Here is a 57671-nt window from a genome sequence, read left to right on the forward strand (position 1 = left end):
TCCGAGACGTAGACAAAACCATAGAAAGTTCGGAGGCTATGCTACGAATTGGCTTTATTTCAATCCTGCTCAATAGGCTGGCCAAATAATAGTCCCAAACATACTCTTATTGCTGTAAACGATGAAGCCGGATATACGTCCGGTTTTGTCGTTTACAAGGGTCACTTTGATGCAGCCACATCTACAAAGCTCGTAGAGGGTATGGACCAAAGGCGTCTGTTAACAATCATTTAATAGACCAAAGACTGTTATACTTAGTCTATTGATTGCACCTATATCTTACAGACTTTACCTTCGGGCAACCCAAAATCCCCTATGCATCGTTTTCCTCGTACGTTTCTTCTTTCATGCCTGCTCCTGGCAACGGTGGGTCTGGTCCGGGTGTATGGCTGGAACAAAGCTACCCACATGGTTACGGGTGCCATTGCCTACCGCGACCTGCAGGCTTCTTCCCCTCAAACGCTGAGCCGGATCGTGGCCATTCTAAAAAAGCATCCCGACTATCAGCAACGCTGGTCGGCCAAACTAGCCGACCCTACCTTATCGGAGGATGAGAAGAACCAGTATCTGTTCATGCTGGCCGCCCGCTGGCCGGACGATATACGCGGGCAGGCCCAATACGATCACCAGAGCTGGCATTATATCAACTACGTCTACGCCCCTGAACAGAACATAGCCCGCACCGACACAACCCTGGCCACGGGTGAGACTATCCTGCAGGCCTTTGGCATGAATCAGCAGATTTTGCGCAGCAATGCCCCCGACAGCGCCAAGGCAATTGCCGTCTGCTGGCTCTTTCACCTGACGGGCGACGTTCATATGCCCCTGCACACGACCGCACTTATCGACCAGCAGTTTCCACAAGGAGACAGGGGCGGAAACCTGTTCAAGATCAAGGTTATGATGAGCAATCAAACGATAAACCTGCATTCATTCTGGGATGGTATGCTGTTGGGAGCCGATGATTTTCGCTCTGTCAGCAACCTCGCGGTTCAGTTACGACAGGTAATCAGCCGCATGCAGCTTGTTCAGCTGGGCAGGGCCGATATCAATACCTGGTCAAAAGAAAGTTTTCAGCTGGCACAGGACAATGCTTACCGCAGCAATACCCTACCCGCCGGGACCGATCAGGACGGTGCCATTTTACCGGCCGATTATGTGGATACGGTAAAACCGATTGCACAACGACAGGTTGCCCTGGCTGGTTACCGGCTGGCCGATGAGCTGAAGGCCGACCTGTCGGACTGAATGTTGTATTAACCTGACAGGCAATCTCATGACGGAAAAAGCCAGTTAGTAAAGCACCCTATCCAGGCATTCTGGTATCGCTTTCCTCACAACAATGACCGGACTTATCGGTTAATAGTAGACACATTTAGTAACCATTTTCTTAGATGTAGCATGAATTCTGACCTTAACGAAGAACTGGCAGCAAAGCAATTAGCCGAAGAATACAATAACGCGCTTAACCAGAAAATAGAGGAACGCTTTCGGGCAGCCTTATTCCTGGTCGACCCTTCCCTCGACATGGATACTGTAACCGTCGTTAGCAATGTAGGCAGTGACGACGATCAACTAACTGTCGACGGGGTCGATGACGAAACGATCGACAAGGCAATGGCTATATTCGAGCAGGACAATCAGGAGGATAGCTGATTCTACCGGTAAAAATTATCACTATGTGAAGAACTAATTGGTAATTTTAACTGGTAGCAGGTAAGAACTGGCACAGTTATAGAGGGCCATTTTCAGCCTGCATTATTGCTAATTAGTAGCAAAACGCGCCGATCTATCACGAATAGATCGGCGCGTTTTTATTGAACGTTACCCCTGAAACAGCGAGTAGCCCTATAGATGGCTGTCGTTTCGTATTAAAATACTTAATCTATCTACATAATTAAATTTATAGGCAAGGTTTTTGCTTAATATTTAAAAAAAACTTACACTATGGACCAACACTACTTATTGTGGAAATTTTATCAGTCAGCTTACCCGTTCATTGCCTGTTCGATATATGGCCGGGGTAACTACCAGAAACACGCCTTCATGTGTCTGAATTAACCCCTTACTACTTCCTCCACGCTAAGCCGTTGTAAGCTATAACCTGAACAGGTGCTTGTCTTACAAGTAACAAAAAAGCCTAGACACATAGCGTCCAGGCTTTCCACTTCTATCCACACCATTGCGGATTAGCTCCGCATTGATACTCAAAATTACACACTAATATGCATTGACCGGGCAATTTCCTCTCGTTCGGCCCAAAAACTTAGTTTAGCCACTGGTCAACGTTGCTTTTTTGTATACTTAAAGACACCTAAAGGCGGCTAACTGTATTGATTTTCAAGCAAAATGGACTGCCTTTCTGGTAATTATTACTCTTTTTCTAAATATTATAAAGTACAATACACGATCCTACATATCAACATATAGCACTAGTGAATTTACTGTTTATTAAATTTTGAATAAAATAACATAAAGCACTAGCTTTCAGCTACTCAAAGAATATATTTGCGCTGGTACTTCCTCAAAATAATATAAAAAAATGAAATGGTTACTTTTTGCCAGTGCACTCGCATTTGGCTCCTCGCTCTTTGTATTATTGTATTACCGGCTCAGCTTTCGTGATCGGTGCCCGGTTTGTAAACAAAGGGACTCGTTCGAGCGTGTACCAAGGCCTACAGCCGTACGGGCCGTACTCTTCTACCTGCCCATTCAGTACTACGTGTGTTACTCCTGCATTAGTCATTTCATACGCATCAAATCATAAATCATCCGATTGATGGCAAAAAAGGATAGTGCTTACTTTCCCGGACTGATATATACTCGCTAGAAAGCGTCTTCAAGATAAGCCGGGTTACATGGGACGATAGCGTAAACAGGCCTCTAATTCGGCTTGTTGACGCTCCCAAATCAATTCGCGTCGTACTCGGTACTTATTCAGCACGGTATGTACTTGTTGATCCTTGCTGAACAGTAACGCTGACTTCTTCATGGACCAAACCCGGTCCAGTTGAACCAGCAGGTTTTGATGGTCAACTTCCAGTTCTTCTACCGCCTGCTTTTCCAGACCATAGTGAGTTTTCCATTCCTGAACGTGGCTCTGTAAAAGTTGGAGCCTTTTCGATTCTGGGTCGGTTTCCTGTGTGCTGACTGCCACATCAACGGTCTCAATACGCTTCATTTACACTACTATGGGTTGTTAGTCGGCTGTGGTTGTCCAGCAACCACATGGACCGGAAAGGTCATTAAGACCCAACTGGATAACTCTTCAGACGCACATACTGGGTCAGGTCACAAAGGAGTAGCCCGGCCGAAGGTTCATCTTTCCGTCGTAAAGGGCCTACAGATGGGCGGGGGTTTGTCACCAGGCCACAATTTTTGATAAGATAGTTACCCTAAAAAACCACCAGATAGGAATATTGCCTACTAACCTTTACACCAGTGTTACTACTTATCTGTTAGTCCTGGCGTACCACAAACAGTAGTCCTTATTATATTTATGATCATTACATATACCTCGTTCCAGTTTATTCTGCTGGCCATGATCACCCAGTTATTTATGACCATTGTGTTCGCCAGAGAAGCCTTGACCACAGCCTTAGGCACCTACTGCCGGGTCAAGTGTGGAGTAGCAGGCCTGGTATATTTTATTTTTGCCTTTATACTGACCTGGATTCTGTTTAACTCATCGATAGACCGTGACCCGGCATGAACACAAAATGCGCCGTCTGGTCAGACGGCGCATCACTCGTTCAGTACAGGAATAGACAGTATAAGGCAGGCCCGGGGCCATATATGCTTAAACTATCATTACTCTTGAATGTTCGCGGGCTCCGGTCGGCGTCGTACGCTTTGCCGATCCGTTCGCTACCACAAAAGCCGTATTTCAACCGGTAATTTATTGATAACACAGTAACTATCAACGGCCAGTCAACACCAGCGCAAGGCCGTTGTTGTGCGTCGAAAATCGGTTTTCACATCGGCAGATATACGCTGAAAGTTGACCCCTCCCCTGGCTGACTGGTAGCGGTAATGGCGCCACCATGATTGGTAGTCACTTTCTCACAAATAGCCAGCCCTATACCTGTTCCGGCAAACTCACTCTTGCCGTGCAGCCGTTGAAACACCTGGAAAATGCGATCCAGGTATTTCTCGTCGAACCCAACTCCGTCGTCGGCTACGTCGATTCGATGATACCAATCGGCCGACCGGGAAGGTTTTACCGAAGAAGGCAGCTCGCGCTCCAGCACAGACTGCGCGCTGATTTTGACGTGGGCGGCAACCGGTACGCCCTCCGCATCGGTCCGGCGAAACTTCAGGGCATTGCTTAGCATATTTGTGAAAAGCTGACTCAACTGAGCCGGATTACCTACCACTGTTGGTAAATCACCCACGGTCACCGATGCGCCTGTTTCAGCAATGATGAGGTCCAGATCTGAAAGGACCTGTTGAACCACCTGAGCCAATGATACCAACTCGCGGGTTTCCTGCCCGGTGGCAATGCGCGAGAAAGTAAGTAAGTCTTTGATCAGGGTAGACATACGCCCTGCCGATGCCTGCATGCGTGTCAGATAGTCTACTCCCTCTCCCAACTGATCGGCATAACCACTTCGGAGCAGGTCACCGAACGACTGTATTTTGCGGAGCGGTTCCTGCAAGTCATGCGAGGCTATATAAGCGAATCGCTGGAGGTTTTCGTTAGACCGGATCAACTGATTGGTCGACTCGGTCAGTTCTTCGTTGATCGACATATACTCTTCATTGATCGACGCATATTCCTCATTACTACTCGCCAGTTCTTCGTTGGTAGCCGCCAGTTCTTCGTTGACCGCAGCTAGCTCTTCGGTGCGCTCCATCACCTGCTGTTCCAGGGTTAGCTGAAGCCGCCGTTGTTGGGTAACATCCTGCGCCACTCCACTCAACAGCACCGGTTCGCCCGTTGTAGAGTCGTAGGATACCTGGGCCTGCACATGAATAATTCGTTGCTGGCCCGTGAGCTGGTTGATTATGGGATGCTCGTTCGTGTACAGCCCCGGTGAGCCAGGCTGGATTACGGCGGCTATCGCATCAGCAACGGATGAGCGGTATTCTTCAGGCAGCAGAGTGTATACATTCCCCAACTTTTTTGTGGGTTGGGACAACCCCAGCCAGTGCATGAGCCGCTCGGAATACGTTAAGCTACTGGTTCGGATATCCAGGCTCCAGGTAGCCAGCTGAGCCAGTTCAACGGCCGTCCGCAGCGACACTTCCGCTTCGGCCTGTTTTTGTCGGGCTACCACTAGATCCGTCACTTCGGCTCCCGTGTTTGTGACGCCGTAAATTTGGCCGTCATTATCGTAAAGGGGCGTAAAGCTGTATTTGAAATAAAAGGATTGCAACCTTCCATCCACAACAATGTCCACCCGCTGATTCTGGGCATGGAAAGCAATCCCGGTCGTATAGACACCATTCAACTGCTCGTAAATACCCTGGGTAGCCAATTCGGGTAGCACCGCAGCATAGGGCTTACCAATAACGTTTTTGTCCCTACCCCACGCATCCAGAATGGATTGATTGGCAAACTGTATCCGCATCTGAGGACCTGTATAAACGGCAATTGGATACGGAGCACTCTCTATCACACTCCGTAGTTTGCTTTCGCTGGCTATGATCTGCTGCTGCGCCAGCATTTGCTCCGTTACATCCTGGCAGATCACCATCACGCCGGAAATAGTCCCGTCCAGTTCGCGGTAGGGCTGGTAAACCAGATTGAGAAAGCCCTCTTTCCGCTCCCCCCCATCATGAACAAAATACGGTTGATTGTAAAGCGAACGCGGGTTGCCCGTTACCCTGACTTCATCGATTATTGGACGAAAGACCGACTCTGTTTCCGGTATAATACTAAACAGGGGTTTATTCAGCAACGCTTCCCGGCTTCGATTGATCAATTGGGCATAGGCCTGGTTGACTATATGCACCCGCATGTCTTCTCCGCCCAAGACAATAATGCCAACCGATATGTCCCGTATCAGGTTCTGAAAGCGTTGTTTGGAATGACGCAATTGCTGATTACGGGTTACCTGACCGCGGCTCTCAGCACCGGTAACGAATACCCCGACTGGCTGCCCCAATTCATCGATGACCGAGTTATAGGTGTAGGTACGGCAGGCCATATCCGGTTGACCATTTCCATGGCTGGGACTTAGCTGATCGTCGCTCCAGGAGGTCTCCTCCCCGGCCAGCGCCTGATCAATCAGCGGTTCGATAGTCGGCCATATCGCGGGCCACACCTCTGCCCCAGGCCTGCCCAGGGCCATAAGCGGCTCACCTTCCCGTTCCAGAATGGGGCGGTAAGCATCATTATAAAAGCATAGATGTTCCGGTCCCCAAAACAGAAACATGGGAAATCTGGCTTTCAGGATGATGGGTAAGGTTGTGCGCAAACTCAGGGGCCATTGATCAGGCACCCCCAACGACGTTTTAGACCAGTCGTAGCTACGGGTACGTCCTCCCATTTCGCCACCACCCTGTAAAAAAGGGTATTTCTTTTCCGTTGAGTATGTAGTCAAGGCAATCCATATTGGCCTGCGATCTGGCCAAAAACCAGCTCTGAACAGGAATTGAGCATCCAATAACGGGCAAAAAAATCAATTCTTCAATTAGAACTAGCCTATGAAACAGCCAGGAACCTACAAATACGTATGCAGCTGATCCTGTTGGCAACAACCACCCTTCAGCGACGGGGCCAATGTGCGTAACGATAGTCGGGAAGAGCAGCGTGAAGCGCCAGCTATAGACGAGGGCCTGCCCGATACGACTGCCCTTTCTCATTCGGTATGTTTTCGGGCAAAAGAAGTAAAGAGAGAAATAAGGGCGGCAGAAAACTGGGTTTCGGAGGACCGTTAGTTACTCATTCCGGACAACATGCGGAATCAATTTTTCTTTGATCGTTTCAATCCGGCGACGCGGAATCGAAAAGGCACGTCCATCATCCAGAATCACCTGCGCATTTTTGAATGTCTGCTGCTCAAAGCGAGCAACGTAGGATTGATTGACAAGCGCCCCCCGATGTACCCGAATAAATGAGCTCAGTTGATCTTCGAAGCCTTTCAGTGTCACACTGGCCAGGTACATGTCGCCACTGGTAAAATGCACTTTAGAATAGTTACCAACGCCTTCTATCCACAGGATAGACTTAAGCGGCACTGTCTTCTTAAGGCCGGGTACTTTGAGCTTGATCATACAATCGTCTACCCCGTTGAGTAGCAGGGTCATAATGAATTGGAACAGGCAACTAAATGGCTACAGCACCAAACGAGTTGAAGATAATAACTACGCTTTTAACCTGTTATTTACTTAATAGACCAAACATAAAACTAAAAAAGCAGAGAAATGTTACTTATCTTTAAATCCAAGCGAATGGATGGGGCGTATATTGATAAGCAAACGGACATAATTCTAATTAATATTTTTTAGGTACAATTTAATTGAATTTGCCGAAGACAACGTGTTTTCAGACTGCTTCATTCAACGGCGACATAATTACGAATCGTTTTTCAGAGGTTAACATATTAAAAGGTTAGTTCAAGAGGAAGGGTAGACAGCATGGTGCAGCTAGCGCCATGCTGTTTTGTTAGTCATCTTTTCGATCAGGAAATGAATCTGCAAACAGCAGGGTAATCTATGGTTCATTAAGTTCGTCAGGCAGCGTACCTAATAATGTATCAGCTACGGGTCGAAGTCTTGTAGAACAGGCGAGCTACCAGCCAACAATCAACTTTTAATTACGTTAAACTAATTTAATAAAACTAAAATGTTATTTTAATTAAATTATTTAAATATAAGGTAACATAATTATCCATTATTATCTTTGCTAATGCCAGTTAAGGCTGATTGATTAAAGGTAGTACGCAAAAGGCTCTTGGTATCTAAGAGCCTTTTTTGCGTGGATAGCTGGTCTGGTTCTGCACGGATGCAGCCCCACGCAGTAGTGGCTCATGAGAAAGCCAGAGATATACCTGATCTGGTATTGAACACATCAACCCTGGCTGCCCGGCAATAGTCACCCTAGGCCTGGCGAGGTGAGAAGCATTTTTATCTGCTATAAGAGAGGCAAGTAACAGGCCCTTCTATGCCTACACAAACGAATTAGCATAAATACATTACCCGGTAGATGTCTGTTGCCATAGCAGTTCCAGGTCAACTCTCAATCCCTGCCGGGTGGCTGGTGGTTGTGTTTGTAAACGGGTAAGGATAAAACAAAAAAAGCACTCACCCTTCCAGGTAAGTGCTTTATAATCAATGTGACCCCGAAGCGATTCGAACGCTTGACCGTCTGCTTAGAAGGCAGATGCTCTATCCAACTGAGCTACGGGACCAGAAAAGTAGCAGCGTAAATGGGCGTAAGCGCTTTGTAGAACTCGATACCCGCAACCCTTGCTACAGCAAACAGTAAGTATCAGGAGAAGACAGGCTTTCCCGACCCTTTACAGGGTACAAAGGTACAATGATGGTAACGATTATACAAAGCACAAACCTGAACTGTGAGACTCGTGAACGAACGTCGTTCAGTGTGATAAGTAACAGGACCAACGGCTGGTGATCGAACAATCGATGGGTAGCGGCTGTTCTCTATCCACTTGATAAACATACCAACGTTATGAGCAAAGGAGCCACCCAACCCACCGTTCGCGAAACCGCCGACGACACCAAAGGATACGAACTAGATAATAACCTGCCCGACGAAGCCCAGGGTAAGACCTCCCGCGGCAAACACAAGACCAAGCAGAGCACCGAAGACAAACACGATGCGACGGGTTCTGTGGAGGACAGTAACAAAGGAGGTCACGGCCATTCGGGCCATAGCAAAAGCGAGAACGGCAGCGAATCGAACGCCGAGCAGTAGACAGACTACTGTACAATAGCGTCTAGCTATCTACCTACTGAATGACCCGGTTGCATTACGACGAAAAGTCGGCGGCAACCGGGTTACTTTTTTGTAGCTGCGAGTGAACAGACTATGGTCAGTTTAATAAAATTAGCGTGGTCGTAAACTGAAAAATGATCGCTACCAAATTGGTGTTGCGAAAGTTCAGCTCCCATTTGCGAATAAGTACAAGTAGCTAGAGGGTAAAACACCTCTCGGAGCGTAGGACGATTTTGAGGGGTGATTTGTAGCTTTAATTACGCAAAGCAAGCGCCCATAATAGTGTTGAACTAATCCAAAGTTCTTTACAGGCGCAGCAAAAAAGGGGCATAAAAAAACCGTCCAGCTCTTTCGAACCAGACGGTTGTTAGTGTCGGGGTGGCAGGATTCGAACCTACGACCTCCTGCTCCCAAAGCAGGCGCGATACCGGGCTACGCTACACCCCGAACTCTGTTAAGCTTTATTGCTCGACGGGTGCAAAGATACGAAAAAAACGATTGCAACCACATTTATGCAAAAATAATTAAGCTTAACGCTGCGGAGAGAGAGGGATTCGAACCCTCGGTACCGTTACCAGTACGACAGTTTAGCAAACTGTTCCTTTCGGCCACTCAGGCATCTCTCCGTAGTCTAATTAGTCGCTCAGCGATTAATCAGGGCACAAAGATAGCGGGATTCGCCGTTTTCGACAAGAGATGTCCTGTAAAATCTTTTCTTAATCATTAATTTCGCCTTTTGGGGTGCCTGCCCACCTACTTCAGTGGGTTCATTACCAGCCCAATTGCTCCTTATTATGAACTGGCTCTATTCGTTTTCTACCACCGAATTTATTTTTATTGGCCTGTTCATCCTGTTCTATGCTCTCTATATCCTGCGCACCTTTCGGCTGGCACGACAACTCAATACCGCTGCCTGGGGCGTAATCCCGAAGTTTTTCCTGCGCGGCACCTACCTTACCCTCCTGATCATCGCGATACTCGGTCCATCATTCGGCGAAGCCGACAGCCAGGTCTCGACCGCCGGACGCGACGTGTTTTTTCTGATCGATGTATCCCGGTCTATGGACGCCGGAGATGTGGTACCAACCCGGCTCGAACGCGTCAAGTATAATGTGCAGCAACTTTGCGATACGCTGCCTACCGATCGTTTCGGGTTGATTCTGACATCGTCGGAGTCGTTTGTACTCGCACCCCTCACCGCCGACCACGACGCACTGAAGCAATTTACCCGCGATATCCGCACGAGTTCCGGCTCGTCCAGCGGTACCGATCTGTGCAGCGCAATTGAACTGGCCCGCCAGAAACTGCTCACCGACCCCTCCACCCGGCAGCACGTGAAAGCCATTGTCCTTTTCAGTGATGGTGAGAACTTCGGGCCCTGTGATCAGGCGGGCCTGCTCAGGCTGCGCACCTTTGGCGTTCCCCTCATTACGGTGGGCGTCGGTACCGAAGCCGGAGCCTCTATCCGGTCAGGACGTGATTTCATCCGCGACAACGACCGTCAGATTGTCCGAAGCCGGTTGAACCGAAGCTTTTTGCAGAGTCTGGCCCGCGATAGCCGGGGACAATACATTGAAGCTGATGTTAGCGGCCGATACATCAACGAGCTGGCCAGCCTTATCCAGTCCGTACAGGGCCGGGTTGTCGATCAGCAACGGATAGCCGTCTCAACCAATAAATATTATTATTTCGTGCTGGTAGCGCTGGTACTGATGGCACTGGACCTGATTGTGACCGTTCGAACCTTCCGGTTGTAAGATTGTCTGACCGTTTCCGCTTAATTTTGGCCGATCGTTTCGCCGATTCGTATGATATATGTGTTCCTTGTGGCATGGCTGTGGTGGACCGATCCACTCACCAATCCGATTTCGTACAACAACCGGGCGCGTCAGGAAGCTGAGCTAGCCTATCAGGCGGGCCAGTACGACCGGGCGCTGTCGCTGTATGCCTACCTGAGCAAGACAACGACTACGGTTGACCCGGCGGTACGGCTCAATCTGGGCCACACGTATTTTCAACTGCGCCAGTATGCCAAAGCGAAACCACTGTACGAATCGCTGCTCCGGTCTGACCGGGCCGATCTGCGAACCGTAGCAGCTACCCAGTTAGGCGTTATGGCCTGCTTCGACCGTGACAGTGCCAACGCCTTGACCCTGTTCAGGCAGGCGCTCCTAGAAAATGCCAATAATGAACCGGCACGGTACAATTTTGAGTTAATAAAGAAGCGATATTCCGGTAAGGCGCTCCCGCTTCAGAGCCAGAGAAAGCAGCGGGCCAACCAACCGCAACAGGTCAATAAACCGACCCCATCCGGCGGACAGGTGGAGCGATCCTCGCGGCAGGATGAACTGCTGCGCCGGTTCAGGCAGCTAAACCTGAGCGAGGAACAGGCGCTTCAGTTGCTCAACGCCATGCAACAGGACGATCTGCCTTATGCGCTGACCCGCTCGGCTCGCCAGGCAGGTACGAAGTCGGCCGCCAACGGCAATCGCTGGTAAACATTGAATCAACAGCTGCTATGAACGAAGTCGTTATCATTGCCGCCGTCCGGACGCCTATTGGCTCATTCGGGGGCGTTTTATCCACCCTCTCCGCTACCGATCTGGGAGCAGCCGCCATCCAGGGTGCTTTAAGCCGCGCCGGGGTCAGTCCCGATCAGGTACAGGAAGTCTACATGGGCAACGTAGTATCAGCCAATGTAGGGCAGGCTCCCGCTAAACAGGCCGCGCTCAAAGCGGGTCTACCGGCTACGATCCCCTGCACCACCATCAATAAAGTATGTGCGTCGGGGACTAAAGCCATCATGCTGGCGGCCCAGGCTATTCAGCTGGGCCAGGCCGATGTCATCATAGCAGGCGGCATGGAAAGTATGTCGAATGTGCCCTACTACGTACCTAAAGCACGTTTCGGGTACAAGTATGGCAATGCCGAACTGGTCGACGGCCTGGCCCGTGATGGCCTGGTAGACGTTTACGATCAATGCTCGATGGGCGTTTTCGCCGATCGGACCGCCGAGAAGTACGCCATCAGCCGCGAGGCACAGGATGCCTACTCGGTACAATCGTATAAACGGGCCGAAGAAAGCACACAGAGCGGCCGGTTCAGCGCCGAGATCATACCCGTTGAGGTGGCGGGCCGCAAAGGAAGCGTGACCGTGACCGAAGATGAGGAATATAAAAACGTCATCTATGATAAAATTCCAACCCTGAAACCCGCTTTCGGTACGGGCGGTACAGTTACTGCGGCCAGTTCGTCGCCCATCAGCGATGGGGCGTCGGCCCTGGTGGTAATGAGTCGCCGGAAAGCCGATGAGCTTGGGCTGAAGCCGCTGGCCCGGATTGTGGCCTACGCCGATGCTGAGCAAGAGCCACAGTGGTTTACGACAGCCCCGACAAAGGCCGTACCACTGGCCCTAGAACGCGCCGGACTCACTACCGACGATATCGATTTTTTCGAGATCAACGAAGCCTTCGCCGTGGTGCCGCTGGCCTTCAGCGAAGTGCTGAACGTACCCCAGGAAAAACTCAACGTGTTTGGCGGGGCCGTATCCATTGGTCATCCGTTGGGCGCATCCGGGGCCCGGATCGTCACAACGCTGACTAACGTACTCCAGCAAAAAGGTGGCCGCTACGGTGCCGTAGGCATTTGTAACGGCGGTGGTGGTGCTTCGGCCCTGGTGCTGGAACGATTATAGACGCATTTTTAGACAATCAACTTACCAATCAACCTATTACGCACCTGTTACAACAAGCGCAAAGTCCGGTTCAGCCGGGTTCGTCAGGTGTTACATTCCCAAAAACCTTTATAAATGAACGCAATTCAGGAAACCAATTTCCAGTTCCCCGGTCAAACAGCCTTCTATCGCGGTAAAGTCCGGGATGTGTACTCGTTCCCGGACAAACTCCTCATGATTGCCTCGGACCGGATTTCGGCCTTCGATGTCGTGCTGCCCCGGCCCATCCCCTTGAAAGGACAGGTGCTGAACCAGACGGCAGCGTATTTCCTGAAAGCCACTGCCGACATCGTGCCCAACTGGCTGCTCGATGTCCCCGACCCGAACGTGAGCATCGGCCTGAAGTGTGAACCCTACGCCGTTGAAATGGTCGTTCGGGGTTATCTGGCGGGCCACGCCTGGCGTGAGTACCGCGATGGGCACCGGGTACTCTGCGGGGTGGCGCTGCCCGACGGCCTGCGGGAGAACGACCGACTGCCCGAACCCATTATCACGCCAAGTACGAAAGCCCATGAAGGGCACGATGAAGACATCAGCCGCGAAGAGATTTTACGGCAGAACATCGTTGGCGAATCCGACTATGTTCAGTTAGAACGTTATGCCCTGGCCCTCTTTAACCGGGGTACGGAAATGGCCGCTGAACGCGGACTGATTCTGGTTGACACAAAGTATGAATTTGGTAACCTGAACGGGACGGTTTACCTGATCGATGAGGTACATACGCCGGATTCGTCGCGGTATTTTTACGCCGACGTCTACGAGGGCAACCAGCAAACGGGCCAGCCGCAGAAACAATTGTCGAAAGAATTCGTTAGAGAATGGCTTATTACAAACGGATTTCAGGGTAAAACGGGACAGAGCGTACCCACCATGTCCGACGAGTGGGTCAATCAAATTTCGAAGCGGTATATTGAACTCTTCGAGACAGTTACGGGTCAGTCGTTTCAACCTGCCGACGATACCGATCCGCTCCGTCGCCTAGAAGCTGCCATTTTACACGCCCTGAATAACTAACGTAAACCGATTGAAGACCAGAATTTGTTGGTTGGACGATGTGACTAACCTTAGCGTTCAACAGCCATGGTCCGACCAACTTCAGCTTGATTAACTATGACGTATACCATTGAAAAAAACGAGCAATACGCGCTTATCCGTTTAGCCGAAAGCGCTATCGAGGGAGAAGTCCCTCAGGATTTTGAAGCGCTGAGCCGGGTTCTTTTTCGGGAAGGATATAGCAACATTATTGTCGACATGGAACCGGTTCTGTCGGTCGACCCGGCGGGCGTAAGTACCATCCGAAAAATAAACCGCCAGTGTACAAATGAAGTTGGGTTGTTGGTGCTGGTTACCCAGAACGACGACCTGATCGAGTTTTTGGACACGGCCCACATCAGCGATCTAACCATTCTGCCAACGGTAGAAGAGGCCATAGACGCGGTGTTCATGAATGAACTGGAAAACGATTTTCGAAGCGAGAGCGATGACGAATACGACGCAGGAGGCAGCATCGGCCGCGACGAAGCCTGACAACACGATTTACCCGAATACGGAACACCACCGGTCGGCATCACAGCCATTTGCCATTACGATTCTGGGGGCTGGCTCGGCTACGCCCTCCCTTCAGATGCACCCCACGGCGCAGCTGCTTACGGTAGGTAGTGATTACATGCTGATCGACTGTGGCGAAGGCACGCAGCTCCGGCTGATCGAGCAGAAGATCCGGCCGGGCCGGTTGCGGTATATATTTATCAGTCATCTGCACGGCGATCATTATTTTGGGCTGGCTCCGCTCCTGTCGACACTCAACCTGTCGGGGCGGACCGAGGACCTGTACCTGTTCGGCCCCCGTGGCCTGGACGAAGTGCTGACCACCATCTTCCGCGTGTCTGATTCGAGGCTGGGATACAGGCTGCATTTCCAGGCCGTTGATCCGGCCATGTCCAGTGTGTTGCTCGACCATCCACAGATAACCGTCGAGTCGATTCCGCTTCAGCACCGGATCGACTGTTCGGGGTATCTGTTTCGGGAGAAAACGCACAAACCACACCTGTTGCGCGAGAAACTACCGGCCGACGTGCCGGTGCAGTACCTGAAACAGCTGAAAGACGGGCAGGATATTCCGGATGAGACCGGTGGTGTTTTGTATGCCGCAGCCGACTATACGGTGCCTGGGCCTCCTCCCCGCTCCTACGCCTTCTGCTCCGACACGCGCTACGTGACGGAACTGGTCCCCCAACTTCAGGGCGTAGACCTTTTGTACCATGAAGCCACGTTTCTGGAAGACAATGCCGAACGGGCCGCTGAGGTATACCACTCAACCGCTCAGCAAGCTGCGGCAATTGCCGCCGATGCGGGTGTAGGTCGGCTATTGATCGGTCATTTTTCATCCCGCTATAAACAGTACGATTTATTTCTGGACGAAGCCCGTAAAGTATTTCCTGAAACCTATCTTGCTGAAGAAGGCGAAACCTTCGTTATTTAACAGACCAACGACAAGACGCGCCCTGTAACTGCGTTGTCTAAGTCGGTGGTCTGTTTTATTTCTATCCCTGTTCCTTTCCTGTATGCTGGTTTTTCGCTTGGGTTTTTTAGATGTCGGCTGGCTCGATCTGCTCGACATTCTGCTTGTTACGGTTCTTATCTACCAGATTTATAACCTCGTTCGGGGTAGCGTAGCCAGTCGGGTATTTATTGGGTACCTGCTGGTTTACCTCGCCTATCTGGTAGTCAAAGCACTGGGACTGAACCTGATGACGACGATCCTGGAATATTTTATCAGCGTAGGTGCGCTGGCGTTGATCATTATCTTCCAGCAGGAAATCCGACGCTTTCTGTTGCTCATCGGCAAATCGACCAATGTAGCCAATAGCCGCTGGATACGGCGGTGGCTCATGCGTCAGCCAAACGACGGTGAGTCGCAAACGCAGTTGAAGCCAATTATCGATGCCTGTAAAACCCTGGGCAGCGAATTTTCGGGGGGCCTGATCGTTGTGCAGAAGAATGACGACCTGGAAAAGTTTGCCCTGTCGGGAGAAATCATAAATGCCGATCTGTCGAAACCGCTTTTACTGGCTATCTTCAGCCAGTATAGCCCCCTTCATGATGGCGCGGTATTGATCAGTAACGGCCGCATCCGGGCAGCCCGCTGCATTCTGCCGGTTTCTGATGACGACGAGTTACCACCAGCGCTGGGCTTTCGGCACCGGGCCGCCCTGGGTATGAGCGAGGCAACAGACGCAGCCGTGATTGCCGTCTCGGAAGAAAGTGGGCGTATGTCGCTGGCCCTCAACGGTGAGTTGTATACCAACCTTGTCTTATCTGAACTGGAGACGAGGCTGGAGTCCTACCTGCGCGAACCCAAGCTGCTAAACCATTTGCAGTAAGTGTCGTTCGTTTGAAAACAAACGAACGATTCATGATTTCCTTTCTCCGTAGGGCCAGCGCTATTTTTACCCTGCTGGTCGTGTTTACCGCATCGAGCCAGGCCCAATTTCGTCTCGACCTTGAGTCAGGCGTGGTAGTGGGCACTACTTATAACGAAGTTCGGATTCCAAACACGGGCGGCACCCGCTTCGACCTTTCTGATGAGTTAACGGCTAAACCAACGGTTTTTTACCGGGTTCGGGCGGGTTATACGTTCGGCAACCGACACACGATCTCGGCGCTGTACGCTCCGCTTACAGTCCGCTATACCGGTCAGTTCAGCCAGGATGTCAACTACAACGATGTTCGCTATCCGGCGGCTCAGCCCCTGACAGCCTTTTACCAGTTCAACTCGTACCGCTTAACGTACCGCTACGATGTCGTAGCGCGTGAACGGTGGCGCGTCGGCGTCGGACTGACGGCTAAAATTCGGGATGCCAGTATCCGTCTGCGGGGCGAATCCAACAGCCTCGACACACGGTTCGATGATCTTGGCTTTGTGCCGCTGCTGAACGTCTATGTAGCCTATCAGCCTGACGACCACTGGAGACTGCTGCTGGAAGGTGATGCGCTGGGCTCTACCTTCGGACGGGCAGAAGATATTTTTGCCGGTGCTGTCTATCAGCTAAATGACCGTCTCGGCTTCAAAGCCGGGTATCGCGTGGTGGAAGGTGGAGCCAACGTCGACACGATCTATAACTTCACCTGGATTAACTATGCATCCGCAGGCATATTGCTGACATTGTAAAGGCAGTCGATCAGTCGGTGAGTCGGTCAGTTAGACAGTACTGACTGACTCACCAACTGACCGACTCACCAACTGACCGACTGATCAACTGCCTGACTATTAATATTCCAGCATAGCAGGCAGTTTTTTTGCCTGTTCGATAAAATCATTTACCTGCTCAACCGACGGAGGCCGTTGGGTAAACTGCCGAACGCTGTTGATTTCGATTAGTTTAGCATGCAGGTTGGCCGACGAACGATGGGCCAGTTCCTTCACGGTGTCGACGCCAGCCTCTTCCATAAGGTCGCTGTACACCCGCCCAATGCCCTTGATACGGGCCAGATCGGCACGGTTGGCCAGTTCCAGAATAGCCTTAGGGTCAACGCCGGCCGCCGTTGCCAGTTCTTTTCGGTTTTGGGGTGTTCTGGTAGCTTCTAGTAGTGAGTCACTATCACTTAAGCCCTGGCCTTTCAACGCATTAAGCACTGCGTTCGTAACACCACGCAGTTCTCCTAACGTAACGCTCATAACAAAAAGAGTAAGGTTTTGGTCACAACGGACTGACCTTCAGGCCGCTTACTATATATTTACTTACTGTACAGCTAACGAATAAGGTACTTTCTCCGGATATCGTTGAGGAGAAATTTCTTTTGAACGGTAAAGCTCGCCGGGCTCATCTGATCGAATTCCCGTTTCCAGGCTGCATACTGCTCTGGCTCAAGCTGATAGAACTGACGGGCTTCTATTTTTTTCTGGGATAGGTATTCCTCGAACTCCATTTGCGCTAGCTGACTTTTTTACTGATACCGGCCATAATCTACTACTTTACTTCCATAATGCTGCTATACTAAGCAGTAAACTTAGCGCTTTCGTGACAAAATGACGGAAATCAAGCGTAAAAAATATGATAATTCTTTGTTGGAATAGATCGTGAAGAGGGTATTCTCTCACTAATAATTCAGTAGATGAAAACGGCTTTTGCTTCTCTTTCTGACGCCCCGCTACAGCCCGGACAGCCCAGCGTTCAGGATCAGTCGTTGTTGGATGCCTATTCCAGCACGGTTATCAACGTAGCCCGGAAAGTAAGTCCGGCCGTTGTACAGATTAAAGTAAGCGGGCGGGCAGCAGAAAACCCGGCTACCCCTCCAGGGCGGAGACAACCCAACGGCGAGGGTGCTGGCGGCTCTGGTTCTGGCTTTATTACCTCAACCGATGGCTACCTGGTTACCAACAACCACGTTGTTGCGGGAGCCAGCCGGATCGACGTGACCCTGCCCGAGCAGAACGACGGCGCAGTGGGTTCGCCGGAACGCATCGTTCGGCCGAGCCGCGACGTGACGGCTACCCTTATTGGCCGCGATCCCGCCACCGATATTGCCGTGCTTAAAATTGATGCCGCTGGACTCAAAGCCATTCGCTTTGCCGACTCCAGTCAGGTGCAGGTGGGCCAGATTGCCATTGCGCTCGGCAATCCGTATGGCTTCCAGTATTCATTGACAGCGGGGGTGGTAAGCGCGCTGGGGCGAACCCTCCGCTCCGAATCAGGGCGGCTCATCGACGACGTGATCCAAACCGATGCTGCGCTGAATCCCGGTAATTCGGGTGGGCCACTGGTCAACTCACAAAGTGATGTTATTGGGGTCAACACGGCCGTAATTCTACCGGCACAGGGCCTGTGTTTTGCCGTATCGTCCAATGTGGCGGCTTTGGTGGCGGGCATGCTCATTCTGGACGGACGTGTCCGGCGGGGATACCTGGGTATTGGCGGACAACTTGTTACCCTCCCGGAACCCGTCAGACAATACAACCAACTCTCGACAAAAACAGGGGTGCGGGTAACGAGCGTCGAAGCCGACGGTGTAGCGGGCAACGATGCGTTGCTACAGGGCGATATCATCGTGGGATTCAACGGACAGCCCGTTACCAGTGTTGACGACCTGCACCGGATGCTGACCAGCGAAACCATCGGTCGGCGGGTTCAGCTGACCGTCCTGCGCAACAACCGGCAAAAAGGCATTATGGTAACACCAGGTGAGATTGAATGAGGTTTCGCTGCGTAGTGCGGCAGATTTTAGTACCTTTCGCGCTTTGTGAGATCAATTTCCCGGCCCGGCCTTTCGTTGTCAACGCAACCACCGGGCGAGCCCGCCATACCCCATGAATCAACAATCTGTTATAGAGCTGATCACCCAGCTCGACAGTCCTAAAATTAAATTTGCCTTTACCGACATCGACGGTGTGCTGCGGGGCAAAACCATTAGCCGCCAGAAATTTCTGGATGGGCTGGCCGATGGTTACGGCTTCTGTGACGTAGTCTGGGGGTGGGATTCGGCCGACGTACCCTACGACAATGGGCGTACGACGGGTTGGCAATCGGGGTATCCCGACGCATCGGTACACATCGATCTGGCCACATTTCGGCAACTTCCCTGGGAAGACGGCCTGCCTTTTTTCCTGGCAGACTTCGACGCCGTTGCTGCCTGCCCGCGTTCGCTGCTCAGGCGCGTAGCCGAACAGGGCCGCGCGATGGGGTTTCATGCCGAATTTGCGCAGGAATTCGAATGGTTCAATTTCCGCGAAACACCACACAGTTTGCAGGAAAAGGGATTTCGCCAGCTAGAACCGCTTACGCCCGGCATGTTTGGCTATTCGATTCTGCGGCCCTCGCTCGAAAGCGGCTTTCATAACGATCTGTTCGATCTGCTTACCCGGTTCGACATTCCCCTCGAAGGGTTACATACCGAAACCGGGCCGGGCGTCTATGAAGCGGCCATTGCCCACGATGAGGTTGTTCGGGCCGCCGACAAAGCCGCTCTGTTCAAAACGTCGGTGAAAGAAATTGCGTACCGGCATGGCCTGGTTGCCACGTTTATGGCGAAATGGAATGCCGATTTGCCGGGATGCAGCGGTCATATTCACCAGAGCCTTTGGAACAGAGAGCAGACAAAAAACCTGTTCTTCGACGCGGAACAGCCAAACCGGATGAGCGAACTGATGCGGCACTTCATTGCCGGGCAGCTGCATTGTCTGCCGTATATCACCCCCATGTTTGCCCCCACCATCAACAGCTACAAACGGTTGGTGGAAGGGGCCTGGGCCCCCACTACACTAACCTGGTCGGTCGATAACCGGACAACGGCCCTGCGGGTCCTGAACCGGAACGAGGCTCTCACGCGCGTAGAACACCGCGTATCGGGTGCCGATACCAATCCGTATCTGGCCCTGGCAGCCGCGCTGGCATCGGGCCTGTATGGTGTCCGGCATAAGCTTACGCTCGAAACAGCCGCTTCTGTAGGTAACGGCTACGCCGACAAACAGTACGGTATACTACCGACAAACCTGGCCGAAGCCACGCGGGCAATGGCCGCTTCGCCCATTGCATCTGAACTGTTCGGTGTCGAATTCGTTGACCACTTCGTCCGCACCCGCGACTGGGAATGGCGCCAGTACGCCCAACAGGTTAGTGACTGGGAGTTAAAGCGGTATTTTGAAATTATTTAACGTCGAACATGCGTCTCGTCGATTACCCCACAATTATCAGAAAAGCCTGGGCAGGTTTTGACCCGTCGGTACAGATCAGTACCATCGAAGATATCAGTGCCCGCGTATCAACGAACCACGTCTTTAAAGTTACGTTCGACGACGGCGACTCGATCATTGCCAAACTGTCTTACTTTGGCAAATTCGAGCATTTCCTGGAAGACCACCGCATTATTCACGTCCTGTCGAACAACCTGCTTTATCCGTTCGAGAATCTACTGGCGAAATCGCTGGTGCGTGACGGGCAGGTGTATACGTATCGGTACCAGGAGGGCTTCCTCGATGCCTGGGTCGTGTTCTACAACCCGATTCGCATTCAGCAGAAGCTCCCCCGCCGGCTCGACGAGCACCACATCCGGGCGCTGGGTACGCAGATCGCCCGCTTTCATAAAGCCTGCTCGCGGGTAAGTCCCGTCTTACCCAAATCGTCGAAAACGCTGCGTTCGGATATCTGGGATCTGCTCGACCTGCTGGATACGGAAGCCGGGCAGTTTGAGCACCGTATGCATACCGACGAGTTGAAGCGCCAGTGCGACCTGTTCCTCACCAATCGCCAGAAACTCGTAGCAGGTACGGTCGAAACCATGCCGGTTTTCGTGGACTGGAACATCGGCAACTTCTCCATTACAGAGGATCTCGAACTGTTTTCACGCTGGGATTATGACTGGTTCCGGATCAGCTACCGGGTTATGGATTTCTATTTCTTCAGCCGGGTGGTATCCGACCTGGGCGACCGGACGGTGTTTAGCTACGGCATTGGCCCCATGATGGAAGACCGGTTTATGCTGTTCCTGAAACAGTACCACCGGATCTACCCGCTCACCGAAAATGAAATTCGTTTCCTGCCCGAAGCGTTTCGTTTTTTCATACTCAACTACGTCATTAAATATGGGCGGTATTTTTTCCACCGTACCTACGCCATTAAACTCCAGCGCGAAGCCTACGAGATCTACTTTCCATCCATCGAGCAGTTCGATGCCGAGAAAATCCTTCGGGAGTTGGGCATATAGCCGCGTGAGCGATTTCTCTCTCAGGCTCAATTCATTACCTCCTCTTCGCGGCTATACCGTACGGAGCGGGGTGGTATCTGCAAACAGACAAATGAAGGTAAAGGGAAGCGGGCTCACACACCATTTCAGGACTCGTCGTAGTGAATAGTCATGGTGCGAATAAGACTGCTTGCCTGATCTTTTCCACTCAGGCCAATACCTGAACGTGGTGCCCGGTCCCAGCGAGGCAGAAAAGAGCCATCCAGCGGAGCATCCGTTATCTGGCTGTACTTCCCTTCTTTAGTGCGCCAGCCGAACTCATAATATTGCCCCCTTTGACTGCGTATTTGCAGCGTAATCGAAGGGGTATCGTCTGGTACCGGCTGCGTCTTTAGAACACGACGCGTTCCCGCTTTAATCTGCCAGAGTTCAAGCGACCCCTGCCGAATACCTATGCCTAGTTGGTTTTGGGCATCCCCGTACACGCACAAACTTTGCAGCAGATCGGCCTGGGGAACGATGTCGGCCGACATGGTGTAGGTTCCTTTCTTGACGACTAGTCCCAGGAAGGTACCCGCCTGGCTTGAGCTGGCATTAACCAGCTGCAGTTGACCCTGATTCACCTGATACACTGGCTTGGGAAGGCTTACATCCCACACCCAGGGAACGCTGTTGCGGGCCTGACTAAAATTAACCGTCAGGTTTGACTGCCGTCTCTGTGTAGTCTGAAGCGGTGACTCAGCCTGAGTGGGCGTTGCGTGTCCATACCGAAAAGTGGGCCACTGGCTTTTGTCAGGCCAAATCAACTCGCTCAACACGCCCTGACGCCCGGTAGAGGTAAAATCGGTGCCGTCGTAGGCATGGTGCAGGTAAAAGTAACGCTCATCAGGCGTCACTACGACGGTTCCGTGTCCTGGGCATTTCCAATCCTTATTACTGACCAATAGCGGGTTGTTGATGTATTTCTCCCAGGGGCCTTGCAGTTTTTCGGCTCGGGCCAAACCAACCTGATAGTCACACTGCGCCCCGCAACAAGCGTTGCCTGAGTAGAGCATGTAGTAGTAGCGACCTCGTTTGAAAATCGCCTGTCCCTCAACGCCCCCCTTTTCCCAATTGGCCGGCTCAGCCTTGATGAGCGTAAACGCTTGTCCGGTAACCTTGCGTCCGTCGGCCGATAGTTCAGCACCCAGGATTTCAATGGATCTGCCTTTATCCAACCCGTAAGCTTTCCAGGTAATGAACCATTTACCTCCCTCTTCGATGATAAAAGGATCAATCGCTTCGGTCGTCCATTCCAGTAACAGGCCATGGTCGGTGAATCCCTTCGTCAGATCGCGCGTCGTAGCCACGCCAATAAACGAACGCTGGTCGGATTTCCGCCGAGCGGTGTAATACAGGTAATACGTATCGTTTCGGTAGAATAACTCCGGGGCCCAGTAACTGCCCATCGTCCAGGCAGGTAGTTCGTTAAATCCAGGACCCACATAGGACCAGTTAACCAAGTCTTTGGAGGAATAAATGGGGTAGGCCGGCCCCCACTCCGAGGATGTGCCTACGGCAAAGTAGGTCTCACCAATCCGAATGAGAGAAGGATCAGCAAAGTCGCCCGCAATGACCGGATTTGTATAAGTGGCTCTGGGGGCAGGAGAAGGAGTAGGTTGGGCCAATGCCTGCAAGGCCACAGCCAGCGTAGTGATAATCAAAAAAAGAGCTTTTCTCATTCGGTAATCGCTTGATAATGGCCGTGTAACAGAGGGTACCCTAAAAAGGAGCTATTCCAGCAGCCGAAGATAGGTAGCTGAATTCAGGGTTCTGAATAAGTTAACGTGATTTATGGATAGCCCCCAAAAAGAATGGTTTGAGTGTAGGGTCAGCGCCGGATTCAGGAATATCTAAAACGGAATACAACCACTGAAAATTGACAAACCGACTATGAATATATACAGTCAATTGAAAGAAAACTGCTTGAAAGCATCGGCTGCATCGTAATTTTGCCTATTCTATATGGTAAAAAGGCCAGTATCATTCATTCAATAGCTTTCCATGCAGCTTTCCGATTTTAAAGCCGTAGCGGCTGATTATAAAGTTATCTTTTTCGATGCCTTTGGCGTACTAAAAAATTACGAAGGGCTTTTGCCTGGCATTGAGAATACGTTTTCGTGGCTGCAGGAAACGGGCAAAGAGTTTTACATCCTGACCAACGATGCTTCGCGGAGTCCGCAGGAACTGGCCGAATCCTATTACCGGGCGGGTTCCTATGCCATAACTCCCGAGCGCATCATCTCGTCGGGTATGCTGGCCCGCGAGTACCTGGACCTCAAAGTGAACCACGGTACAGTCGCTTACCTGGGTACGCCCAGTTCGGCCCATTATCTTGAAACGCCCGATCTGAAAACCCTGCCCATCAGCGAAGTCGACCTAAGCGACGTATCAGATATAAACGCATTGGTGCTGCTGGACGATGAAGGCTTCGACTGGAACACGGACCTGAACAAGACCGTCAACCTGCTCCGCAAACGCAATATTCCGGTGATCGTTGCCAACACCGACGAAACGTATCCCGTTTCCAAAACCCGCATTGCCATTGCCATTGGTGCAGTTGCCGAAATGATCGAAACCATCGTGGGCAAGCAGTTTATCCGGTTCGGCAAACCCGATGCGCAGTTGTTTATGTTCGCCTACGAACGACTGGAACATGCCGACGGCCCCGTGAGTAAGCGCGACATTCTGATGGTGGGCGACACGCTCCGCACCGATATCCTTGGCGGCAACAAATTCGGGCTCGATACGGTGCTGGCGCTCACGGGGAACACCCAGCCACAGGATGCCGAGATCCAGATCCGGAGTACAGGCATTATTCCGACTTACGTATGCGAGTCGGTCGTGATTTCAGAATAAATTTATACTTGACTGTGAGGATCTTGTGAAAATATAAACGCTGGCGCAAAACAAGTTTACATTGCCCACAGTTTAATTGCCCACGACGTCAGGTTGGCGTTTATCATTCACAATTTATACACAGTTATGAAAAATTATCTCGCAGCATTGCTCATGCTGGGCGCTCTGTCGGCTTCAGCTCAGGTCTACAAACCGTTCAAAGTAAACGTATCGGTTGGTTATGCCAAGCCCCTCAACGCCGGTGTTTCGGGCGGTTTTCTGGTAGCGGTGGAGCCTAAGTACGGCCTCAGTGATCATTTCGATCTGGGTCTCCGGCTGGAGTCGGCCTTTGTAGCCAGAGGCATCGAGCGCAACGGCAACACAACGAAGAGTGACGTAGGTGCTTTTGGCTCCTATCTGATCACGGGCAACTACCTGTTCGGGACTGAAGGTATCCGTCCATTCCTGGGTGCTGGCGTTGGTCTGTACAGCGTAGCGTCGGGTGGTTCGGTAACCGTTACAGACGGGCAAACCCCGCAGGACGTCAACTTCGTAAGCGATACCAAGTTTGGCGGCATGATTCGGGCGGGTATCAAAACGGGTCACTTTGTAGCGGCCGTTGAATACAACGCAGCCCCTACGACCGATAACACGATTGGTACGACGAAGATCAGCAGCGAAAACGCATACTTAGGCGTTAAGGTTGGTTTCGACATCGGCGGTGGCCGTCGGTAGTTCGAACTAAGTCATTGGCAGAAAAGCCTGTTCAGTTTAACTGAGCGGGCTTTTCTGTTTCCAGACAATTATCGCATTATCATGCGTTATGTATCGGTATGTTTGTACCGGGCGTCACTACGCTTTCCTTTTCCCATCATCTCTAACAGGTCGTATGTAATGAAGGTATCTTTTCTGCCGCTGTTGCTGTTACTCACGGGTTCAGCCTCCGCACAGGTCTTCAAACCCTTTAAAGTCAACATCTCCATGGGTTACGCCAAACCACTGGAAGCGGCCTCTATGGGAGGCATTCTTCTCTCGCTCGAACCCAAATATGGTCTGAATGACCGGGTCGACCTGGGCCTTCGCTACGAACTGGGCCTAATGAACCATGCCTACACCGTCGACAACGGGTCGGGTACCAGCGAGTTAAAGGGTGCCAGCTCATTCGTGTTTACCGGCAATTACCTTCTGTCGGAAAGCAATTTCCGACCCTTCGTCGGGGCCGGTCTGGGCGTGTTTACGGTTGGGGGCGTCAGCTTTTCGGAGGGCGACGGGGGCGTTTCGGGCGGCACCAAGTTGGGCGCTATGGTGCGGGCTGGGTTCAAAGCAGGTCACTTTGCCTTCGGCGCTGAGTACAACCTGATACCCAGCAGCACGGGCGTCATGACCAGTGCGTCATCGGTTGTCCAGCGCTATAAAAGCCCCAACGCCTACCTCGGCCTTAAAATTGGCTTCGATATCGGCGGGGGAGCGTATGAGTAAATGATGAATGATGAATGAGTGACTAGCGGGCGCCAAACCCATTCATCATTCATCATTCATCATTTACTCATTCACCATTCACTCCCTCGGCAAGATCAGCGGGTGGAAGCGGAAACCTTTTACTCGGTTGAATTCCAGGGAGGGGGCCGGTATTTTGAAAAACTGGGCGGTGCCAATGAAGCGTTGCAGGGAAGGGGAAAACGTGCTGATGCGCGACAGGTCGGCGTCGGGTGAAATGAAAAACTGCCGGTGCCGCTCGAATTTCACCTCATTGCCCACAGCGTCGACCATGCGCGGGTTCTCGTGTCCACCTGTCATACCACTCCCGCTATAGCCAACGTCAAGGTTGAGCCAGCGCGGAAACGACGGGCCGACCGGCAATGCTGATGCGAGGTTGACCGACAGCCAATACTGTTGGCCGTTGTAATCTTTCAGCATCTGCTGCCCCGTCGTTTTCCCCAACAGATTGGGCCGATAAGGGGGGAATATCGTTTTCCGGAATCCATACTTCATGCTCACGATCTGTTGACCGGTGCCGTACTGTTGCCCTACGAACAGGGCCGTACCGGCCACGTTGGCCAGCATGTCGCCTTTGGAAAAACCCCACCCGTCGGCGTGGCCGTCGTATACCTCCAGCGTTGTCTGGAAAAGGAGCGCCAGCAGTCCACCTGTAAGGATACTGGCCCGCTCGTTGACGCCACTCCAGCGCATAAGTTCATAGCCACCCCGACTCATGCAGTAGGCTGTAGCCGTATGGCCTACTTTGTCCATTTGCAACCATTCGCGGTTGTCGTTGAAGCTATGGAAGGGCACCTTTTTTTTGTACCACTGCTTACGGAGCAGCAGCAGGGTGATGGTATAAAAAGCGGCCGTACTGGCAACGACGCCAATAAACCGCCCCTGCCGAATGCCCGGCTGTTCCGTTACAGGAGCAGGCGCTGGTGTCAGGACCTGTGCCCGTATAGACTGCCCCGGTAGCAACAGGCTAAAACCAACCAACACCCACGCCCGCATACCTTGCTTCATAGTGTAAAAGTAGGACCAAATCACTTGACCAGCTGCGCCAGTTCGGTAGTAGACACCGTCAGCAGACCCACTCTAGGCAGTCGTCGGGTCAACTCACGCCAGTTGCCATCCTGCGCGTAAATCTGTTGCAGCATCCCGGCGGCCTTGGGTACCTGCTTCGTATTGGCCAGCGCAATAGCCGTCCAGTACTGCATTTCCAGGTTTTTAGGGAAGAGTTTCATGGCCGAGCCGTAGGCCTGCATGGCTGCCTTCATATCATTTTTCTCTGTCGCCAGATCGCCGTTGTTCATGTGCTCGTAGGCGCGGTGGGTCCGGAGCAGACGCGCCAGTTCGGGTAGCGGCTGTACGGCATCATCCACGCGCAGGTCGACCAGGTGATTATCGTCCCAGGGCGCTCCGGTTGCCTTTCCTTTTACGACCAGCAGCACCGCCGATTGACGACCGCGTATATCACCCCCGGCAGCCTGGGCAGCGTTGAGAGCACTTAATACCCGTTCGGGCAAGGGCAGTTTGCTGTTGGCTTCGAATGCTTTCGCCATGGCATCGGGTACGGTATTTTTCAACATCATGTTAGCCTGTACCGAGTAGTTAGCTCCCTTATGATGCCCGGCGAAATCGATACATTTTTTGCCCGTATGCACCGCTACGTTGCCTTTCGCATCGGCAATAGCTACCTGGCGTACCTCCCGCCCTTCGTCGGTTCGCAGCAGTTCGTCCAAAGCCTGCTGGGCAGTCTTCCCACTCTTGAGCAATTGTAGTCCCCGGATACCGAATGATTTGTTGGTAAACGATTGCGTAGCGACAACGCCTACCCCCGCTTCGCCCCACGAGACCGACGTACCGACCGAAAACCAGTGACTCTGAACGCCTACCGCCAGATCACCCGTCTTCGGGTCACGGGCCACGATTGAGAACGTATGCGCAAAGGGATCGCCCTGGCGCGTGTGCTGGGCGTTGGTAATAAGGGGTAAACTCAGGAACAACAGGAGTATTTTACGCATGAGTCGTCATTGAAAATGTCTTCCAAAAATAAGCGAAATGAGCCAGCATCGCCGTGTAGCCGGTCCGTTCAGGCACTTATTGTCCTGATTTTGTCCGGTGAAGCGCCCTTTTCGGAACAACCACCCCACCAATTTTGTAGATATAAAGGGTGTCTATCCCGTTTCCTGACATGGCTAAGCATACAAAATCAAACCAAAAAGGCCCCGACGTCGTACTGATCGGCGCAGGCATCATGAGCGCCACCCTCGGCGTCATGCTCAAAGAACTGCAACCTGATATAACCATTGAGATTTACGAACGGCTCGATAGTGCAGCCGCCGAAAGTTCCGACGCCTGGAACAACGCCGGTACCGGCCACTCTGCTTTCTGCGAATTAAACTATACCCCCGAGCGGGAAGACGGCACCATCGATGCATCGAAAGCCGTTAAAATTGCCGAGTCGTTCGAGCAGTCGAAGCAATTCTGGTCATTTCTGGTTGAGAAAAATTTCCTGAGCGACGCGCCCAACTTCATCCGCTCCATTCCGCACATGAGCTTTGTATGGGGACAGGAAAACGTAGCGTACTTACACAAACGCTACGAAGCGCTCCAGCAAAACTACCTCTTCCACGGCATGCAATACTCCGAAGAGCAGTCGCAGCTTGCCGAATGGATGCCTATTGTGATGGAAGACCGCGACCCGGCGCAACCGGTGGCTGCCACCAAAATGGACCTCGGCACCGATGTGAACTTTGGCGCGCTGACCCGCTCGATGTTTAAGCAACTGCAAACCATGGACGGGGTAACGATGCATTTCGGCTACGATGTTCGGGATTTGTGGCGGTCGAAATCGCTGGGGGGCTGGAAGCTCAAGGTAGAGAATCTGGCCGATGGCCGGACGCGTGAGGTGCAAACCGACTTCCTGTTCATTGGGGCCGGTGGTGGCTCGTTGCGGCTTCTGGAAAAATCGGATATTCCCGAAAGCCGGGGCTATGGCGGGTTCCCCGTTAGTGGTCAATGGCTGCGGTGCACAAATCGCGACGTGATCGAACGGCACCACGCTAAAGTGTACGGTAAAGCTTCGGTAGGGGCTCCGCCAATGTCGGTACCTCACCTCGATACACGCATGATCGACGGCCAGCAAGAGCTGCTGTTTGGCCCGTATGCCGGTTTCTCGACCAAATTCCTGAAAAGTGGCTCTTATCTGGACCTGCCCAAGTCGATTCAGCTGAGCAATATGGCTCCGATGCTGATGGCGGGGATGCACAACATTTCCCTGACCAAATACCTGATTCAGCAAGTACTACAGTCGCCCGAAGACCGTCTGGATGCGCTGCGCGAATATTTCCCCAACGCGCAGATGAACGACTGGGATCTGGAGATTGCCGGGCAACGGGTGCAGGTAATCAAAAAAGACGACGAAGAAGGGGGTGTGCTCGAATTCGGCACCGAGGTCGTGAGTGCGGCCGACGGTAGTATTGCGGCCCTGCTGGGCGCTTCGCCCGGTGCTTCGACGGCGGTATCCATCATGCTCGATCTGCTCAACCAGTGCTTCCCGGATAAAGTAAAATCCGACGTGTGGAAAGCAAAACTGACCGAAATGATTCCATCCTACGGCCAGGTCCTGGGCAATAACCCTGAACTGGGCCAGCGGCTCCGGAAGCATACCAGCCAGGTGCTGGGGCTTTCCATGGAAGAACAAATGCCGGAAGTAACGCGCTAGGCGTTTATAGATAAAGCCGCCCTGCCGGGTCGGTCGAGCGGAATGGTTTCCGACTCGGCTAGCCCGGCAGGGCGGCTTTACTGCTTACTTGGCGGCCATAGTGGGTGCCATGCTGGTATTCCAGATGTCGCGGTGAAGTTTCCACTGTCCTCCTTCTTTCTTCCAGATCACGACATACTTACCCGTATCCAGTTGGGCATCATTAGCACCGTAAAGCGTATATTGACCCACCTCAAAAACCTGATCGCCGTTTTGCTGGGCCTCCGTTGTCGCGAGTTTGGCTTTCTTCACCCCTGACTCAAAGGCACCTTTCCAGAACGTACCGATGGCTGTGTTTCCGTTGACAGCTTCCATGCCGGGCGGCATCAGTTGAGCATCGGCCGAATAATAGGTGTTCATCGTCGTAGCGCCCTGGGCATAGGCCTCCATGAACTTCTGGTTAGCCGCCATAATGTCGGCTTTCATGTCCTTCTGGGCAAATGCAGACATGCCTGTCATCAGGACTAGTGCGAATAGAGAAAATAGGTTGGTCATCCAGGTAATGGTTTGGTTATCAGGAGCAATCTAACGAAACGATCTCTCTAACATCTTACTCCATTGATTTAATGGATTGTCAAATTAGTAACCGGTAGCTCCCCTAAAAACCGGATCGGCGGAGTCAGGAACGGGTACTTAGTTGGCCAATACCGAGGGGCGGCTATACAGTAGTTGCCGGAGAGCCGCCAGGTGTGATAACAAAACCAGGGGCACAACGACTGAGGGTAGCCACACGAACGGAAAGTAAAGGATACCAACATTAGGCTGGCCAAACGCAATTTGTTGAAAAGGAGATGGCACGGCCAAAACAGCCGTTAAAACAATGTTGACCAGCAAGGCCATACAAATCAGGTTCCAGCCGATCAGCACCGTTCGGGATACTCTTTTTTTGACGAACCCCAGGTAGTGGATGACCGGGGCGGTAAGTCCGGAAAGCACGTCGAAATTCTGCCCTTCGAAGGTCATGATCTGCGGGACAGACTTGTTGAGAAATAACCAGAACAGCACGATCTCGACCGGAATGCGTACGATGTGGAGCAGCGTCAGCCGGTCGAGTAGTAAGCCATCCAGAAATTGACGACCCTTTTCGGTCAGAAATAACCCCATAATGAACAGTATCGGGGGTACCAACAGCCCTGGCAAACGGGGTGGCACGCTGTCCGTTCTCAGGTAGAACCCGGCCAGGGAAAGCCCCGCCTGTAGCGCCATCCAACCTAGTAGCACGAGCAGAACAGGTTTCGATTGCCGGGCGGCTCCGTAGAAAAACCAGACCGTAATCCCGGCTGTGGCGATAAAAACAAGACTTACCAGCAGGGGCAGGTTGGGTATCATAGCGATGGTAGATTTAACCGCCACCAACCTACGCAATTATGGCGTTTAACCGGCTTCAGGCAGAGAACTATAGTGTTTCGCGAGTACTCTAGAAATAAATAGTCTGAAGGTTGTTTTTGTCATGCTGACGAAGGAAGCATCTTCGAATGAAACCATTTAAGCGCAAGTTACAGCAGATGCTTCCTTCGTCGGCATGACAAAAACAACCTAAGTCATTTTCGTTCATAAACGCAAATGACTCTCCCTAAGCAGGAAGAGTCATTCTGTATGTAATTCTCGTTAATGTGAATTATGAATAAGGTATGCCTGGTGTAACCCCGACAGGGGTGTCCTGTCATTAGGACTAAACGGCCTCAAGAACACCCCAGCCCCGTTAGGGGCGACCCGGTTGGCAATAGCGGCCGCCCCTAACGGGGCTTCTATTGCATAAACGGGTCATTCCTATTAACAGGACACCCCTATCGGGGCTGACAGGATGTCTGCGTTACAAATTCCCAACCATATCGCCCGGCTTCACCCACTCGTCGAAATCGGCTTCCGCGACGTAGCCGAGAGCAATGGCCGTTTCTTTCAGCGTTGACCCGTTTTTGTGGGCCGTCTGGGCAATTTCGGCGGCTTTGTAATACCCGATCTTGGTGTTCAGCGCCGTTACCAGCATCAGCGATGAGTCGACGTGTTTCTTGATATTGGCTTCGATAGGTTCGATACCTACGGCGCACTTGTCGTTGAACGACACGCATACGTCACCAATAAGTCGGGCCGAATGTAGGAAATTGAAGATCATGACCGGCTTGAACACGTTCAGTTCGAAATGGCCGTTCATACCGCCAATGTTAATGGCCACATCGTTGCCCATCACCTGCGCAGCAACCATTGTCATGGCCTCGCACTGAGTAGGGTTCACTTTGCCCGGCATGATCGACGACCCCGGCTCGTTGTCGGGGATGTGCAGTTCACCAATACCCGCCCGTGGGCCGCTCGACAGCATCCGGATATCGTTACCGATCTTCATCAGACTGGCGGCAACCGTTTTCAATGCCCCGTGGGCTTCCACGATGGCATCGTGCGCGGCCAGAGCTTCGAATTTATTCTCGGCCGTGATGAACGGCAATCCCGTTAGGGTCGCGATGTGTTTAGCTACGTTTTCGGAATAGTTGGGGGGCGTGTTGATCCCCGTCCCCACGGCCGTACCGCCCAGCGCCAGTTCGCTCAGGTGAGCCAGCGAATTATTGATCGCCCGCAGACCGTGGTCCAGTTGCGACACGTAGCCCGAAAACTCCTGCCCTACCGTCAACGGCGTGGCATCCATGAAATGCGTCCGGCCGATTTTCACAACGTGCATGAACGCCTTCGACTTGGCCGCCAGCGTATCGCGCAGTTTGGTAATGCCCGGAATAGTTACGTCCAGCAGCGTTTTATAGGCCGCAATGTGCATGGCCGTCGGAAACGTATCGTTGCTCGACTGCGACTTGTTGACGTCGTCGTTGGGGTTCAGGTATTTCTTCTCGTCGGTGAGTTGCCCGCCGTTGATGACGTGGGCCCGGTAAGCGACGACTTCGTTTACGTTCATGTTCGACTGGGTACCCGACCCGGTTTGCCACACCACCAGTGGAAACTGATCGTTCAGGGTTCCGGCCAGAATCTCGTCGCACACCTGCCCGATGAGGTCGCATTTGTCCTGCGGCAGCACGCCCGCGTCGAGGTTGGTCAGGGCGGCAGCTTTCTTGAGGTAAGCAAACGCCTGAATAATCTCGCGGGGCATTTTATTGATGTCCTGAGCGATTTTGAAGTTCTCGATGGAGCGTTGGGTTTGTGCGCCCCAATACACATTGGCCGGGACTTGCACCTGGCCCATCGTGTCTTTTTCGATACGGTATTCCATGAATAAAAGCGAAAGGGTGAAAGAGCAAACGATTGAATGCTGGTTACTATCTGTTTCCAGCAAAGTTAAGGGGGCAGGCAACAGCGTTGCAAAGAATTATTATCTTTGTCATATAGTTGTCAAACGACAGCTTTAAAACTATCAAATAACTATGCAGGTGTCTGTTCGTAAAATCATGGAGGGCTTAGGTGGCGATCGCTTTGTAAAGCGGCCTGTTCGGCATGAATTTGATCTTATTGACATTGTAAAAGAAGGATTACCGATGGAGTCAGTTGCTTTTTTGCAAACTAACTTCGGCTTTACGAACAAAGAAATGAGCCATATTCTAGCCATTTCAGAGAGTACCTATCAGCGCAGGATACGTGCCAAAGAGCGGATGACTCAGGACGAGACCGAAAAAGCCATCTCGCTGTCGGAATTGTATGCAAAGGGAATCGATGTTTTTAGAAACCAGTCCGACTTCGAAACCTGGCTTCAAACTAAAATACCAGCAATGGGTAATCAGCGTCCTACAGCTATACTGGACTCGATGATTGGCCGTCAGCACGTTATGGATGCCTTAAATCGCATACTTCACGGCATCTTCTCCTAAATCGTCAATTCGTTACCCAGAGAAAAATGGATTACGCGCAAGCCGTGGCCATGGGTTTATTTCTATGATACTTTACCGAATAGCAGACAAACGCTACGCCACTGATCTGGGCGGTACAGGTGGTTTGTTTGCACCAGGTCGCTGGCACCGGCGGGGAACGCCACTTGTTTATTTAGCCGAGCACATATCATTAGCGAAGTTAGAAGTCCTGGCCCAATCACCGGGCCTACCTGAGGATCGGGCGTTGGTAACCGTTCGTTTGCCGGATAATGCATCTATGCTTATCATTGAACCAGAGACCTTACCTGAAGGCTGGCAAGACTGGCCTTACTTAGATGAACTTGCGGATATAACAGAAGAATGGATTTATGAACGAGCCTGCTGGATCATGCGTGTCCCCTCGGCCCAATCTCCATCCGAGCATAACTTCTTACTCAACCCGCTTCACCCCGAACACGCAACGTTGACACTGATTCGCATAGAACCACATCCGTTCGATCCCCGTTTAAAATAGACCTTATATCCGCTACCTTCGTAGTCCACTTTATATCGACTTATGCAAAATCTCAACGTTGCCACCGCTCAGTTCGAGAACGCCAGTGGTGATAAAGCGTATAACCTGGGTATCATTCGGGAGCTGTCGGCCCAGGCAGCCCGGCAGGGCGCGCAGGTCGTTGCCTTCCACGAATGCTCCATCACCGGCTATACCTTCGCCCAGCATCTGTCCAAAGAAGAACTCCTGGCCGTTGCCGAACTCATTCCTGAGGGCGATAGCATCCAGGCTTTACAACAGATTGCGGCCGATAACGACATCGTTATTCTGGCGGGCCTGTTCGAAAAGGACAGTCAGGACCAGATCTTCAAAGCCTACGTATGCGTCGACAAGAACGGGCTGGTGGCTAAATACCGCAAGCTCCATCCGTTCATCAACCCCAACATTCTCCCCGGCACCGAATACGTGGTCTTCGACCTCTACGGCTGGAAATGCGGTATCCTGATCTGTTACGATAATAACATCGTCGAAAATGTCCGGGCAACAGCCTTGCTGGGAGCCGACATTATTTTCATGCCCCACGTAACGATGATGACACCCTCGACCCGACCGGGTGCCGGCTTTGCCGATCCGGCGCTATGGGCCAACCGCGAAAACGACCCCACGTCGGTCCGGTTGGAATTTGACGGCATGAAAGGCCGCGCGTGGCTGATGAAGTGGCTGCCCGCCCGCGCCTACGACAACGCGGTCTATGCCGTTTTTTCCAACCCGATCGGGATGGACGACGACCAGCTGAAAAATGGCTGCTCCATGATCATCGACCCATTCGGAGATATCGTAGCCGAATGCCGCCAGTTGGGCAATGAGGTTGTAACGACAACCTTAACGCCAATCAAGCTTCAGCAGGCGGGTGGTTTCCGCTACCGCAACGCCCGTCGCCCCGACCTCTACCGTACCATTATCGGGCAAGAACATGTATCGGAGCAAAAAGTGATCTGGCGAACGGATAGCGGGGAAGCTACAAAATAACGTTACCCGGACAGTAAACACGGACCATGGCAGTAGTCTATAAATTACCCAGGAAAATAGCCGCCCGGCAGCACGAGATAACAGCCGACTACCTCGCTATTCTGGATCGGCATCTGGCCGATTTGCTGGCGGGGCGCGTAACCGACATGTACGAGATTCGGGATGTGGCCGATGAGATGAACATGCACCCCACACATCTGAGCAACACCATTAAACTGACAACCGGAAAAGCCCCCTGCTATTTTTTCGAAGCGAAGATCATGGACATCGCCCGTGCGCTTCTCACCGATACACACCGGTCCATCGCCGACATTGCGACCACGCTCACCTTCGACCCGTCGAACTTCACGAAGTTCTTCAAACGGTTCCAGGGAACCACACCCAGGCAGTATCGCGAGGAAATATGGCTGGCAAACGCCCTAAATACTGAAGTACTCACCATTTAATCTGAAGCTGTCACCATAACCCGGCCCCGCCCGTGCCTCACCTTTGTACCATCATTTAACAACAAACAAGATGGTAACTGAGAATAAGATAGCACTCGTAACAGGCGGTAGCCGTGGACTGGGAAAAAATATGGTCCTGGCCCTGGCAGAAAAGGGCTTTCATGTGCTGCTCACCTACAACAGCCGGCAGGATGATGCGCAGGAGGTAGTGGCAGCCGTTGAGGCACTCGGACAGAAAGCGGTAGCCCTCCAACTCGACAGCAGCCATGTCGGCAGCTTCGATGCTTTTTATGAGCAGGTCAGCCGTACAGTACAGGAAACCTTTCAAACAGACCGTTTCGACTTCCTGATCAACAATGCGGGCACGGCCTTACATGCCTCCTTCGCGGAAACGACCGAAGCGCAGTTTGACGAAATGATGAACATTCATTTCAAAGGCGTTTTTTTCCTGACCCAAAAAGCATTACCCCTACTGAATGACGGTGGACGGATCATCAACATTTCGACAGGACTGGCTCGTTTCTCGGTTCCCGGCTCTTCTGCTTATGCCAGTATGAAAGGGGGGGTGGAAGTTTTCACCCGGTATCTGGCCAAAGAACTGGGCGCACGCGGCATAACGGCGAACGTAGTGGCCCCCGGTGCCATTGAAACAGACTTTGGCGGGGGCCGTGTACGGGACAATCAGCAAATGAACAGTCAGCTGGCTTCAGTTACGGCGCTGGGCCGCGTTGGCGTACCTGACGACATCGGCGGAATCGTTGCGTTCCTGTGTACCGAAGAAGCCCGGTGGATCAACGCCCAGCGCATCGAAGCGTCGGGAGGCATGTTCCTGTAATTGGCCACCGGTCAAAGGCAAAAGTGAGTGAACAGCGTTTATCAGCCAGCTAAACACGGAGGAACGCTATCCACTCATTTTTGCATTTGACCAGCCTATTCGACAGATTTACGTGACCAGCCCTAAACCAACTGTACGATGGATCAGCGCATTATCAATCTGTTCGACGAATACACCCACAAACCCCTTAAACGGGCCGACTTTCTAAAACGGCTGGCCAGCCTGACCGGCAGTATGGCCGCAGCAATAGCCGTACTTCCTCTGCTGGAAGTCAACTATGCGCAGGCGGCTACCGTACCTGATCAGGATGATCGTATCAAAACCGAATCGGTCACCTTCCCCGGTGCCGACACGATCATGAAAGGGTATCTGGCCCGTCCGGCCGCTGCCGGTAAGTATCCGGCCGTGGTGGTTATTCACGAAAACAGGGGCCTGAATCCACATATCGAAGACATAGCCCGGCGGGTAGCCCTGGCCGGGTTTGTAGCCCTCGCGCCCGATGCCCTTTCGGCAGCGGGCGGCACGCCGGCCGACGAAACACAGATGCGTGAACTGTTCGGCAAACTTGACCCTACGGTGACCCGCACTAACTTCGTCAATGCTGTCGAGTACCTCAAAACCCGCCCCGACAGTACGGGCAGTGTAGGGTGTGTAGGGTTCTGCTGGGGTGGTGCTATGGCCAACCAACTGGCTATTCACGCGCCCGGCCTCAAAGCGGCCGTTCCCTTCTACGGTCGGCAACCCGACGCGGTCGATGTACCGAAGATCAAGGCGGCCGTGCAGCTTCACTACGGCGGACTGGACGAGCGGGTCAATGCCGGTATTCCAGCCTACGAAGAAGCGTTGAAAAAAGCCGGTATCCCCTACGAACTTTACATCTACGAAGGCGCACAGCACGCCTTTAATAACGACACAGCTCCTACCCGCTACAATGAAGCCGCAGCTAAACTGGCCTGGGAGCGCACTATGAAGTTTTTAAAGGAAAAGCTGGTATAAAGCGTTCCGGCTATCGATCGGCGCGGCTGGCCTGCCAACTGCCACTATCCTGACCACCGTTGGCAAGCCAGCCGCCCTTTAGCAGGGAGCCGGCCATCGATCCTGAAAAGCTGGGGTCTCCCCCACCCTGCGGATCGGCGTAGCTTGCTTTCAGTTGCCCGTTTTGCCAGCTGATGGTTTTCAAATCGATCGGGTAGCGATTTCCGTCGGGGGCCAGCATGATAATCTGACCCGCCAGTTTCTTGTTGCTGTCCTGATTGATGAGTAGTTCAAACTTGCCGGAATCAGACCCTTCGTACGTGCCGATCCATTTTCCGGCGATCATTGCCGACGAATCTACCGCCGTCATAGCGGTGGTGTTTTGTGCCGTAGCAACCGAGCAGGTAGCCGTCAGCAAACCGAGAGTTAAAACAAAAAGGTTGATAGACATAAGTAAGGAATTTAGGCGTGCCAAAAAGAAACGCTAATATCCTGACTAATAGCCAATCAACCTTTACCTTTTACTAAAAACGGGATGCCCCGCCAGGGTGGGGCATCCCGTTTATTTATTGCTCAGGTTTGCGGCCGCTTTCTCATCGACCATCCAGACCAGTTCCCCTTCCGTTAGCTTGATCACCTGCGATGGATACGTATCGGGCCTGTACTCACCCTCCAGCACTTCCCGCAGGGGGTCTGCTTTCTTGGGACCGGCAACCAGGAACAGGACGCAGGACGCCCGGTTCACCAGCGGAGCGGTCAGGGTTAGCCGGTACATCGTTTGCTGCTCCAGAAAATAGGCCCTGGTCCAGGCCGTTTCTTCATGGACGACTTCCGTTCCGGGAAAGAGCGAAAGCGTGTGCCCGTCGTCGCCCATGCCAAGCAATACCAGATCGAAGGTTGGGCCGCTGTCACCGAAATAACTATGGAGTATCCGGTTGTAGTCGGCCGCAGCTTCGTCAGGTTCGAGGTCGGTGCGCCAGACATGAATCTGGTCTTCGGGCGTATACACGTGGCCAAGCAGCGTGTCATAGGCCATACCCGCATTGCTCTGCTCGTCCTCGATAGGTACGTAGCGTTCGTCACCCCAGAACACGTGTAGTTGCAGCCACGGTATCTGATCGACGTAGGGCGACTTGGCCAGCAGTTCGTGGAGCGCTTTTGGCGTACTGCCCCCCGATAGCGCAATCGTAAACCGATCTTGCTTTTTCAGGACGTCCCTGATGCGTCTGGCAATGAAATCGGCCGCTGCCTTTGCCAGATCAGCGGGATTCTTTTTAACAATGAGTTGCATATTTTTCGTTAGACAAAGTCCTCGCGCATAGGCGTAAACACGTCGACCAGCATACCTGCTTCCTCACAAACGGCACCATGCCATACGTTGGAGGGTACGTAGAAGACATCTCCCTGTCGTAAAATTTGGGTTTCGTCGGCAATGGTGATCGCAAACGTGCCGCTCTCGACATAGCTCATCTGCGTATGCACATGCCGGTGAACGGCCCCTACACCACCCGTTTCAAACGCCACCTTCACCATCATCAGGTTAGCGTCATACGTCATGATCTTGCGCTTCACGCCCTCACCGACTGTCTCCCAGAGGAGGCTTTGATCATCGACAAACAAGCGGGCAGACTGTGTTACGGCCATAGTAATAGATACGGTTAACCAGAAATCGACACTAACGTTATTTAGTCCACTCGAACCCGTCTTTCTCAATCAGCTGCATAGCTGCGTCAGGTCCCCATGAGTTGGGTGCGTAATTTGGAAAATCAGGTGCCTGACTCCCCCAGGCTTCTATGATCGGTGTGACCACCTTCCAGGCGGCTTCGACCTGATCGGCCCGCATGAACAGCGTCGCATCGCCGGTCATCACATCCAGCAACAGCGTTTCGTAGGCTTCCGGCTCCTGCTCGTAGGCCGTTTTATAGCTGAAGACCATTTCAACAGGGTCGAGCGCGAGTGTCTGGCCCGGACGTTTGGCCTGAAACCGCAGCCGGATATCCATAGCGGGCTGAATGCTGATGCTCAACCGGTTGGACTGCCAGGTTTTGGTCGCTTCGTCGGGGAAGGCGAAGTCGGGTGCGGCTTTGAACTGGATGGTGATGATCGTTGTCTTTTCGGGCAGGAACTTGCCGGTACGCAGGTAAAATGGCACATTCTCCCACCGCCAGTTATCGACGTAGAGTTTCACAGCCGCAAATGTTTCTGTAGCCGAATCGGGCGTTACACCCTCTTCTTCGCGATAGCCCGGCGCGTGCTTACCCTTCACCTCGCCTGGACCATATTGTCCCCGCACGGCCACTTCGTTTACCTGCTCAGGCTTAATCCGACGGATTGAGTTAAGGACGCTCACGGTTTTGTTACGAACCTCGTTGGCATCGAAACTGGCGGGCGCTTCGGTAGCTACCATACACAGCACCTGCAGGAGGTGGTTCTGGATCATATCGCGCAGGGCACCTGACCCTTCGTAATACCCACCGCGCCCTTCCAGGCCAACGGTTTCGGCAGCCGTGATCTGGACGTGCTCCACGTATTGCCGGTTCCAGATTGGCTCGAACAGCGAGTTGGCGAAACGCAGTGCCAGAATATTCTGCACCGTTTCTTTACCCAGATAGTGATCGATGCGGTATATCTGCTCTTCGGCAAACAAGCCGCCCAGCAACGCGTTGAGTTCCAGTGCCGTTTTAAGATCGTGGCCAAATGGTTTCTCAACCACGATCCGAACGCGCGACGTATCGCCACATAACTGAAGTTTACCCAGATTTTCGGCAATACCCGGCACAAGCTGCGGGGCTACGGCCAGGTAAAAGATGACACTGGCCCGCTGGCCCCATCCCTTTTCTTTTTCGGCGACGACATCCGATAGCCTGGAATAGGCAGCCGCATCACCCGCATCCATCTGGAGATAGCTGATGGCCGGGGCAAACGCATCCCAGGGACCATCTTTTCGCCGGGAAAAAGATTGAACGCCCTCGTGCAGCCGATCACGAAAACTATCATCGCTATATTGGCTGCGGCCCAGTCCTATCACAGCAAATTGCTCGGGCAGGTAGTTATCAATCGATAGATTATAGAGAGCAGGCGTAAGCTTGCGAAGATTAAGATCTCCGCTTCCGCCGAAGATAAACAACACGGTAGCACCGGGTCTCTGATTGGTAGATGGAATCATCGAAAGTCAGGTTGTCGTCAGACACAAAGTGGCGGCAAGTTACCGACGCACTTAGTTTGGAACAAGTTTGGGCGTTTATGGTTTGGTCATAGTACCAATTCAGCTACGCTGCCGGTACGCAGCGAGCATTTCACCTGCCTGTTTCAAACTATGAAAATTGCTATTGGATCTGATCATGCCGGTTTCCGCTACAAGGAAGCTATCCGCCAATTTCTGACCGGCCTTGGCCATGAGGTCGTCGATAAAGGGACTGATTCCGAAGCACCGGTCGACTACCCGCGTTTCATCCGACCCGTTGCCGAAGCCGTTGCTGCGGGCGAAGTGGAGCGGGGTGTCGTGCTGGGCGGGTCAGGGAATGGCGAGGCCATGACCGCTAACCGGGTCAAAGGCGTTCGGTGTGCGCTATGCTGGAATGAAGAGTCGGCCCGGCTCGGACGGCAGCACAACGACGCCAATGTAATCTCACTCGGTCAGCGCATGATGACCGAAGAAATGGCGCTACGCCTGGTGCAGATCTGGCTCGACACCCCCTTCGAGGGAGGCCGCCACCTGATGCGGATTCAGGAGCTGGACGAATAGGCAACAAGTCCACTTTCACACCTTTATATTCTGAATTAAGGTATCAAATCCAAATTTTACGCTACTAACCATCATTTTTACAGTTAAAGTTGCTACTTTGGAGAAACTTTAACTTGTACAAATAATGGACACACTTCTAATTAACCTAAACGCATTATCACGCTATCACATAACACCCAGTCAATACACTTTTTTATTTCTTACACACGCCCGGCAGTATGCAGCCATGTATAAGTACTGCCAGGAAGGACCAGGTTTTAAATCGGAAGAAATCCTCGATCTGGAGACTCGGGGCCTGATTCTGAACCTTAACAAGACCGGTTATTATTACCTCGATTTTTTCGTCCTGACCGACAAGGTAGGCAGCGACCTGTTCGATCAGGACCGCGACAAAGCCGGGCTCGCGGTATGGAATGCCTACCCGATCTACCTGCGCGACTCCATCACCGGCGATACCTTCTCGCTCATCAATACCGACAAAAAACAGTGGCTGACCGACTATTACCTACAGGTTGGTCACCGCCCCGAGAAGCACCGCCAGGTCATGGATGGTCTCGACTATGCCATCGACAAAGACCTGATCGACATGAATATCCGGCAGTGGCTCGATTCCGAGCAATGGACATTGATGCTGGAACTGAAAGAGCTGGAAGAATCGGTCTAGCTACCGGCTCAGGGCATGAGTGCCCGAATACGATGTTCCAGCTCGGCGGCTTTGGCCCTGGCTTCGGCAAGCGGCAAGCCTACATTCATGCCGGGCCGTTGGTGGCCCGTTGCAGTGAGCCATGCATCTTTCATCAGGCGTTGACGTTCGGCAATAAGTTTCTGCACCTGCGTTGAATTGGGTACAGCAGCAATAGCGGCTTGTAAGTCTGGCGCGGTGGCAATTGCTTTTTCTCCCAGCCCCAGGAGAATGGCTTTGGCCATGATCCAATGGCCGGTATCGCCGGGATGAACGCCATCGTCGGCCAACGCAAAACCAGCAATGGAAAACGCAGAATCGACTACCCGGTGGGCCTCCAGAAATTGCTTCATCGGGTAGTGAACATCGATAACAGTCCAGTGGGCCGCTTCTTTCTGACGCAGTAACCAATCGGCATACCGATCGAGTACGGCAGCATACCCAACTTTACCCCCACGCAACTCATCGTAAACCGGTGGGGTAAGGTGGATGATCTGGGCACCGGACCGGACGACTTCGTCGTGTAACCAGTTCATACCCGTCCTGAATTTCTGAAAACGACTTTCGTCGAATGGCTGGTAAATGCCATCATTCATCCCATAACTGGCAAAGACCAGATCGGGTTTGGTCTGCGTCAGTACCCGTTCCAGCCGTTCGTGGAGGTCAGGGCGGGGGAATTTACCATCGGCATGTCCCGCTTCGGAAAGGCCCGATACGGTTTCACTTGGCAAACCCACATTAATAAATTCAACCTGTTGACCCGGATAATGCGTCCTGAAATAAACCTCTATATCCGTTACGTACTGACCGCTGTAGGTGATGCTGTTGCCCAGGAATACGACACGGTGTACGCCGGGCGAAAACAAGGCTTGCCCGACGCATAACCGCCCCGGTTGCAGCATTAAACCCATACTGACTACCAGACCGACCAATTGCCTCAGCTGTATCATCCTCTTTATTTCATCGTCCTGACGGTACCAACAGGAGCTACTTCGCTGCCGACGCCGGTACCTCTTCTTTTTGCTTGGCCTCCAGTTCAGCCAGTGTCCATGCTTCGGTGCGGCTGGTATGGCTGGCTCTGATCTTTCGAACCTCTTCTGGTTTAACAGCCGGTGAGGAGCGTGAGTTGCCGCCAAATTCGTACCGGATATAGCTGGCAATCGAAGCGATCCATTCGTCACTATTTTCGGACATCGACGGCATCACGCTGGGGTATTCTTTGCCGTCAACCGGCCCCGACAAACCATGCAGGACGATGCGGATAGCCATGTTCTTGTTATCGAACTGAAGGCGCTTCGAGCCTACCAGGGGCGGAGCGGGCATAGCGCTTCCCCCAACGGTCAGTCCTTTTCCTTCCGGCCCATGGCAGGTGGCGCAGAGCGATTTGAACGTCGACGCGCCGTCCAGAATCAAGGTCCGGTCGGCGGCTGTCAGGTTGCCGAGCCGCCGGCCAAACTTCCGCACATCTTCATTTTTATCGAGGGCCTGCTTCGTGGCAACCATCATCTCGTTCGTTGTGTTGCCAGCCACCAGCTGGTTCACCAGCGGAGCGGCACCGGGGGCCTTGCTGGCGTATAACGACAGCAGCAACTGAACCCGAACGTCGTCACTGGCATCATTGGCAAGCGTTCCAACCTGGGCAATCATCGACTCATCGTTGCGCTTCAGCCAGGGTTCACTAAGCCAGATCGCCGTTTTCCGCACCTGCGCGTGTTTGTCGTGAAGGGCCTTGCCAACCATCTCTTTATCAAGCGCGTTCAAGCCTTCCAGCGTCCATAAGGCATGGATTCGGGCCAGGTGGCGCTCGTCTGACTCAGCCTCCCGTTGCTGGACAGCGAGTTGCTTTAAGGCAGGGATGACCGATTTGTCGCCCCGGGCAATGAGCTGCTTCTGGGCATTATCGCGCCACCAGCCGTTTGGATGGCCCAGATACGTCAGCAGCTTATCGCTGGGGTCGTCCAGCATTGTAGGTTTTTTATACCGCCTGAACCCATCGTGAACAACCCGATAGATACGGCCATGGCCTGTATTAGCGGCCAGCCCCAGGCTATCGATCCGGTTGCGCAGAAAGCTTCCTTTCTTGGTCCAGTTGGCCTGCTGAATAATGCCACGGTGCATGTCAACAACGTACAGATTACCGTCCGGGCCGGTATACGTGTTTACCGGGCGAAAATTCATATCGGACGAGGCCATAAACTCTGCCTGCTGATACGCATTTTTCAGCGTGGTTTTGCCATTGGTGTTCGTAACCTTGGCGCGCCGGATAATCCGCGCGACGGGTTCGGTTACCAGGTAATCGCCTACCAGATCGGCGGGCAGGTTGTCGCCCCGGAAGATCGACTGGCCCGTGCTGGCGGTAAAATGATTGAGCGTTACATTGGGACGGAGTCGTTTGTAACCACCCTGCACATCGGGCGTTGCCATGATGGGCCATACTTCCTGAAAATCGGCCGTAAACTGGTCGTCGAAGTTAAGGCTCCCGTAAACCGGATTTATTTGAAACCCCAGCACTGGATTTTCACCCCCGGCACTGGAAAAATACAAGCGGCCGTAATTGTCGTGGGTGAGGCCCCACTGTCCGCTCGAACCACTAACGAGCGTATCGACCTGCATGGTGCCGTTGGTATAGCGGAAGCGGACAGGGTCATAGGTCAGGTACATCCAGTTATCGAGGTTCCAGTCCAGACCGCTACGCTGGTGTTCCATGTTATTGGTGTTCTTATAGGTCGGATTGTCATAGACCAGCTTCTTTTTGTCGGCTTTACCGTCGCCATCCGTGTCCTCGTAACTATGTATGGCCAGCGTATTGGTTTCATTTACCAGCAGTTCGTGGTTTACGCACTGGATCATACGCGGCAACAGGAGCTTATCGATAAAAACACTGCTTTTATCCATCTTGCCATCGTTATCAGTGTCTTCAAGGAGCGAAATCCGGCTGATGGGTAACTGCTCTCCCGTAGCGTCGGCATCCTGCATGTAAGTCAGCATTTCGGCTACATACATTTTAGCATTTCCGTCCCAGGCAATAGCAACCGGCTCTTTGATCATGGGTTCGCTGGCCACTAATTCAAGGTGATAGCCGCGGGGCAGGCGCATGGACTTCAGGCTCGCTTCAGGCGATAGGTAAGCCCCCGTGGGAGCAGGGTTGAAAGCCGGTTCCGGTTGCTGCACGACCGGCTTCGGTGTGGTGCAGGTGAACACAAGCAGGGCAAGCGACAACATACTTCCAATCCAGAGCGTATTCTTCATGTTTATATACGTGAACACAGATTATGATAGGGGAACCGTTTCGACAGACGGTAGACCGTGCGTTGCGGGTACGTTCACCCTCTATAAATCAAAAAACATCCATTATTTACTTTTCAAATTTATATTCCAGTCCTGTAGAGTAGCCTACACCTGGCAAGGACAGGAAACCATATTGGACCCACCCAGGCATACAGCCATCCTGTTCCGATCAGAACGGCAGGCTGACTTTAAGAGATTTTCGCCAAAAACATGTTATACTACACACGCCACAGCCACAGTGGTGTGATAACCGAAAACAATAAAGGCGGACACCGGCTCCCGAGCTTCGCTGGTGAACGCGCAAACCCGGCATGAACAGACGCACCCGACAGGTAAGTTACTTTCTGTCCAGCCAGTACTTTTCCGACGGCATCCGTACCACGGTATCCATCTTATTGCCCTCCCTCCTGCTGGCTCAGTTTGGACTGCTGGCGAACGGTATGGCTATGTCTATAGGGGCCCTGAGTGTAAGCCTGAGCGACGCCCCCGGCCCGGTACAGCACCGGCGCAACAGCATGACAGCGACCGTATTGATCGGTTCGGCCGTGACGTTCATAACGGGATTTGCGCGCATGAACGACCTTACGCTCGGCCTGGAGATTGCGTTGTTCGGCTTTTTCTTTTCTATGTTTTCGGTTTATAATAACCGGGCTACGTCTGTTGGCACGGCGGCTCTGCTCATCATGGTGCTCATGCTCGACCGGCCACTCGATGCGTCCGGCGTTGTCCGCGAGAGCGGGTTGATTCTGGCCGGAGGTATCTGGTACATGGCCATCAGCCTGCTTCGGTCTCGGCTGCGGCCTTACCGCCCTGCCCAGCAGGCGCTGGGTCAATGTATCCATGAAATAGCCCGGCTAATGGCCATCAAAGCCGATTTTTACGCGACGCATACACGGCTGGACGATGACTACCGGAAACTGGTTGCGCAACAGGTCGTTGTCAACGAGATGCAGGACGCCGTTCGGGAAATGCTGTTCAAAAGCCGGCAATATATGGCCGAATCGGACCGTACCAGCCGAACACTGGTTCTGACATTCTCCAGTGTCATGGACCTGTATGAGCAAATCGTGGCGATGTACTACGACTATTCCGGTATTCGGGAGCGGTTCGGGAAGTCGGGCGTTCTGGACACGATTGCCCGGCTGGTCCGGCATTTATCCGATGAACTCGATCACATTGGCCTCACGGTCCAGTCGATTACGCCCTCGCGCCCACCCCTCGACCTTACTCCCTCTCTAACGGCACTGAAACAACAAATAGACGACATTCCTGATACCGATGGCAGTACGCTAGTTCTCAAGAAAGTGCTGGTAAGCCTCCGCAACCTGTCCCAGCGCGTAGCAACCATCCAGGCCAACATGACGGCTCCGGCAACGAGTCCACAAAACGAAAGGCTGGAGTACGGACGGTTTGTATCGCATCAAACGATCAACTGGCAGTCCTTCCGCGACAACCTCACGTTCGACTCATCGGTATTCCGGCATTCGGTACGGGTAGCGGGGGCGCTGCTGCTGGGCTTCTTACTAACCAAGTTTCTACCCTATGCGCAGTATAGCTACTGGGTATTGCTAACGATACTGGTTATTCTCAAACCCGCCTTCAGCCTGACCCGGCAGCGCAATCAGGAACGCATTGTTGGCACGTTCATAGGGGGCCTGATTGGTATCGTGATTCTGACGTTCATTCCCAACAAGACAGCCCATTTCGTTTTCCTGGTTCTGTTTATGATCGGAACCTACAGCGCGCAGCGGGTCAATTACATCGTTATGGTCATTTGCGTAACCCCCTTCGTACTGATTCTTTTCAGTTTTCTGGGAATCGGCTACCTCAGTGTTGCAGGCGAACGGCTACTGGACACCCTACTCGGCGGCCTTATTGCGTTGGGGTCAGGCTACCTGCTGTTTCCCAACTGGGAGTCGCACCACATCACTACGCCTATGACCGATGTGCTAAAGGCCAATATCAGGTACATGCAGTTGCTGCTCGACGGTTTGTCGGGTCGGGCTATCCCGGTAGTGGATTACAAGCTGGCACGGAAAGAGGTATATGTGACCTCAGCCAATATAGCGGCTTCCTTTCAGCGGATGGTATCGGAACCGAAACACAAACAGCGCAACGAGAAGGCCGTCTACGAATTTGTGGTGCTGAACTACATTCTCTCCGCCAACATTGCCACGATCACTTCGACTTTCCTAAGCTCCCCTCAACCCTATCCGACGATCCTCATACGCCCGGTCAAACGGGCGCTGGGTACGCTGACCGATACGGTCCGCCAACTTGGAGAAGCGTCCGAGAAAACAAACACCGATACGCTGGCGTCTCCGGTAGCAGCGCTGTCTGAGGCCACTACCTTACCCCCGGATGACCGACAGTTGAGCGAACATCTGGGTTTTATTCAGCAGGTAAGTAATGATATTGGTAAAGTGGTTGCCAAGGTAAGCTGGCAGGATGTGCGGGTATGATTTACCCAGCTGACATAAGCATGCCGCGCTTTCCGCTTATACCAAGGCAATACCGTCTTTCTGGAGCACTATCTTCCGGTCTTTGTACAAGGTACCAATCGCTTTCTTGAAGGTCTTCTTACTCATTTCCAGCGTCTCATAAATTACTTTGGGATCGCTGTGGTCCGTTAGCGGCAGAAACCCTTTATTGGCTTTCAGCGCATCTAAAATGGTCTGAGCACTGGGTTCCACTTTCTGAAACCCAATCTGCTGCAAGCTCACATCGACAAACCCATCGTCACGAACGCGCTTGATAAAGCCCGGCATACGGTCGCCAACAGCAACGGGCCGGAAGATCTCGTTGTGATACAGCAATCCCTTATGCCGGTCGTTGATGATAACGTTCACGCCCAGGTCGGTGATCTCGTAAGCCAGCAGATCGACGGGGTCATTTTCGAGCAGGTCCGACACGTCGTCGTCCAGAAAACGGGTCACTTTAGTGGAAGCCACCAGCCGATTGGACTCTTCGTCGAGGTACATGAACACGACGCACCACTGCCCTACCTCCAGCGGACGGCTCTGTTCCCGATACGGAACGAGCAGTTGCTTTTCCAGCCCCCAGTTGAGAAAAGCCCCCACATCGGAAACAGCCACAACCGGCAGGGGTGCAAACTCATCGCGCAGGATGTGCGGGGTCAGCGTAGTAGCGATAGGGCGCTCGTCATAATCTTTATACACAAATACCTCGATCTCATCGCCAACCGACAAGGATTCAGGTACGTATTTTCTGGGCAGCAGGATATCGTCGGCCGGGTCGCCTGCTTCGGTGGTTGGATCGCCCAGGTAAAACCCAACGCTGGTAATACGTCGGGCAACGAGGGTATTCATACGGCCAATGTCAATCATAAGAAGGTTGGTATGCGTTCGTGGGTGCAAAAGTAGCGATAAATGGGCCTACCCGGTTTGACCTCCTCTAATCAGAACCCAGAAGCGCACCGGTACGGCTACCATCTGACGCATTTGGCGAGGAAAGTGGTCGGAATACAAAAAGCCCCGGCAGCTGGTCTGTCGGGGCTTCGTAGGGTAGTTGGTAGTAAAACCGCAAACCGCTTCGTTTTGTTGCATGACAGAAAAACTGACGCACTATTTTTCACTTTATGTTTCGGATTAATTCTAGTAGCATTGGGGTAGCATTCATTAACTTCGTTCTATGCCTTATTTAGTACTTGATCTTGAAATGACCGGCCCGGAACCGGACTACAACGAAATTATTCAGGTTGGAGCGGTGCTCTTCGACGACAACTGGGTCGAAAAGGGGCAATACCTCACCAATGTATACCCTGAAAATAAAGAAGCTTTTTCTTCATCGTCCGAAAAAATCCACAACCTGTCTCTGGCCGAACTGGAAGATGCGCCCATGATCTATGATGTGCTGCCCGAACTGGAAGAGTGGATCTGTACGCAGCTTGGTCTGCGGGTTCCTAAAGGCCAACTGGATCGGACGCCCTATCTGCGCGACGTCATCATTTGCGGGCAGAGTGTTATCAACGACATTAATTTTTTGAAAGAAGCGTACCGGTACGAGAAACTGAAGTGGCCGTATTCGCGCGTTCTGCTCGATTTACATACGCTTGGCTACTTCACCTTCAAGGTACTCAAAGCCAACGGTCGTAAAACCCCCGATCGGCTGAGCCTGACGGCTATTGCGGGTTATTTTGGCTTTACGCGCGAAGACGGTTTTCATAACGCGCTGGAAGATGCTGTACTAACAGCAAGGTGTTTGAAGGAAGTATTCAGGCTTAGCGAGAGCATGAAAATAAGCGGGTAAACCCATGCAGATCCGGTTCACAACGCAGTTTGGCGTTCGCTATAACTCCGCTAGTTTCTTTACCGACCTGGGCGATCAGGCCATTAAGAATGAGTTTGCGCTGACGTTCGACCTGTTGGCAAAACCGGTTGGTAACAGCAAGCGCCGTCCAACCCGCTAGCGGGTGCCGCCCGGTCAGGACAACTGCGAGAGGGAGAGCGTCGGTACAGCCTGCCGTTTCAGATGCCACCAGCTTAGTAAACCCGCGGCCAGAAACAGAACCGCTCCGATCGCCACCCAGGGCCAGCGGGTAGGGCGTTCGAGCGGGTTCGTATCACCGATCAGGATCAGACCCGCCCAGTAGTTGGGCAGCTGATTAGCACCGTCGGCATTTTCCAGCCAGTCCTTTTTAGCCTGCTGAAGGGCCACATCTTTGGAGAGGCCCTGATCTAAATAACGATAAAAACTATCGGTCAGGCGGTAGGTAGCGTCGTTCTGAACGCTCCATAAGGTCGTCAGGACGCTGGGTACGCCCAGGGCCGAGAATCCACGGGCCAGACTGAAGACGCCTTCTCCCCGTTGAATGGCTCCTATACCGGTTTTGCAGGCCGCCAGTACCACCAGTTGCGCATTGGGCAGCGCCCCGTCGCCTAAATCGGAGAGCCGCAGGGTGGAATCGGCGAAATAGAGCGTCGGCTCCTGGCCGGTGGTATCGGCGGTGGCATGGGTAAACAGGTGAATGACCCGATAGGCAGATACTTCGGCCTGAAAAGCCCGACGCGTAGCAGCCTCGTGGGTAAGTAGCATCGATGTACCAAACCGGCCTGCAATGGGGTCCAGCGCCTTGTCGGAGCCCGCCAGCTTTACCTGTCCAAGCCGGGGTGCAAACGAAACGGGAGCCACGCCCAGAAAATCACCGGTCCCAACCCGGGCAGGTTTCACAGCGCCGGGCTCTTCCCGAAGCAGTAGATGCGCCGAATAGGCATAGCTAAACGCATAACTTTTCACCAGATAATCGAGCCGAACGGCTGAACGGCTCAGTGCCTCGAAGGGTATTAGTGACCCGTCGGGCGAGACGATTACCCGGCCAGCAGGTACGTTTAGTGAAGCAAGCAGTTGTTTATACAGTGTGTTGCCTACTGTAGTGAACCGCGCTACAGTGGAGGTATGGTTCATGGCCTCGGGGTCGGCAAGTAAGTTCATAAACGGCCGTACTGCCTGACTATAAGGCGCTACCGGCTTTCGTTGTAGCGTTACCTTATTGGCCGTTACGCCTAACAGGTACAAAGCACTGTCGCCTTCAAAATAGGTCACGAATGAAGCGCGCTGGATTTTGAGGTACCGTTGCAGATCGGCCACCGACGTAAGGCTACTAGCGTATTTATACTGAAAATAAGCGGGATTCGTCCTTTCAAGCTGCCTGTGAAAATCATCCAGCTTATCCTGCTGCGCTATCAGCGCCGACTGATTATTGGCATACGCTGTCGTGTTGGGCTTGCTTTCGGTTAGTTTTGCCTGTTGCTCGCTAACGGCCTTCCGTAATTTATCTTCCTGCTCAGCCAGTTGCGGGGAAAGTTGCTGGCGGGCACCAAGCTCGTTGAGTTTGTCGGCCAGCATAACAGCGCGGCTTTTCTCAAAAAAACGGAACGCCTGATCTGTATCGCCAAGCCGGTAGCAGGTTTCGATGGCCCGCTCATACATACCCCTCGTTTTCTGCCGCCAGTATAGCTTCGACTGCTGCCCGGTATGCTCCCAGCGCATGTAGTCGATCAGCTGATCGGCCACTTTATACGTGGCGAGCGCGTGTTGAAGCTGTTGGTGGTTGTTATTCGTGGCTTTGGCGTACTCAAGCCACGTATCAGCTTTGTCCTGAATAAGATCCAGCAAAATACCTTTGTGTTCAACCAGACGAATTTGCTCTTTCTGCGGATTACGCGCAACGGGCTGTTTGCCAAAGCCAATTGGTAATAGCTCCATTCCCTGTTGATAGAACGGCAAGGCTTTATCAAACTGCTTTTTTTCCCAATACACCGTGGCCATCATGTTTAGGCCAACTGCTTTCACAAATACATCAGCGCTTTGGTCAATTCCGTACTGGCAGTAGTGTATAGCTTCGGCATATTGCCCTGTCTTCTTGTACAGAAATGCCAGACGGATAGCCAGGGTAGGCGTTTCCGAATACCGAAGCCGCTGCGACAAATCAAAGCTGAACTGAGCGTATTTCAGTGCCTGACGATACTGATATTTATACCCTAGAATTAAACTTAGCAAGCTGTAATCATCGGCCAGTGCCTGCTTCAACTGCTCTTCTTTTTCAATCAGACCAATGGCCTTTTCAATAGCTTGCTGCGCGAGATCGTATGCCTGTAACGTACTGAGCGCCTGCGCTTTTTGACGCAGCAAATTTGCGGCCAATGGCTTGTTATTCAGACGGATAGCCATTGGAATACCTAAATCAGCGTGAACGATTGTTTGTTGGAAATCACCAGCAGTTTCGTAACCATAGGCTAGATATAAATGGGCATTACTCACCCAATTGGTAGCGAGCGGATCATGCCTACCTATTACTACAGCCTGCTTGAGGGCATTGGTTGCCTGCGTGATTTGATTCTGATAGGTATAAAGCACTCCCAACCGGTACCATGCCTTTGATAAATCAGCAACTCGAGTTGTTTTCAGATTGTGCTGGCACGCTGAAATGGCACGGCGAACAAGTTGCACCGCAACAGGAAGATTATCATTGACCAGCAAAGCCTGCCCGGCCTGCAGGAGCGCGTTCACATAGATAGAATCTTTTTCGTACCCACAATGATCCCACTGGGTGAGCCAGGCATCCAACGGCTGGTACTGTTGCTCGATGGGACGCATAGCAATTTTTTTCACCTGTTCAGCCAAGACCGGGACAGGGGGGCACTGAGCTGCTCCCAGTAATGGGAACAGGAACGTAATACAAAGATGCAGACTCTTACGACTCATCATGACATGATCTGCACGTTGACTATTGGTTGGTTATGAATTCACGATGAGAAGTCTCCCTTCCTGAACAGTACGCTCCAGGCTTTTCTCAAAACAGGTCAATTCTTCGAACAGCTTTTGCTTCAAGTCGACCATACCCTCTGCCGTTGGAACGATGTTGTTTCGATGTAGGTAGGACGCTATCTGACCCGATACATAAGCCGCGGCATACGACGTTCCGCGAATACCTGGTTCATCTTTAAAGGGACTCTTGAACCCTGACCAGCAACGGCCGTACACGCCAATAGAAACAAACGTCTGGGAGTAGTTCCCAACCGCTTTAAAGCCCCGCAGTCTGTACTGAACCCGAGGGCGGTCCAGATTGAGATGGGCCATCAATGAGGTATCATCTTCAGGCACCAGTTCATTGATGGCCTCCTGTTTAGTACCCAGCCCGGTAGTCCTTGCAGCGGGTTCGACGCTGGTGACGGTAATTACATTGGTAAAAACACTGGAATAACGGGCCGGATATAGGTTGTTGCTGTTGAGATCCTTTCCCTGATTACCAGCAGCGGCTACGACGATGATACCAGCCTTTTCTAACGCACGAAATTTTCTTGTCAATAACGCCTGGCCTTCATCATCTAGCGAGCCAACCCAACTGGCATTCATCACATATACAGGCAACCCATTTCTCTTCTGCTCCAGCACGTAGTTCAGACAACTTAATAAATCAAACAGTGTGCTGTACCCTCCGCAGTTAAACGCTTTTACCGGCAGTACGCTAACCTGCCTGTCCGACTCCTGATTGATGATGGCCGTGATATACGTTCCATGACGCCCGCTTATTGAGTCTGACCTTAAACCGGCAGGGCTTTCAAGCGTATGATTCATCCGGTGATCATCAAAAGCACTACCAGCTATCTGCGGACGAGTTAAGGTTTTGAGCGCATCCAGCAGAGGAGGTACAGGCTGACCGGCAGTATTCGGCACATCCAGATAAGCCGTAATACCACAATAACCGATACCTGCCGACTCTGAACCACATATCGATTTTCCGCGCACCAGTTGCAGTGGCCCTGTTACCCCAGAACGATCGGTATACTGATACTGGTTTTGACTTGGCCGATTGGCAAAATCAAATTTAACACCTGAGTCAATAACGGCGACCACACAGGTAGCACTCTCAGGATAGTGGCTTATATCTTTCTCATCAACTGGCTGGAAATCGCTGTTGGCGGCTGTCGCACTGATCAAATCATCCTGAACGGGTGGCGAAGGTTTTGAACCAGGCAGCGTCCCGCTTAAAACAAAATTGTTCGACTGATCAATGCTAGCAAACGTCGCACCGCTGAAGGCATTACGGGCAATTACAGATGGATTTAGTTCATCAAACTCCAGGAGAGCCGTATAGGAAATCTTCCCGTATTCCCCTTCAGGATTTGGGCAATCGCTAACCCGAACCACACGTACGCTAACCTTCCGTTTCTTTATTGTGAATATAGTCTTATCCCGTCCAATCAAGTCTATTTCGCGTTTGCTTAAGATGGCAATCTTCTGCTTTTTAACAAGCAGTCTGCCATTGATGCTGATTACTGGAGGAATTACACCACGTCGTTGCAATCGGGCCACTTCCCGCTGCTCACAATCCAGTTGTTGATCACGCACTGGGCTTATTGTCCGTTGGTGGAGTTTGTCAGTATCGTTTTCGCTTTGACCAACCCGAATTTCCCCGGACTCAACAATTTCGTGGTTCCTGAATTCCATAGAGTGTGAACAGTTAAATCTATTATAAATGATCGATCATTTGCTGAGCCTCACGTTTTCCCTCCAAGTTCTTGCTAATCACCTCCTCAAGCAATTTTTTAGCCGCTGCTTTATCCATCGGTCGGTTTCGTTCCAGAAGCGTAATGGCTTCGAGGAAGGTGCCGGGGTTACTGTATAGATCGGCGCGCTGACTCAGGCGGTGGAAGCGGTCAATAGCTAAGTCGTAATTCTTCTGGCGCAGGGCAACAACACCCGCCAGTTTCAGCGCCCGGTCGTTATTGGGCTGCTGAACCAGTACCGCTTCAAAGACCGATTCGGCTTCTGCAAACTTCTTCTCATTATACAAGCCAATGCCCTGCGTAAGGCTGTCGGTAGCACCACCGCTCATGGTGGTTGTCAGCTGATCGAAGTTTTGTTCGACATAAGCCTCTGCCAGTTGAGCAGCCTCTGCTGAAGTGGATGTATCGCGCAGGAAATACCAGCCAAACCCCAGCACGAGTACGACACTGGCAGCGGCCACCCAGCGCATAGGGGCGCCCCAGGCCGAACGGGTCATTAAGGCATCGAGTTCGGCTTTCCGCTTGCTCATGGCGCTTACCTTAGCCGTATGTTGGGCCAGCACGTAGAAGGCCAGTGATTCGGCAACGGCCGGATCGCTGCGCAGGGTTGCCTCAAAGCGGGTACGCTCGTCGGCAGACAGTTGCCCTGTCAGATAATTTTCAATTGTTTCCAGTTCGTTGTTCATGGTGCGTTTCGATAGCGTTCGCGAAGTTTATCTAAGCAGCGCAGGCGGCTTGTTTTGGCCACGGCGGCCGAATTATAGTCTATCGACTGCGCTATTTCATCGTCCGAATACCCTTCACCCCACAACAAAATCATGGAACGACACTTATCGCCGAGGTTTTTCAAGTGGTGATACAGGTTTTCCACATCACTTTGTGCAATCAGGTGTTGCACGGCAGATCGGGCCGTATCAGGCAACTGCATCAGCGAGTCATCGAGCGACAAGGCATCATGGACGCTACTTCGATTAGTCGTCTTTTTTCGAATTGCGTCAACACATTTGTTCGTAAATATTTGATACAGGTACGTTTTAAGTTCCGAACGCCCTTCAAACCGGCCGCTAATGATGTGATCGAAGACGATTAAAACCGCGTCAGAATACGCGCTGGCGCAGTCATCTTCCGCCAGTCGGTGCTTGCGAACGCCCTCGGCAACGAGGTAAGTATATTTTTCATAAAGCTTATTTTCATAGAGTCGACGCTGAGGCCCCCCCGCCCGGATGCCCGCCATCAAGTCGGCGTCGGTAAGTGACCGTGAAAATAGTTGCATAGGATAACCAGGTGATTACATGACGGTAAGGTAGGGAAAAACCCAAAATCAACCAACTAAGGCCTCGTTGCCCGTTAATGACTACGTAAAACAAATAAGGAGTATAGGGTAGCCGTAACGGCTACCCTATACTCCTTATTTGTTTTACGTAGTCAGAGAGGCCCGGTCATCTTCCGCTCACCCAGCGATTCAACAGTCAGCTTACAGACCAATGGTCCTGATCAGGAAATCAGAAATGGTTTAGGGCTAAAGCACAGCAAAAAGACAAGCACAGCCAGCCAGCCCAGTACTTTTCGGGTTGCGCTCATTGGCTCCTGCAATTCGGTTTCAGGGTGGTAGATACCCAGAAACCGACCCAGTACAAAAACAAACACCAGAAAGCCGGAGTAACCTTCCCAATCGGGACGTAACCAGGAAAAAAACAGCTGCGTTGCCACGACGCTAAGCGTAATAAGCCAGGTCGTCATCCTGTTTTCGCTGATGCGCGAGAAGGCCAGAAAAAGAAAGAACACGTACAGGGCGAAATAGCCCAGTTCGCTGTAAAAATCTTCGTTGGTAGGTACAGCGAAGTCGGTAGGTTTAAAAGCACCCAGCCCGGCATAGAACGCAAACACAATGAACAGCGCCGGGGCTACCCACCGGAATCGCTCCCTGCCGATCAACGCGTAAAGGATATGCCCACCATCCAGTTGTCCGATAGGAATCAGGTTGAGAGAGGTAAAAAACAACGCCAGGTACCCGGCCAGTACATACGGGTAATGAATCATTTCGTTCGGATGCGGCAGTCGGGCCGGATCAGCCACATAGGTTTTAAAGAAGCTGAACAAAAGATTGTCGCCCAAGCCAACAGACCCGCCGGGCGGTAGACCCTGATAAGCGTACTGTCCGTAATCCAATCCCCACTTCTGGTATTCGGGGTGGATGGTGAAGATGAATTCCGGGGGCGGCAGGTGCGAAAAAGCGTACCAGAGTACGACCAGTGCCAGGGCAAACCCGGCCAGGGGTCCGGCAATACCAATGTCGAAATACTGCTTCCGGCTGTTGATGTAATCTTTAATACGAATGAACGCACCCAGTGTCCCGATAGTCTGCCCAACACCCAGCCAGAGCGGAATGTAATAAGGCAACGTTACCCGAACATGATTGGCACGGGCCACAAAATAATGACCGAATTCGTGGACGGTCAGAATTGCCAGGAACGGAATGGAAAACTGGAACCCGGCGACAAATTCGTTCCAGCCTAGTGTCACCATACCGTCAACGGGGATAAACAACCGGCCAAACATCCATTCGGCGCCAGCCATGGTTGTTGTAATGAGGGTAAGCAAAAAAAGACCTCCGTGGAGGAGGTACGTTTTGGTACGTGGGGTCATGCAGGGCGGTTGATTATGGTGCAGGATATACCATCATAAATCCTTGACGTAGTCAATAATAGTCATTGGCGGCTGGACGTGTACAGCCTGAATACCTAACTCAGCGGCAGCCTGGATGTTCGCAGCATTATCGTCGAAAAACGCTGTTTCTTCTGCCACTAAACCCGCTTCTGTCAGCACGTGCCGGTAGATATCGGGCGAGGGTTTGGCCAGGCGCACTTCGTAGGAATAAAACACGCGCTCGAATAGCTGTTCCAGGGTGGGCAGGTTCAGTTGTGTCAATACATCATTGACCCGGCGGATATGGATGGGACTGGTGTTGCTCAGCAGGAACAGGCGATGATTGGCTTTCAATTCCTGGATTCGCGCGATGCGCTCAACGGGCAGATCGAGCAACACAGTATTCCAGGCGGTATCGATTACTTCGTCAGCCCACACGTCGTTTTTCAACAGTTGCCGCACTTCAGCCCGAAATGCAGCATCATCGAGCAGGCCCGTTTCGTAGTGATTGATAAAGTTATGCTCTTTCCAAATCGCCCAGACCTCGTCTTCCGGCAGGTTGGCCAGCATGGCAAAATTACGAACGGGGGCGGTCAGGTCGATGGGAATGATGACATCACCCAAGTCGAAAACAAGATTTTTAAGCGTAGACGGGTTGAGTATGGAATCCATGTATGGGAAAAGCTTGCCGGGTTGGTGAACCGACGGCCAAAGTTAACGTTAGATTTGCAGACAAAGCGAGAACGGTTCACATAAGGAAGCCGCTGTCGAATTCGACAGCGGCTTCCTTATGTGAACCGTTTATTCTACAACGACGCCCATTGAACAGAATTTGTCGATTCGCTGGTCGATACGTTCCTGCGGGTCGAGGGCGTTGAGTTCAGCCAGGGTATCGATAATAACGGTTTTGAGCTTATTGGCCATCTGGAGGTGGTCGTTGTGTGCCCCACCCAGTGGCTCCTCTACAATTCCGTCTACCAGCCGGGCCGCCTGCATATCACGGGCGGTAAGCTTCATGGCTTCGGCGGCCTGCTCCTTAAAATCCCAGCTACGCCACAGGATAGTCGAGCAGTTTTCAGGAGAAATCACCGAGTACCATGTATTTTCCAGCATCAGTACCCGGTCGCCGATCGCGATGCCCAAGGCGCCACCCGACGCTCCCTCTCCGATGACAACGCAGATGACGGGTACCGTCAGCATGAACATTTCCTTCAGGTTACGGGCAATAGCTTCGCCCTGTCCGCGCTCTTCGGCTTCG

General features: G+C 52.3%; 55 protein-coding genes and 3 tRNA genes (1 of these 58 running past the window's edge). 30 read left to right on the top strand and 28 right to left on the bottom strand.

Annotation, left to right across the window (positions count from 1 at the left end):
• Positions 1-315 precede the first annotated feature (315 nt).
• On the top strand, positions 316-1248 hold the full coding sequence (locus FH603_RS21230; RefSeq protein WP_186739725.1) for a S1/P1 nuclease: 933 nt from the start codon (positions 316-318) through the stop codon (positions 1246-1248).
• A 153-nt stretch (positions 1249-1401) separates the two neighbouring features.
• Positions 1402-1656: a hypothetical protein gene (locus FH603_RS21235; protein WP_186739727.1), complete on the top strand. Its 255-nt coding sequence runs from the start codon at positions 1402-1404 to the stop codon at positions 1654-1656.
• A gap of 1198 nt (positions 1657-2854) precedes the next feature.
• Here the strand turns inward: FH603_RS21235 and FH603_RS21240 are convergent.
• A complete protein-coding gene (locus tag FH603_RS21240) occupies positions 2855-3181 on the bottom strand; it encodes a hypothetical protein (RefSeq protein WP_186739729.1) in 327 nt (108 codons plus the stop codon).
• A gap of 318 nt (positions 3182-3499) precedes the next feature.
• Here FH603_RS21240 and FH603_RS21245 point away from each other — a divergent pair, with 318 nt between their 5' ends.
• Positions 3500-3712 (top strand): hypothetical protein, encoded by a 213-nt coding sequence (locus FH603_RS21245; protein WP_186739731.1) that lies wholly within the window; start codon positions 3500-3502, stop codon positions 3710-3712.
• A 262-nt stretch (positions 3713-3974) separates the two neighbouring features.
• Here the strand turns inward: FH603_RS21245 and FH603_RS21250 are convergent, their stop codons facing one another.
• The 3 genes from FH603_RS21250 to FH603_RS21260 form a co-directional block, all read right to left on the bottom strand.
• Entirely contained in the window at positions 3975-6548 is a 2574-nt protein-coding gene (locus tag FH603_RS21250) for a PAS domain-containing sensor histidine kinase (RefSeq protein ID WP_186739740.1), read from the bottom strand.
• Between the two features lie 337 nt (positions 6549-6885).
• The gene (locus tag FH603_RS21255) at positions 6886-7254 is read right to left on the bottom strand and encodes a LytR/AlgR family response regulator transcription factor (RefSeq protein WP_186739742.1); all 369 of its coding nucleotides are present in this window, start codon (positions 7252-7254) and stop codon (positions 6886-6888) included.
• A 1029-nt stretch (positions 7255-8283) separates the two neighbouring features.
• Positions 8284-8357, bottom strand: a tRNA-Arg gene (locus tag FH603_RS21260).
• Between the two features lie 281 nt (positions 8358-8638).
• On the opposite strand from FH603_RS21260, the gene FH603_RS21265 reads away from it, so the two are divergent.
• Positions 8639-8884 (top strand): hypothetical protein, encoded by a 246-nt coding sequence (locus FH603_RS21265; protein WP_186739744.1) that lies wholly within the window; start codon positions 8639-8641, stop codon positions 8882-8884.
• Between the two features lie 394 nt (positions 8885-9278).
• Here FH603_RS21265 and FH603_RS21270 read toward each other — a convergent pair.
• Together FH603_RS21270 and FH603_RS21275 are read right to left on the bottom strand one after the other, a co-directional pair.
• Positions 9279-9352 (bottom strand) — tRNA-Pro (locus FH603_RS21270).
• A gap of 92 nt (positions 9353-9444) precedes the next feature.
• Positions 9445-9531: transfer RNA gene (locus FH603_RS21275), tRNA-Ser, on the bottom strand.
• Between the two features lie 168 nt (positions 9532-9699).
• On the opposite strand from FH603_RS21275, the gene FH603_RS21280 reads away from it, so the two are divergent.
• The 8 genes from FH603_RS21280 to FH603_RS21315 all read left to right on the top strand — a co-directional run bounded on the left by FH603_RS21280 (position 9700) and on the right by FH603_RS21315 (position 16809).
• Positions 9700-10662 carry a vWA domain-containing protein gene (locus tag FH603_RS21280; protein WP_186739746.1) on the top strand — a complete coding sequence of 321 codons (963 nt, stop codon included), beginning with the start codon at positions 9700-9702 and terminating at the stop codon, positions 10660-10662.
• A 51-nt stretch (positions 10663-10713) separates the two neighbouring features.
• Positions 10714-11403 (top strand): tetratricopeptide repeat protein, encoded by a 690-nt coding sequence (locus FH603_RS21285; RefSeq protein WP_186739748.1) that lies wholly within the window; start codon positions 10714-10716, stop codon positions 11401-11403.
• 20 nt (positions 11404-11423) lie between these two features.
• Complete coding sequence (locus FH603_RS21290; RefSeq protein WP_186739750.1) at positions 11424-12599, top strand: thiolase family protein; 1176 nt, start codon at positions 11424-11426, stop codon at positions 12597-12599.
• A gap of 114 nt (positions 12600-12713) precedes the next feature.
• Positions 12714-13652 (top strand): phosphoribosylaminoimidazolesuccinocarboxamide synthase, encoded by a 939-nt coding sequence (locus FH603_RS21295; protein ID WP_186739752.1) that lies wholly within the window; start codon positions 12714-12716, stop codon positions 13650-13652.
• A gap of 96 nt (positions 13653-13748) precedes the next feature.
• Complete coding sequence (locus FH603_RS21300; RefSeq protein ID WP_186739754.1) at positions 13749-14165, top strand: STAS domain-containing protein; 417 nt, start codon at positions 13749-13751, stop codon at positions 14163-14165.
• Positions 14086-15120 (top strand): ribonuclease Z, encoded by a 1035-nt coding sequence (locus FH603_RS21305; protein ID WP_280529223.1) that lies wholly within the window; start codon positions 14086-14088, stop codon positions 15118-15120. Before FH603_RS21300 ends, FH603_RS21305 begins: the two co-directional genes overlap by 80 nt.
• Positions 15121-15202: 82 nt before the next feature.
• Entirely contained in the window at positions 15203-16021 is an 819-nt protein-coding gene (gene cdaA / locus FH603_RS21310; RefSeq protein WP_186739756.1) for a diadenylate cyclase CdaA, read from the top strand.
• A gap of 32 nt (positions 16022-16053) precedes the next feature.
• Entirely contained in the window at positions 16054-16809 is a 756-nt protein-coding gene (locus FH603_RS21315; RefSeq protein ID WP_186739758.1) for a hypothetical protein, read from the top strand.
• 99 nt (positions 16810-16908) lie between these two features.
• On the opposite strand, the gene FH603_RS21320 is transcribed toward FH603_RS21315, so the two are convergent.
• Both FH603_RS21320 and FH603_RS21325 read right to left on the bottom strand, forming a co-directional pair.
• The gene (locus tag FH603_RS21320; RefSeq protein ID WP_186739760.1) at positions 16909-17316 is read right to left on the bottom strand and encodes a DUF4332 domain-containing protein; all 408 of its coding nucleotides are present in this window, start codon (positions 17314-17316) and stop codon (positions 16909-16911) included.
• 74 nt (positions 17317-17390) lie between these two features.
• Positions 17391-17567 carry a hypothetical protein gene (locus tag FH603_RS21325; RefSeq protein ID WP_186739762.1) on the bottom strand — a complete coding sequence of 59 codons (177 nt, stop codon included), beginning with the start codon at positions 17565-17567 and terminating at the stop codon, positions 17391-17393.
• Positions 17568-17753: 186 nt separating this feature from the next.
• On the opposite strand from FH603_RS21325, the gene FH603_RS21330 reads away from it, so the two are divergent.
• The 3 genes from FH603_RS21330 (at position 17754) to FH603_RS21340 (ending at position 21338) form a co-directional block, all read left to right on the top strand.
• Positions 17754-18833, top strand: coding sequence for a S1C family serine protease (locus tag FH603_RS21330; protein ID WP_186739764.1), 1080 nt, complete (start codon positions 17754-17756; stop codon positions 18831-18833).
• A gap of 112 nt (positions 18834-18945) precedes the next feature.
• Complete coding sequence (locus tag FH603_RS21335; protein WP_186739766.1) at positions 18946-20289, top strand: glutamine synthetase family protein; 1344 nt, start codon at positions 18946-18948, stop codon at positions 20287-20289.
• Between the two features lie 8 nt (positions 20290-20297).
• Positions 20298-21338, top strand: a complete 1041-nt coding sequence (locus FH603_RS21340; RefSeq protein WP_186739768.1) for an aminoglycoside phosphotransferase/kinase family protein — start codon at positions 20298-20300, stop codon at positions 21336-21338.
• 125 nt (positions 21339-21463) lie between these two features.
• Here the strand turns inward: FH603_RS21340 and FH603_RS21345 are convergent, their stop codons facing one another.
• Positions 21464-23038 (bottom strand): glycoside hydrolase family 43 protein, encoded by a 1575-nt coding sequence (locus FH603_RS21345; RefSeq protein WP_186739770.1) that lies wholly within the window; start codon positions 23036-23038, stop codon positions 21464-21466.
• 322 nt (positions 23039-23360) lie between these two features.
• On the opposite strand from FH603_RS21345, the gene FH603_RS21350 reads away from it, so the two are divergent.
• The 3 genes from FH603_RS21350 (at position 23361) to FH603_RS21360 (ending at position 25673) form a co-directional block, all read left to right on the top strand.
• Positions 23361-24215: a TIGR01459 family HAD-type hydrolase gene (locus tag FH603_RS21350; protein WP_186739773.1), complete on the top strand. Its 855-nt coding sequence runs from the start codon at positions 23361-23363 to the stop codon at positions 24213-24215.
• A gap of 126 nt (positions 24216-24341) precedes the next feature.
• On the top strand, positions 24342-24929 hold the full coding sequence (locus FH603_RS21355) for an outer membrane beta-barrel protein (protein WP_186739775.1): 588 nt from the start codon (positions 24342-24344) through the stop codon (positions 24927-24929).
• Between the two features lie 159 nt (positions 24930-25088).
• A complete protein-coding gene (locus tag FH603_RS21360) occupies positions 25089-25673 on the top strand; it encodes an outer membrane beta-barrel protein (RefSeq protein WP_186739777.1) in 585 nt (194 codons plus the stop codon).
• A 78-nt stretch (positions 25674-25751) separates the two neighbouring features.
• Here the strand turns inward: FH603_RS21360 and FH603_RS21365 are convergent, their stop codons facing one another.
• Together FH603_RS21365 and FH603_RS21370 are read right to left on the bottom strand one after the other, a co-directional pair.
• On the bottom strand, positions 25752-26699 hold the full coding sequence (locus FH603_RS21365) for a DUF2279 domain-containing protein (RefSeq protein ID WP_235985348.1): 948 nt from the start codon (positions 26697-26699) through the stop codon (positions 25752-25754).
• A gap of 20 nt (positions 26700-26719) precedes the next feature.
• A complete protein-coding gene (locus FH603_RS21370) occupies positions 26720-27700 on the bottom strand; it encodes a DUF1028 domain-containing protein (protein ID WP_186739779.1) in 981 nt (326 codons plus the stop codon).
• A 170-nt stretch (positions 27701-27870) separates the two neighbouring features.
• On the opposite strand from FH603_RS21370, the gene FH603_RS21375 reads away from it, so the two are divergent.
• Positions 27871-29403, top strand: a complete 1533-nt coding sequence (locus tag FH603_RS21375) for a malate:quinone oxidoreductase (protein ID WP_186739781.1) — start codon at positions 27871-27873, stop codon at positions 29401-29403.
• 84 nt (positions 29404-29487) lie between these two features.
• Here FH603_RS21375 and FH603_RS21380 read toward each other — a convergent pair whose 3' ends face one another.
• The 3 genes from FH603_RS21380 to fumC form a co-directional block, all read right to left on the bottom strand.
• Positions 29488-29937, bottom strand: a complete 450-nt coding sequence (locus FH603_RS21380) for a YybH family protein (RefSeq protein WP_186739783.1) — start codon at positions 29935-29937, stop codon at positions 29488-29490.
• Between the two features lie 138 nt (positions 29938-30075).
• Positions 30076-30771 (bottom strand): hypothetical protein, encoded by a 696-nt coding sequence (locus FH603_RS21385; protein WP_208493033.1) that lies wholly within the window; start codon positions 30769-30771, stop codon positions 30076-30078.
• 484 nt (positions 30772-31255) lie between these two features.
• Positions 31256-32653, bottom strand: coding sequence for a class II fumarate hydratase (gene fumC / locus FH603_RS21390; protein WP_186739785.1), 1398 nt, complete (start codon positions 32651-32653; stop codon positions 31256-31258).
• Between the two features lie 151 nt (positions 32654-32804).
• Between fumC and parS the strand changes: the two genes are divergently transcribed.
• The 6 genes from parS to FH603_RS21420 all read left to right on the top strand — a co-directional run bounded on the left by parS (position 32805) and on the right by FH603_RS21420 (position 37044).
• Positions 32805-33245 (top strand): type II RES/Xre toxin-antitoxin system antitoxin, encoded by a 441-nt coding sequence (gene parS / locus FH603_RS21395; RefSeq protein ID WP_186739787.1) that lies wholly within the window; start codon positions 32805-32807, stop codon positions 33243-33245.
• Positions 33246-33309: 64 nt separating this feature from the next.
• Positions 33310-33759: an RES family NAD+ phosphorylase gene (locus tag FH603_RS21400; RefSeq protein ID WP_186739789.1), complete on the top strand. Its 450-nt coding sequence runs from the start codon at positions 33310-33312 to the stop codon at positions 33757-33759.
• A 42-nt stretch (positions 33760-33801) separates the two neighbouring features.
• Positions 33802-34767 carry a nitrilase family protein gene (locus FH603_RS21405; RefSeq protein WP_186739791.1) on the top strand — a complete coding sequence of 322 codons (966 nt, stop codon included), beginning with the start codon at positions 33802-33804 and terminating at the stop codon, positions 34765-34767.
• Positions 34768-34793: 26 nt separating this feature from the next.
• The gene (locus FH603_RS21410) at positions 34794-35213 is read left to right on the top strand and encodes a helix-turn-helix domain-containing protein (RefSeq protein WP_186739793.1); all 420 of its coding nucleotides are present in this window, start codon (positions 34794-34796) and stop codon (positions 35211-35213) included.
• A gap of 70 nt (positions 35214-35283) precedes the next feature.
• Positions 35284-36048: an SDR family NAD(P)-dependent oxidoreductase gene (locus FH603_RS21415; protein ID WP_186739795.1), complete on the top strand. Its 765-nt coding sequence runs from the start codon at positions 35284-35286 to the stop codon at positions 36046-36048.
• 138 nt (positions 36049-36186) lie between these two features.
• Positions 36187-37044, top strand: coding sequence for a dienelactone hydrolase family protein (locus FH603_RS21420; RefSeq protein WP_186739798.1), 858 nt, complete (start codon positions 36187-36189; stop codon positions 37042-37044).
• A gap of 10 nt (positions 37045-37054) precedes the next feature.
• Here the strand turns inward: FH603_RS21420 and FH603_RS21425 are convergent, their stop codons facing one another.
• The 4 genes from FH603_RS21425 to zwf form a co-directional block, all read right to left on the bottom strand.
• On the bottom strand, positions 37055-37474 hold the full coding sequence (locus FH603_RS21425) for a hypothetical protein (RefSeq protein WP_208493032.1): 420 nt from the start codon (positions 37472-37474) through the stop codon (positions 37055-37057).
• Positions 37475-37585: 111 nt separating this feature from the next.
• Positions 37586-38314 carry a 6-phosphogluconolactonase gene (pgl, locus tag FH603_RS21430; protein WP_186739800.1) on the bottom strand — a complete coding sequence of 243 codons (729 nt, stop codon included), beginning with the start codon at positions 38312-38314 and terminating at the stop codon, positions 37586-37588.
• An 8-nt stretch (positions 38315-38322) separates the two neighbouring features.
• Entirely contained in the window at positions 38323-38667 is a 345-nt protein-coding gene (locus FH603_RS21435; protein WP_186739802.1) for a cupin domain-containing protein, read from the bottom strand.
• Between the two features lie 37 nt (positions 38668-38704).
• Positions 38705-40189 carry a glucose-6-phosphate dehydrogenase gene (zwf, locus tag FH603_RS21440; RefSeq protein WP_186739804.1) on the bottom strand — a complete coding sequence of 495 codons (1485 nt, stop codon included), beginning with the start codon at positions 40187-40189 and terminating at the stop codon, positions 38705-38707.
• A 150-nt stretch (positions 40190-40339) separates the two neighbouring features.
• Here zwf and rpiB point away from each other — a divergent pair, with 150 nt between their 5' ends.
• Together rpiB and FH603_RS21450 are read left to right on the top strand one after the other, a co-directional pair.
• A complete protein-coding gene (gene rpiB / locus FH603_RS21445; protein ID WP_186739806.1) occupies positions 40340-40768 on the top strand; it encodes a ribose 5-phosphate isomerase B in 429 nt (142 codons plus the stop codon).
• A 124-nt stretch (positions 40769-40892) separates the two neighbouring features.
• Entirely contained in the window at positions 40893-41432 is a 540-nt protein-coding gene (locus FH603_RS21450) for a hypothetical protein (protein ID WP_186739808.1), read from the top strand.
• Positions 41433-41440: 8 nt separating this feature from the next.
• On the opposite strand, the gene FH603_RS21455 is transcribed toward FH603_RS21450, so the two are convergent.
• Positions 41441-42361: an SGNH/GDSL hydrolase family protein gene (locus FH603_RS21455; RefSeq protein ID WP_186739810.1), complete on the bottom strand. Its 921-nt coding sequence runs from the start codon at positions 42359-42361 to the stop codon at positions 41441-41443.
• 76 nt (positions 42362-42437) lie between these two features.
• Positions 42438-44699: a DUF7133 domain-containing protein gene (locus tag FH603_RS21460; protein WP_186739812.1), complete on the bottom strand. Its 2262-nt coding sequence runs from the start codon at positions 44697-44699 to the stop codon at positions 42438-42440.
• 350 nt (positions 44700-45049) lie between these two features.
• Here FH603_RS21460 and FH603_RS21465 point away from each other — a divergent pair, with 350 nt between their 5' ends.
• On the top strand, positions 45050-47200 hold the full coding sequence (locus FH603_RS21465; RefSeq protein ID WP_186739814.1) for an FUSC family protein: 2151 nt from the start codon (positions 45050-45052) through the stop codon (positions 47198-47200).
• A 36-nt stretch (positions 47201-47236) separates the two neighbouring features.
• On the opposite strand, the gene FH603_RS21470 is transcribed toward FH603_RS21465, so the two are convergent.
• The gene (locus FH603_RS21470) at positions 47237-48085 is read right to left on the bottom strand and encodes a CvfB family protein (RefSeq protein WP_186739816.1); all 849 of its coding nucleotides are present in this window, start codon (positions 48083-48085) and stop codon (positions 47237-47239) included.
• Between the two features lie 304 nt (positions 48086-48389).
• Here FH603_RS21470 and FH603_RS21475 point away from each other — a divergent pair, with 304 nt between their 5' ends.
• Both FH603_RS21475 and FH603_RS21480 read left to right on the top strand, forming a co-directional pair.
• Positions 48390-49007 carry a 3'-5' exonuclease gene (locus FH603_RS21475; RefSeq protein ID WP_186739818.1) on the top strand — a complete coding sequence of 206 codons (618 nt, stop codon included), beginning with the start codon at positions 48390-48392 and terminating at the stop codon, positions 49005-49007.
• A gap of 4 nt (positions 49008-49011) precedes the next feature.
• Positions 49012-49167, top strand: a complete 156-nt coding sequence (locus FH603_RS21480) for a hypothetical protein (protein WP_186739820.1) — start codon at positions 49012-49014, stop codon at positions 49165-49167.
• Positions 49168-49181: 14 nt separating this feature from the next.
• Here the strand turns inward: FH603_RS21480 and FH603_RS21485 are convergent, their stop codons facing one another.
• The 7 genes from FH603_RS21485 to FH603_RS21515 all read right to left on the bottom strand — a co-directional run.
• Entirely contained in the window at positions 49182-51854 is a 2673-nt protein-coding gene (locus tag FH603_RS21485; RefSeq protein WP_186739823.1) for a CHAT domain-containing protein, read from the bottom strand.
• Positions 51855-51995: 141 nt separating this feature from the next.
• A complete protein-coding gene (locus FH603_RS21490; protein ID WP_186739825.1) occupies positions 51996-53708 on the bottom strand; it encodes a S8/S53 family peptidase in 1713 nt (570 codons plus the stop codon).
• A 22-nt stretch (positions 53709-53730) separates the two neighbouring features.
• Positions 53731-54453: a hypothetical protein gene (locus FH603_RS21495; protein ID WP_186739827.1), complete on the bottom strand. Its 723-nt coding sequence runs from the start codon at positions 54451-54453 to the stop codon at positions 53731-53733.
• Positions 54450-55040, bottom strand: a complete 591-nt coding sequence (locus tag FH603_RS21500; protein ID WP_186739829.1) for an RNA polymerase sigma factor — start codon at positions 55038-55040, stop codon at positions 54450-54452. The genes FH603_RS21495 and FH603_RS21500 overlap by 4 nt, the downstream gene beginning before the upstream one ends.
• A gap of 221 nt (positions 55041-55261) precedes the next feature.
• Positions 55262-56413 (bottom strand): site-2 protease family protein, encoded by a 1152-nt coding sequence (locus FH603_RS21505; RefSeq protein ID WP_186739831.1) that lies wholly within the window; start codon positions 56411-56413, stop codon positions 55262-55264.
• Between the two features lie 33 nt (positions 56414-56446).
• Positions 56447-57085 (bottom strand): HAD family hydrolase, encoded by a 639-nt coding sequence (locus FH603_RS21510; RefSeq protein ID WP_186739833.1) that lies wholly within the window; start codon positions 57083-57085, stop codon positions 56447-56449.
• Between the two features lie 129 nt (positions 57086-57214).
• Positions 57215-57671, bottom strand: partial view of an acetyl-CoA carboxylase carboxyltransferase subunit alpha gene (locus FH603_RS21515; RefSeq protein WP_186739835.1) — the 3' portion only. The gene runs 497 nt beyond the window's last position; the window shows 457 of its 954 coding nt (coding positions 498-954); its start codon lies beyond the right edge, outside the window; its stop codon occupies positions 57215-57217.

It is taken from the genome of Spirosoma utsteinense (assembly GCF_014282275.1).
Lineage (GTDB): Bacteria > Bacteroidota > Bacteroidia > Cytophagales > Spirosomataceae > Spirosoma > Spirosoma utsteinense.

Bases quoted from the DNA above. Each gene is read 5' to 3' on its own strand.
- FH603_RS21230 (WP_186739725.1), top strand. From the start codon at position 316: ATGCATCGTTTTCCTCGTACGTTTCTTCTTTCATGCCTGCTCCTGGCA.
- FH603_RS21235 (WP_186739727.1), top strand. From the start codon at position 1,402: ATGAATTCTGACCTTAACGAAGAACTGGCAGCAAAGCAATTAGCCGAA.
- FH603_RS21240 (WP_186739729.1), bottom strand. From the start codon at position 3,181: ATGAAGCGTATTGAGACCGTTGATGTGGCAGTCAGCACACAGGAAACC.
- FH603_RS21245 (WP_186739731.1), top strand. From the start codon at position 3,500: ATGATCATTACATATACCTCGTTCCAGTTTATTCTGCTGGCCATGATC.
- FH603_RS21255 (WP_186739742.1), bottom strand. From the start codon at position 7,254: ATGACCCTGCTACTCAACGGGGTAGACGATTGTATGATCAAGCTCAAA.
- FH603_RS21265 (WP_186739744.1), top strand. From the start codon at position 8,639: ATGAGCAAAGGAGCCACCCAACCCACCGTTCGCGAAACCGCCGACGAC.
- FH603_RS21280 (WP_186739746.1), top strand. From the start codon at position 9,700: ATGAACTGGCTCTATTCGTTTTCTACCACCGAATTTATTTTTATTGGC.
- FH603_RS21285 (WP_186739748.1), top strand. From the start codon at position 10,714: ATGATATATGTGTTCCTTGTGGCATGGCTGTGGTGGACCGATCCACTC.
- FH603_RS21290 (WP_186739750.1), top strand. From the start codon at position 11,424: ATGAACGAAGTCGTTATCATTGCCGCCGTCCGGACGCCTATTGGCTCA.
- FH603_RS21295 (WP_186739752.1), top strand. From the start codon at position 12,714: ATGAACGCAATTCAGGAAACCAATTTCCAGTTCCCCGGTCAAACAGCC.
- FH603_RS21300 (WP_186739754.1), top strand. From the start codon at position 13,749: ATGACGTATACCATTGAAAAAAACGAGCAATACGCGCTTATCCGTTTA.
- FH603_RS21305 (WP_280529223.1), top strand. From the start codon at position 14,086: ATGAACTGGAAAACGATTTTCGAAGCGAGAGCGATGACGAATACGACG.
- cdaA (WP_186739756.1), top strand. From the start codon at position 15,203: ATGCTGGTTTTTCGCTTGGGTTTTTTAGATGTCGGCTGGCTCGATCTG.
- FH603_RS21315 (WP_186739758.1), top strand. From the start codon at position 16,054: ATGATTTCCTTTCTCCGTAGGGCCAGCGCTATTTTTACCCTGCTGGTC.
- FH603_RS21320 (WP_186739760.1), bottom strand. From the start codon at position 17,316: ATGAGCGTTACGTTAGGAGAACTGCGTGGTGTTACGAACGCAGTGCTT.
- FH603_RS21325 (WP_186739762.1), bottom strand. From the start codon at position 17,567: ATGGAGTTCGAGGAATACCTATCCCAGAAAAAAATAGAAGCCCGTCAG.
- FH603_RS21330 (WP_186739764.1), top strand. From the start codon at position 17,754: ATGAAAACGGCTTTTGCTTCTCTTTCTGACGCCCCGCTACAGCCCGGA.
- FH603_RS21335 (WP_186739766.1), top strand. From the start codon at position 18,946: ATGAATCAACAATCTGTTATAGAGCTGATCACCCAGCTCGACAGTCCT.
- FH603_RS21340 (WP_186739768.1), top strand. From the start codon at position 20,298: ATGCGTCTCGTCGATTACCCCACAATTATCAGAAAAGCCTGGGCAGGT.
- FH603_RS21345 (WP_186739770.1), bottom strand. From the start codon at position 23,038: ATGAGAAAAGCTCTTTTTTTGATTATCACTACGCTGGCTGTGGCCTTG.
- FH603_RS21350 (WP_186739773.1), top strand. From the start codon at position 23,361: ATGCAGCTTTCCGATTTTAAAGCCGTAGCGGCTGATTATAAAGTTATC.
- FH603_RS21355 (WP_186739775.1), top strand. From the start codon at position 24,342: ATGAAAAATTATCTCGCAGCATTGCTCATGCTGGGCGCTCTGTCGGCT.
- FH603_RS21360 (WP_186739777.1), top strand. From the start codon at position 25,089: ATGAAGGTATCTTTTCTGCCGCTGTTGCTGTTACTCACGGGTTCAGCC.
- FH603_RS21365 (WP_235985348.1), bottom strand. From the start codon at position 26,699: ATGAAGCAAGGTATGCGGGCGTGGGTGTTGGTTGGTTTTAGCCTGTTG.
- FH603_RS21370 (WP_186739779.1), bottom strand. From the start codon at position 27,700: ATGCGTAAAATACTCCTGTTGTTCCTGAGTTTACCCCTTATTACCAAC.
- FH603_RS21375 (WP_186739781.1), top strand. From the start codon at position 27,871: ATGGCTAAGCATACAAAATCAAACCAAAAAGGCCCCGACGTCGTACTG.
- FH603_RS21380 (WP_186739783.1), bottom strand. From the start codon at position 29,937: ATGACCAACCTATTTTCTCTATTCGCACTAGTCCTGATGACAGGCATG.
- FH603_RS21385 (WP_208493033.1), bottom strand. From the start codon at position 30,771: ATGATACCCAACCTGCCCCTGCTGGTAAGTCTTGTTTTTATCGCCACA.
- fumC (WP_186739785.1), bottom strand. From the start codon at position 32,653: ATGGAATACCGTATCGAAAAAGACACGATGGGCCAGGTGCAAGTCCCG.
- parS (WP_186739787.1), top strand. From the start codon at position 32,805: ATGCAGGTGTCTGTTCGTAAAATCATGGAGGGCTTAGGTGGCGATCGC.
- FH603_RS21400 (WP_186739789.1), top strand. From the start codon at position 33,310: ATGATACTTTACCGAATAGCAGACAAACGCTACGCCACTGATCTGGGC.
- FH603_RS21405 (WP_186739791.1), top strand. From the start codon at position 33,802: ATGCAAAATCTCAACGTTGCCACCGCTCAGTTCGAGAACGCCAGTGGT.
- FH603_RS21410 (WP_186739793.1), top strand. From the start codon at position 34,794: ATGGCAGTAGTCTATAAATTACCCAGGAAAATAGCCGCCCGGCAGCAC.
- FH603_RS21415 (WP_186739795.1), top strand. From the start codon at position 35,284: ATGGTAACTGAGAATAAGATAGCACTCGTAACAGGCGGTAGCCGTGGA.
- FH603_RS21420 (WP_186739798.1), top strand. From the start codon at position 36,187: ATGGATCAGCGCATTATCAATCTGTTCGACGAATACACCCACAAACCC.
- FH603_RS21425 (WP_208493032.1), bottom strand. From the start codon at position 37,474: ATGTCTATCAACCTTTTTGTTTTAACTCTCGGTTTGCTGACGGCTACC.
- pgl (WP_186739800.1), bottom strand. From the start codon at position 38,314: ATGCAACTCATTGTTAAAAAGAATCCCGCTGATCTGGCAAAGGCAGCG.
- FH603_RS21435 (WP_186739802.1), bottom strand. From the start codon at position 38,667: ATGGCCGTAACACAGTCTGCCCGCTTGTTTGTCGATGATCAAAGCCTC.
- zwf (WP_186739804.1), bottom strand. From the start codon at position 40,189: ATGATTCCATCTACCAATCAGAGACCCGGTGCTACCGTGTTGTTTATC.
- rpiB (WP_186739806.1), top strand. From the start codon at position 40,340: ATGAAAATTGCTATTGGATCTGATCATGCCGGTTTCCGCTACAAGGAA.
- FH603_RS21450 (WP_186739808.1), top strand. From the start codon at position 40,893: ATGGACACACTTCTAATTAACCTAAACGCATTATCACGCTATCACATA.
- FH603_RS21455 (WP_186739810.1), bottom strand. From the start codon at position 42,361: ATGGGTTTAATGCTGCAACCGGGGCGGTTATGCGTCGGGCAAGCCTTG.
- FH603_RS21460 (WP_186739812.1), bottom strand. From the start codon at position 44,699: ATGAAGAATACGCTCTGGATTGGAAGTATGTTGTCGCTTGCCCTGCTT.
- FH603_RS21465 (WP_186739814.1), top strand. From the start codon at position 45,050: ATGAACAGACGCACCCGACAGGTAAGTTACTTTCTGTCCAGCCAGTAC.
- FH603_RS21470 (WP_186739816.1), bottom strand. From the start codon at position 48,085: ATGATTGACATTGGCCGTATGAATACCCTCGTTGCCCGACGTATTACC.
- FH603_RS21475 (WP_186739818.1), top strand. From the start codon at position 48,390: ATGCCTTATTTAGTACTTGATCTTGAAATGACCGGCCCGGAACCGGAC.
- FH603_RS21480 (WP_186739820.1), top strand. From the start codon at position 49,012: ATGCAGATCCGGTTCACAACGCAGTTTGGCGTTCGCTATAACTCCGCT.
- FH603_RS21485 (WP_186739823.1), bottom strand. From the start codon at position 51,854: ATGCGTCCCATCGAGCAACAGTACCAGCCGTTGGATGCCTGGCTCACC.
- FH603_RS21490 (WP_186739825.1), bottom strand. From the start codon at position 53,708: ATGGAATTCAGGAACCACGAAATTGTTGAGTCCGGGGAAATTCGGGTT.
- FH603_RS21495 (WP_186739827.1), bottom strand. From the start codon at position 54,453: ATGAACAACGAACTGGAAACAATTGAAAATTATCTGACAGGGCAACTG.
- FH603_RS21500 (WP_186739829.1), bottom strand. From the start codon at position 55,040: ATGCAACTATTTTCACGGTCACTTACCGACGCCGACTTGATGGCGGGC.
- FH603_RS21505 (WP_186739831.1), bottom strand. From the start codon at position 56,413: ATGACCCCACGTACCAAAACGTACCTCCTCCACGGAGGTCTTTTTTTG.
- FH603_RS21510 (WP_186739833.1), bottom strand. From the start codon at position 57,085: ATGGATTCCATACTCAACCCGTCTACGCTTAAAAATCTTGTTTTCGAC.